Raw genomic sequence first — 57,671 nt, 5'->3', positions numbered from 1 at the left:
GTGGACTTCGGTACGCTTGAAACCACTGCTGAGCCAGCTGAGGAATCTCCTGAATCAGCAACTGGTCCAACCAACAAGTCAACAGTCGAACCAGAAGGCCCACTTCCTGCTTCGGTTCCAACTGCGCCTCTGCCTGCTTCACCTTTGCCAACGGTGCTTGCAACTCAAATTCAAGCGGCGGCGGCAGTGTTAACCCATGTTCAGACAGGAACAAGTATCACGCTACCGAGCGAGCTATCTGTTGTGCGGATTGGGAAACCTAATGAGCACACACAGCCCGATATTGATATTTCAGGGTTTCCTAACTCGGAAATTGTTTCGAGGGTGCATGCCAACCTTCTGATAGAAGGCGACGTCTACTATCTAGAAGATGTGGGTAGCTCTAATGGAACCTATATCAACGGTCTGCCGCTACCAGCAGGCAACCGTCATCGGTTGAATATAGGCGATCGCATTGCTCTTGGTAAAGGCGATAAGGTCAGCTTTGTTTTCGAGGCAGCTAGGCATTAAATTAGCTGTGCAAAAGGCTTCAAGGTGACCAACTTAGTCTAACGATTTAGTCCAATGGTCAGGTTGTGTGTATTGATTGTTCTAACCACTTGGTCTTTGCGTTGTGCCTGCCTCAACTAATATAGTTACACTGTCTTTGCTGCACCCATTAAATAAAACGCCTATACAAAGCTGGACTTTTGAAGAGGCGTCTGTTGTTCGAATTGGCCGCTCTGTTAGCAACGATGTTGTCCTCTATAGCGCGGTCGTTTCGCGTTACCATGCGGAGCTACATCAAACGCCTAACGGTTGGGAAATCCATAGTGTGGGGACTAACGGCACTTTCTTTGCTGATCAGCGGTTCGAAAAGAAAGTTGTTGAAGATGGCCTCGTGATCCGTCTAGCTCGCTCTGGTCCCAGCATTCAGTTCAATATAGTTTCTCAGCCAAAAGCGGTGCCTTCTATACCTGTCCTAACAGCTCAGCAAGAGACCTCGCAGAAGGCTTCTTAGCGATAAGTGTGACTGCTTGCATAAGTCTTCTAGAGAGAATTCTCTAGCACCCGCTTGGGTAGACCGGTGAGCAGTCGTGCTAAGTTCTTTTCATTAGGATAGACAGGTAGTATCGAATTAATATGGCTCGAGGTGATCAGATCTACGCAATGCGAGAGGTGGCGGGTATTCCCTACGAACACCATGGAATCGATCGCGGCGATGGCAGTGTGATTCACTACAGCAAGCAAGACGAAGCAGTAATCAAGCAAACACCTCTCGCAACCTTTGCTAGAGGTGAGGCGATCAAAGTGAAGCCCCAACCAACTGCATTTATCCCTTCGCTGGTAATCGAGCGAGCTGAAAGTCGATTAGGGGAGAAAGAGTACGATCTGTTCTTTAACAACTGCGAGCATTTTGCCAATTGGTGCAAAACAGGACGGCATGAATGCGATCAGCTCAACAACTTTGGGTTGAACTTAGAGCGGGTCAAGCTACCTGAAGTGACTGATCTAGCCCGTCAAGCAGCACGCAAAGCAGCTGGGCAATCGCCTAGGGATGAGTCACCACAAAAGACATATGCGCTATTCCAGACAGCGCTAGAAAACATCGCGATCGCAACTCAAACGCTACTACCTGCGTACGAACAGGCCATGCGCGATCGCACAACCTGGCAGCAGGTCGCCCAGCGCGCGTTAAGTAAAGATCGAGAAGATCTAGCCCGCGCTGCTCTTTATAAAAAAGTCGCAGCTGACAAGAAGGCAGAAGATATCAAGGCAAAGCTAAGTCAGCTATCTGATCTGCAGCTAAACTTGGAGCAAAACCAGACGTTCTTGCAAAAGCAACAGATACGTTAGATTAGCGGTCGATTTAGATTAGCAGGATAGCAAGTGTCCTAATGTACTTAGAATTCTTACCAGTCTAGCTGGCTGCTATTATGCGGCGGTTGTAGTCCATCAACCTGACCTAGGCAACTCGACAGATGCGATAGAACAAAAGTCAAGTATTGCCTTTCTGGTGCTAGCTAAGTCGACTAGAGTTTAGAACACGTTAAAGCTGCTCTTGGTCTTCAATCAAAGTGATTTGGTTCTGAGCAATGGTGGCCCACTCTGAGTTGCCTTGGGTTAGGTATATATTGCTTGCTGTGGTTAGCAGTTCCTTCGCCGCTTCATAGCGTTGCAAATCTGCAAAAGCCAGCGCTTTGGCATAGTAGGCATGCGCAAAGTTTGGCTGTAAGTTGATGGCAGCATCAAACGCTATGACAGCAGGGGCAAGAATGTTTTGTCTTACAAACGATACGCCTAGGTTGTAGTGGGCCTCGGCATAGTCTTTGTCTAGTTCGATAGCATTCTCAAATGCTTTTTGAGCGTTGCTGTACTGCTGCTGGCTTAGATAAAGTAGTCCAATTTGATAGTGCGATTTAGAAGCTGAGGCAGCTTGAGTTATGCCTTGATTAAAAGAAGCAAATGCAGCAGCTAGATTACCCTCTTTCTGGTGTAGCAGTCCCATATTGTAGTGAGCGATGCCTAGTTCAGGATCTAGCTCAAGCGCGCGCAGGAGATAGTCTTTTGCCTGACTGACGTTGTCGCCTTCTAGCAAGGCTGCTCCTAGGTTGACATAGCCCAAAACGAATGCTGGATCAGCTTGGATAGCTTGCCAAAATGAGTTGGCAGCGGCCTGTAGCTGTTCGTCTTGGCGAAGGGCGAGTCCTAGATTGTAATGGGCAGCCACTGACGAGGGATTGAGACTGACCGCCCTCTCAAAAGATCGAATCGCGGCAGGAACGTTATCGGCTCGGATGAACTCAATCCCTTCTGTGATGGCCGCGAGCACTGGCTCACTTTCGTCCTGTGCAGACTCAGACTGCTTGTTTTGTTTAGAGAGTGGAAAAGTATCGGCTTTAAGAGTTTCGCTTTGACAAGCACGGTGAAGCAACGGGGTGATGTTGATAGCGATCGCAGCTATCAACATCAAACAAGCACGGTAGCGGCTGATTAGTGTCAAAATTACGGCCTTCATACTATGGCTAACTACTTCCTTTGAATCTGATCTGAAGCGTTGCTCACACAACTCCAGAGTAATTTAGATGGACCACATCCATCTGATCGAAGTACCTGTTATTACCTATTTGTTCTCACCTAATTTCCTAATTTATAGAGACGTCTGATAAAGTGCTATCTACCTACAGCTATCCTAGGCTATCACGTCTTTAATTTGAATGGTTGAAGTACTTTTGTTGGCCAATCCCTATACCATGCTCAACTTTACTGACACACCTTATCGTAGCAATCATAGCAAAGTAAGAATGATCGATTGTGCCTCAACAAAACGTGGGATAGGTGGCGATATCATGTAGCTTCTAAGACGATCTACCCAAGGTGATCCATTACCTTGAACATTGGTAAATACATTGCTACTAGAATTGAGCCGACCATGCCGCCCAAGACAACAATCATGATCGGCTCCATGATACTCGTTAGCGCCTTCACGGCTTGCTCCACTTCATCTTCATAGAAATCAGCTACCTTCATTAGCATCTGATCTAGTTCGCCTGTTTCTTCACCAATCGCAATCATCTGAATTGCCATCACCGGAAACACGCCATGTTCTGCTAGCGCCGGGCTGATCATTCCCCCACTCTGAATTTCAACTTGAGCGGCATTGATTGCGTTTGCAATTACCTGATTTCCGGATGTATCTCGAACGATTTCTAGCGCAGTTAAGATCGGTACTCCCGATCTAGATAGTGAACCAAACGTTCGGCAAAATTTCGCCGTAGCGGATTTCTGAGATAAATCCCCAAATAAAGGTATCTTCAAGAAAAATCCATCCATCGTTACTCGACCAATTGGCGTCTTGTAGTATTGCCTATAGACGAACACCAGCACTGTAATAATTCCAATTAAACCTATAACTAGATACCAAGTCCGCAGTAATTTGCTGATTCCCATTAAGACTCTGGTAAATATCGGTAGCTCTGCGCCCAAGTCAACAAAGATTTCCGCGAAGATCGGTAGTAGAAAGACGGTTAGACCCACAAAAATAGCGACCGCTAAAAAGCCGACTGTTACCGGATAGGCCATTGCCGATTTGATCTGATTTTGCAGTCGATTTAAATCTTCTAGTAGCTTCGCTAATCGGTTTAACACCTCATCTAGCACGCCACCCACTTCTCCCGCCTGCACCATGCTCACATACAAATCGTCGAAGCTATCAGGATGCTTCCGCATAGACTCGGACAAGCTAGTTCCTTGCTGTACGTCCGAGTTGATCTGCATAAGCGCGATCTTTAGCTTAGGATTAGGACATTGATCCGATAGAATACCAATGCCACGTACAAGCGCCACACCCGAGGAGACCAATGCGGCAAACTGGCGTGAAAAGACGGCTTTGTCTTTCACCGTCACTTTAGTCATCGAAGTTTGAATATCGGTAAAGCTGAAGCTTATTCTCTTATCTTCCTTGATATTTTGGATATATATCCCCTGACTTCTAATCAGAGTACGTGCTTCAGTGGGTGATTCAGCTTCTACTTTTCGGCGGATCGATCTTCCTGCCGTATCTCGGCCAGTTGCTACGTAAGTAGGCATAGTTTTCTTCTATTGGATAGAACAGGGCAAATAAACAAAAACGGCTGGTCGATCAACGTCGACTTGCTCTAGCAGGTGCTTTTATCGTTGTCGACAGACCTCCGATCAGACGCTGTAGCTCTTCGGGGCGGGAGGTCTTTGATATTGCCGACTTAAAGCTGATGACTTTGTTCTTGTATAGGTCAGCTAGTGCCATCTCTAAGGTCTGCATCGCTAGGCGGCCACCCGTTTGAATGGCGCCGTAGATCTGAGCAGTTTTTCCTTCTCGGATCATATTAGAGATGCCAGGGGTTACCACCATGATCTCCTGCGCCATCACTCGACCAAATTCCCCCGGTTTTGGATTTGCCTTCTCCACCAAACATTGGCTCAAAACAGCCACCAGAGAGCTAGAAAGCTGTACTCTAATTTGTTGATGCTGTGTGGGTGGAAAAACATCTACGATCCTATCTACAGTCTGCGCTGCTGAGCTAGTGTGCAAAGTGCCAAATACTAAATGACCTGTTTCCGCTGCTGAAATTGCTAGAGAAATAGTCTCTAAGTCTCGCATTTCACCCACTAGAATCACATCTGGATCTTCTCTTAGTGCGCCTTTGAGCGCATTCGAGAAACTTTTTGTATCTTCACCGACCTGCCGCTGATGAATCAAACTCTTGATTGGCTCGTACACAAATTCGATAGGGTCTTCTACCGTTAAAATATGTTCAGCTCTAGTCGCGTTGATATAATTGATCATTGAAGCTAAGGTTGTTGTTTTGCCAGAGCCGGTTGGTCCAGTTACTAGCACCAACCCTCTGGGTTTTTCTGATAGCTCAGTCACGATGGGTGGCAGCCCTAATACGTCCATGCTGGGGATTTTGGAACTTAGCGCTCTTAAGCAGGCCGCGTATGTGCCCCTATCTTTATAGACATTGACTCTAAAGCGAGCCAACCCACGAACACCATAAGAGCAGTCCAACTCCCAGGTCTGTTCTAGTATCTTTCTTTGTGAGTTGTTCAGCATGCTGAATATGAGTCGCTGACATTGCTCTGCTGCCATGGGCGGGTGATCTGTCGGCGTCAGATGGCCACTAATCCGGATATACGGTGGCAGTCCTGCAGACAGATGTAGGTCAGAGCCTCCTCGCTCAACGACTTCTTCCATCAAGTCTTCAATCATCAGTTCCATATTCGATATCCTCTTTATCCTTCAGTACTTTGGCGTTAGTTCTTAATATGAGACTAGGATTGTTGATCCTTGTAGCGTGGTGTCAGACAATAAGGACATTCCAGCCATTCGTGGTGAAGCTCAGCAGTACAGTGGCTGCAGGAGAGCACACTTTTGCGCTTGGCCTTCAGTTCAGCCTCAAGTCCTTTATCAGTAAAAGTGACCCGTTCAACTTCTTCTAAAGTGGTGTGGCCTTCCTTCACCAGGTTCAAACTGTAGGCCAACAAAGTATGCATCCCTTCTTCTACGGCAATCTCCTTGATTTGTTCAGAAGGGGCATCTTCTGAGATGTATTGCTGCAGCCGCTCTGTTATCCGCATTACCTCATATACTCCTACTCGGCCTTTATAGCCGCTGCCGCCACACTTGCCACATAGCTGCCTGGCTTCCTTTAAAGCATCTATCTCATTGGCAGGTACTTTGTTCGCTCTGTAAAAAGTCATCTTGTGATCTTTCGGAGCGCTTAATCCATACCGAGCTAGACTCTCAGGTGTCGGTTGATAGGCAACCCGACAGTCTGAGCAGACTCTACGAACTAGTCTTTGGGCTAACACTCCAATCAAGGAGTTCGCGACCTGAAAGGCTTCAACGCCCATTTCTCCAAGTCTTGCTACAGCGCCCGCTGCGTCGTTTGTATGCAGAGTTGTCAATACCAGATGTCCGGTGAGTGCTGCCTCGATTGCTGTCTTGGCAGTTTCAGGGTCACGAGTCTCACCTACTAGAATTACGTCAGGATCCTGTCTCAAAAAAGATCTTAGGATGGTAGCAAAGTTCATTCCCTTCTCACGAATGACCTGAACCTGCGTGATACCTGGTAGCGCATATTCGATGGGATCTTCCGCAGTACTAATATTGACCCCAGGGTCGTTCCGTTCTGAGAGAACTGAATAGAGGCTAGTAGTTTTGCCTGAACCAGTCGGTCCGGTAACTAAGATTAGTCCAAAAGGCCGCCTGGCCATATCTTGAACAATATTCAGAGTTTCTTCATCGGTAATCAAGGCTCCTAAACCCAGCTGGGTAGAAGAGTTATCCAGGATTCGCAGTACAACTTTTTCCCCGTAGCGGCTAGGCAGTGTGCTAACTCGAAAGTCTACTTTACGGTCTTGAAAGACCCGTCTAATTCTTCCGTCTTGAGGTAATCTTCTCTCTGCAATGTCTAGTTCGGAGATGATTTTCAACCGGGCTGTGACCGCAGAAACAATTTTCCTTGGAAGGTGAGGAAAAGCCTCTCTAAGAACGCCGTCTTTACGAAAGCGAATCCGCAAGTACTCTTCTTGGGGCTCGACGTGAATATCCGAGACTTCTTCTTGAAGTGCTTTGACTAGAATTTTGTTGACCAGCGCAATAACAGGCGCTGCTCCTGCGTCCTGTAAGGCCTCTTCTAAATCGGTATCGGTTTCTTCAACATCATCTTCTAAGCTATCGGAATCAAGATCGAGATCTTCTATGTTTGTGCTGACATCAAGCGGGGAATTCGTCTTCTTAGAGTTTTCGGCTTGTAATTTCTCTTCTTTCTCCTTAGCAACTAATTCATCTAGAAACCTTGCCATCAGACGCTGATAGTCTTCAACAGTTATCACCATGCGCTGAAGGCCAAGGCTCTTTTGTCTAAGAATACGATTCAAGTCATCTTGAGCTTCTAAATTCTCTGGATCGACCATTGCGACCAATACAAACTGTTCTCCCTCCTTTTCTAATCGAGTGAGTGGTACTAGGCGGTGTCTACGGCAAATGTCGACTGGTATCAGGTTATCGATGAGCTGGTTGACTTGACTTTCAGAAATTTCTTCGATCTCAGGATCGAGAGATTCGACACCATAGAGGATTTTGAGCTCAAAGAGCTGCTGCGTTTTGTACTGACGCACCAGCTCTGGCGATAGCTGTTGGCCTGCTATCGACTCGATGACCTCAATTAGTGCTTTGCCTGATTTGCGACTCTCGACTAATGCTTGCTGCATCTGAGGTCCGTTTACAAAGCCTGTCTGTATAAGTTTGCTACTAAAGGGCGAAAAGCTCTTTTGCAGTACAAGCGCCTTCCGAGGAGATAGAGAATTTGTCATTGGGCGATGCGAAGAGATTTCTTCCGAGTGTGCCCACATAGATAGGTATAGAGCTCAGGCAAGGAATCTAAGCAATATCTGCATAATATATACAGTCTCTACCGATATGGAATGGCTGATGTCTTTTGTGAAAAGCGATCGCTAACACGCTCAGAATCACTAAGCATCATTTCGGATACAGAATTAGGCTATAGATAGGGATAACCCAATACGGAAAACCGTTCCTAAGGTGGAGCATGCCCTTTTAATATGGACAGGGTAAATAGGGCTCAGGTAGACTTTTCTTGACCTAGTTTTTTTAGCCTAGGAATGAGTAACGAGATGATGGACGCAGATACGAACGACAATCAGCAAAGCGCTGACGAGAACGCTGAAAACATAGAGGAACTTCGTGTGGAAGATGCTTCAGCGGACGTTGATTTTGACCAAATGCTTGATTCTACCAACGAACCGACAGGCAGTGAACCGACAGGTGACTCTACTGTAGGAAAGGCTTCGCCAGAGGGAGATATTTCTTTTGAGGAGGCCTTTAGCGCTGAGGCAGAAGCGAGAGTCGCTTTGCAGCAGCAGATAGAATCTCTACAAACTCAGTTAGAAGAGCGAAACGGACAGTTTGCACGTTTGACAGCTGATTTTGATAATTTTCGCAAGCGTACGGTGAAAGAGCGCGAGACGCTTGAAGAGCAAGTGAAATGCAATACGATTAGCGGTTTACTTGAGGTAGTAGACAACTTTGAGCGGGCCAGGTCTCAGATAAAACCGCAAGGTGAAGGCGAGCTTTCTATCCATAAAAGCTATCAGGGTGTCTATAAGCAGCTAGTAGAGGCGCTAAAGAAGCTAGGGGTGTCGCCGATGAGATGTGAAGGCAAGGAGTTCGATCCAAATTTGCATGAGGCCGTAATGCGTGAGCCGACAAACGACTATCCCGAAGGGACTGTTATCGAGGAGTTTGTCCGTGGGTATGTTCTAGGAGAGCGCGTTCTACGCCATGCAATGGTTAAAGTAGCGATGCCGCTAGACTCTACTGCTGAATCCGGGTGACTAGTCTCTCGAGACAGAAGCTAGCTCGGTTGGGTTTGGCATAACCAACCTTCACAAGAGCTGTCCGAGCAGATTATGGGAAAAGTTATCGGTATCGACCTAGGCACTACTAACAGCTGCGTAGCTGTGCTTGAGGGTGGCAGTCCTGTGGTTATACCGAATTCTGAAGGTGGGCGGACAACGCCTAGTATTGTGGGGTTCGCTAAAGGAGGAGAACGCTTAATTGGCCAGTTGGCAAAGCGTCAGGCAGTGACAAATGCGGAAAATACTGTCTACAGCGTTAAGCGGTTTATTGGCAGGCGCTGGAAGGATGCTGAATTGGAGCGATCGCGCGTCCCTTACAACTGTGTGAAAGGAAAAGATGACACCGTCGATGTGTCAATTAGGAAAAAAAGCTTTACCCCTCAAGAGATCTCGGCGATGCTGCTGCAAAAGCTTAAAGGCGATGCGGAAGCCTACTTGAATGAACCGGTTGATCAAGCTGTGATTACGGTCCCAGCTTATTTTACCGATGCTCAAAGGCAAGCCACTAAAGATGCAGGTGCGATCGCGGGCCTAGAAGTCCTGCGCATTATCAACGAACCTACAGCCGCTGCGCTGTCCTATGGTTTAGATAAACAAGAGAAAGATCAGACTATTTTGATCTTTGACTTAGGCGGAGGAACCTTTGATGTTTCTATTTTGCAGCTCGGTGATGGTGTTTTTGAGGTGAAAGCGACCTCTGGTAATAACCAGCTTGGTGGTGATGACTTTGACAACTGCATTGTCAATTGGATCATAGAAGCCTTTCTTCAGCAAGAAGGCATGGATTTGACTCATGATCGTATGGCCCTTCAGCGAATTCGAGAAGCGGCGGAGAGGGCGAAAGTCGAACTTTCAACGATGACAAGGACCTCTATCAATTTGCCATTTATCGCCGCCGATGAGACCGGCCCAAAGCATTTAGAGATGGGGCTAACGCGATCGCAATTTGAAGGACTAGCTGCCGCGTTGGTTAAAAACACGCTAGAGCCAGTCAGGCAAGCGCTCAAAGATGCTGAACTTAGTGCAGATGACGTTGATCGAATTCTGCTAGTCGGCGGCTCTACTAGGATTCCATCTGTTCAAGCTGCAATCACCAAAATCTTCAACGGTCAATCACCTGATCGCTCAGTTAACCCAGAAGAAGCGGTTGCTCTAGGGGCGGCTATTCAAGCTGGTGTCCTAAGTGGGGAAGTCAAAGACTTACTTTTGCTAGATGTCACACCGCTATCTCTAGGGATTGAGACGCTAGGCGATGTCTTTACCAAGATCATCGAGCGCAACACGACAATTCCCACAAGTAAAACTCGGATCTTTTCGACCGCTACCGACGGTCAAACATCTGTGGAAGTCCATGCGCTTCAAGGTGAAAGGGCTATGGCTAAAGACAACAAGAGCCTAGGTAGATTCGAGCTAACTGGCATTCCACCCGCCCCTAGAGGTGTGCCTCAAATCGAAGTCTCTTTTGAGATAGATGCTGACGGTATCCTACAGGTTGCTGCAAAAGATTTGGGAACTAACCGTGCTCAGAGTATCAAGATCACCAACCGAGGTGGCCTGTCTCCGGTGGAAGTTGCCCGTATGCAAGCGGAAGCCGAAGTATATGCGAGCGAAGACGAGCAGCGCAAAGTCGTCGCGGATCTACAAAACCGAGCAGATGCCCTTTTCCACAGCTACGAGACGACACTGCGCGATCGCGCTGATAGTATTTCTGAGGAACTCAAGGCTCAAGCAAAAGCGAAGGCAGAGGCGCTAAGAGTGGCTGTGAAGACCGAGAACGCGCAGCCTGCTGATATTGCCCCAAAGATAGACGCACTGCAGCAAAGCATTTTTGACATTGGTGCTGGTATCTATCGCCAAGCTACTAAAGGTATTGCAAGCAATAGCGATTCTACTGATCAGATGCCAAGAGCAAGTATGGCTGCTCATGTTGACTTAGCGATTGAATCAGAACCGACACACCCAACATCTACTCATCAACTGCCTATTGAGCCAGTCGACGCGAGTGCAGTCGCAGAAACGAACGTTAGTAGGCAAGCATCACAGCCTGGAATAAAGACCTCTCATCTAGCCCAAAGCTCAAAGGAAGAGGCTGCTACTGCCTTTAATGTAGAACCTAATCTAGAACCAAGTGAAGAATTCGCTATTGATCAGACAATTGCTACTGAATACGAAGCTATTGACTAAGATTAGGCAAAATACGAGAGCGTCGGTTTGGTGGACGAGTATGGAGGAGTAGGGTTGGAATGGGTGAAAGCCGCCCTATGGAGCAGAAGGTTTGCTATACAATGGTTCAATATATTTTGATCTACGAATTGCACATCCTCTTTTTGACTGACGTTTTATGGCCCGTGATTACTACGAAACTTTGGGTGTCTCTCGCAGCGCAGAGCAAGATGAGATTAAGCGCGCCTACCGTAAGTTAGCTCGCAAGTATCATCCAGACGTCAACCAAGATCCAGGAGCAGAAGAGACTTTCAAAGAAGTCAGTCGCGCCTATGAAGTCCTCTCAGAGCCAGAGGTGCGAGCCCGCTATGATCGATTTGGCGAAGCAGGTGTAGGCGGTGCTGCTTCGGCAGGTGCGGGTGGATTTCAAGATTTCCAGGATATGGGCGGATTTGCCGATATTTTCGAAAGCTTTTTCAATGGATTTTCAGGGCAGCCGGGACAGCAAAGAAGACGAGGTCCCATGCGTGGTGATGACCTGCGTCTCAATCTCAAGTTGGACTTTAAGGAAGCTGTTTTCGGTGGCGAAAAAGAAATCAAGATTAGTCACCTTGAGACCTGTCCAACCTGTACTGGCTCGGGTGCCAAGCCGGGAACTCGACCTAGAAACTGTACAACCTGTAGTGGTTCTGGCCAAGTAAGACGGGCGACTCGTACACCGTTCGGTATCTTTAATCAGGTCTCGACCTGTCCTACCTGTAATGGTAGCGGTGAGATTGTTGAGGATCGATGTGAAACCTGTGGTGGTAGCGGCCAAAAGCAAACAACCAAAAAGCTGAAAATTACGATACCTGCTGGCGTTGAAAATGGGACTCGATTGCGGGTGTCGGGTGAGGGCGACGCTGGTAAACGCAACGGACCGGCGGGCGATCTTTATGTTTATTTGGTGGTTAATGAAGAGTCCAAGTTTAGAAGAGAAGGCATTGATATTCACTCCGATCTAAGCGTGAGCTACCTGCAGGCGATTCTAGGCTGTGAGTTGGAGGTGGAAACGGTTGATGGGAAAGTGTCTATGCAGGTACCTGCTGGAACACAGCCCAATACTGTTTTGTCTTTGGATGGGCGCGGTGTACCAAGGCTAGGAAATCCGGTTAGCCGTGGTAAGCATTTGATTACGGTGAAAGTAGACATTCCTACTCGGCTTAAGTCTGGAGAAAAAGAGTTGCTGACTCAGCTCGCGGAAATTCGAGGCGACTTAGTAGGTAAGAACAAGAAAGAAGGGTTTTTGGGGGGGCTATTTAATGGGTAGCCATGTAGATCATCGTATAGATCTAAGAGGAACGCCCTGTCCCCTGAACTTTGTGCGAACGAAGCTGACTCTAGAAAAGATGGAACCGGGATCGTTGCTAGAAGTCTGGCTAGATCCGGGAGAACCGATAGAGCAGGTGCCCGATAGTCTCCGAATGGATGGCTATGGCGTGGAGTCTGTTGCCGACCATACGGCCTATTTTTCGGTGCAGGTTCGCCGTCCGCTGGATCTGTGAGCTTAGATACGACGAGAGCGGGTACGGCAAGTTCAGCGGAATCCTCTATGTCCTGGGGTGCTGAGACTTTGATCGGTACGGTGGTCTCTATCAAGGCGAATTACTACTCGGTGCAGCTAGAAGAAATAGCTGAGCAAACACTACCTAATGCTTCCTTTGAGGAGAAGCCAATTTTGCTGTGTATCCGTCGAGGATTGCTCAAGAAGCTTGGGCAGCAGATTATGGTAGGCGATCGCGTCACCGTAGAAGAACCTGACTGGCAAGGCAGGCGGGGGGCGATCGCATCAGTCCATCCACGGCAAACTTTCTTAGACCGTCCGCCCATTGCTAATGTGGATCGAGTGCTGCTAGTGTTCGCGATTGCCGAACCTAATTTAGACATCTATCAGCTTAGCCGGTTTTTAATCAAGGCCGAGCTAACAGGATTAGGGATCACGCTTTGCCTAAACAAGTGTGATTTGGTTTCTAGAGATACCAAGGTCCGCTGGCAAAAGAGATTGCTTGAATGGGGCTATATGCCGCTGATGGTGAGTATTCTGGATGTTGCTGAGCTGCCTGCAGCGTTATTGACGGTGCTAGAGGGTCAGATCACCGTGCTAGCAGGGCCCTCTGGCGTGGGCAAATCTAGCCTCACCAATCGGCTAATTCCAGCACAAAATTTGAGAGTAAATGCGGTGTCGGGTAAGCTAAGTCTTGGCCGCCATACGACTCGCCACGTAGAACTTTACGAGCTACCAAAAGGGGGTTACCTCGCAGATACCCCGGGATTCAATCAGCCAGATATTGTGACGACGGCCGAAGCTCTCGGCAGTCTTTTTCCTGAGATTCGCCAGCGCCTGACAAACCAACACTGTCAGTTTAGTAACTGCCTGCATCGCGACGAGCCAGGATGCGTGGTCCGAGGAGAATGGGAGCGTTACGAACATTATCTGCTGCTGTTAGAAGAAGTGACTAAGCAGCAGCAGGCACTTTTGCACAAAGGAGAAGCTGAAACCACCGAAAAAGTCAAAATGGTAGAAGATGGCAAGATTTTGCATGAGCCTAAATTAGAAGCAAAGAAGTATCGGCGGATATCACGCAAGACTCGCAATCAGGCCTTCCAAGAGCTGTGCTTGGATCTATCAGAGATCGAAGATCTTGAAGACCTTGAGGATCTCGAAGATCTGGGTCGATAGGTTGAGATCAGCTTTGCTCAGCGCAGTATACGATCAAATCAATTTCTACATCGCCAAACCCAGCTAATCCGGTCACGCCGACGGTTGTACGTCCAGGATATCTACCTGCGGTGAAGCGACTAGAGTAGATTCGATTAACCGTTTCGTAATAGCGAAAATCAGTGACGAAAATTCGCGACATAACTACGTTTTCGAAGCGGGTACCTGCATGATCTAGCACGAGCTGAAGGTTATCCATTACTTGCTCGGTTTGCTCATTGATAGAGCCTTTGACGACTTCGCCTGTATCAGGATCTTCTGCTAACTGACCAGTGACGAACAAAAAGTCTCCGGCGCGAACTGCGTGAGAATACGGCGCGACGGGCGGCAGTTTGCCTTTTGGGAGCGTAATGAATTCCAGCATTTTCTCAAAACAATGAACGGTAGATAATTCATGCCACTGCTGGTCTCAAACCAGATGCTCAGCAGTGCGTATGGATCAACGGCTAATGGATCAACGGCTAGCTGTGCCAGGCAGTAACACCACCCGGTTTATCGATCAAGGTAATGCCCTGTGCTTTCAGCTCGTCTCGGATTCGGTCCGACTCTGCATAGTTTTTAGCCTGTTTTGCGTTGGCGCGTTGGGCAATGAGCGTTTCAATCTCAGCTTCGCTAAGCACTCCTGCATCAACCGATTCGATCGCTTGCGCCTCTAAACCCAGTACGCCTGCAAGTGTGACTAGCGTTTGCCACTGCTGTTGAAGCTCAGCTGGGTTAGCGTCGGCAGCTCCCTCATGGATAATCACATTGCTTTGACGCTGAAGTTCTTTGGCCAAACCGAACAAGACTGCGATCGCCCCAGGTGTGTTGAAATCATCATCCATCGAGATTCGAAACTGTTCTACCGCTGCCTGGTCTAGAGCATCAACTGCAATCTCGTCGGCTGCTGCTTTTGCCCAGCCTAAATCTTCACCGTGCCGTACGCCAAAATTTAGCCCTTCATTTAGCGTTGACCACCCTTTCTTGGCCGCAACAATAGCTTCTTCTGTGAAGTCGAGCGGCATCCGGTACTGAGATTGCATCACGAACATGCGTACAGCCATAGGATCTGGTGCGGCTTCTGCATCAAGTAGGTTGCGGATGGTGGTGAAGTTGCCCAAAGACTTTGACATTTTAGTGCCGTCTACATTCACCATGCCGTTATGCATCCAGTAGGTCGCTAGCGGTTTGCCAGTGGCCGCTTCAGATTGAGCAATCTCATTTTCATGGTGAGGGAACTGAAGATCTGCGCCACCCATATGGATATCAATGGTGTCTCCTAGGCGATCGCGTACCATGGCACTACATTCAATATGCCAGCCAGGACGCCCTGGGCCCCATGTCGATTCCCAAGCCGGCTCATCTGGCTTCGCCGACTTCCATAGCGCAAAGTCAAAGGGATCTTGCTTAATAGAGTCTGCCTGCGTTCCGACTCGGCCACTACGTCCGGCTTCCATATCGTCAAGCTTGCGGCCTGAGAGCTTACCATAGCCCTCGAACTTACGCACCGAATAATACACATCACCTTTAGCAGAGTAGGCATAGCCTTTTTGCTCTAACTGATGAATTAGGCGTTTGATGCCATCTATGGTGTGGGTGGCATAGGTATACTCATCAGCTTCTAAAATATTGAGCCGTGCCATATCTTCAAAATAAGCTGTCGTATATTCCTTGGCAACAGCTTCCATTGAAGAATTTTCTTGGCGAGCCCGGTTCAAGATCTTGTCATCAATGTCGGTGAAATTTTGAACATAGCGTACGTTATAACCACGCCAAGACAGATATCGACGAATCGTATCCCATACAATGTAAGAACGCGCGTGCCCAAGATGACAATAGTCATAGACAGTCACCCCGCAGCAGTACATGGTCACCTGTTCAGGGCTGAGTGGTTTGAAGGCTTCCTTCTGACGAGAAAGCGTGTTGTAGATGACTACGCTCATGGATTGTTAGAGTATGCTCACGGGCCTAAGAGAATGCGAGGCGATCGCTCAAGCAAATACTTGAGTAAGTTTATTGGTAGAGACTCAAGAATACATTAGGACTTCCACCACAATGCCTTTTTAACCAGCGCTTCCTTTAATAGACATAAACTTAGCCCCGCAACTTTGATTGAATACGTGATAATTGAGCCACAAATTGTCTTAAGTCACAAATTATCCGCACCTCATCCTACTCATTCATCTAGTTAACAGATTTTCTATGACTGCTACAACGCTTGCTCCCAATAAACCTATGGATGCTTCCAAGCATGGCCTACCCGTCACAATTATCACCGGCTTTTTGGGCAGCGGTAAAACTACACTGCTCAACCACATCCTAACCAATCAAGAAGGGCTCAAAACAGCAGTACTCGTCAATGAATTTGGTGAAGTAGGTATAGATAACGATCTGCTGATCAAGACAAGTGATGACAATATGGTAGAGCTGAGCAACGGCTGCATTTGCTGTACGATTAACAACGATCTATTAGAAGCCGTCTATAAGGTTCTAGAACGCTCAGACAAAATTGATTATCTAGTCGTAGAAACTACGGGTCTGGCCGATCCGCTCCCGGTTGCGCTGACCTTTCTAGGAACAGAGCTGCGAGATCTCACTCGGTTAGATTCGATTGTGACGGTGGTCGATGCCGAGAACTACAGCTTAGATTTGTTCAACTCTCAGGCCGCTTACAACCAGATCGCCTACGGTGACATCATCCTACTGAACAAGATGGATCTAGTCGATGAAGCCGACGCCGACAGTCTAGAAATTAAGCTACGCGATATCAAGGAGGATGCTCGGATCCTTCGTACGAATCATTCAGAAGTCCCGTTGCCTTTGATTTTGAGCGTCGGTCTGTTTGAATCAGATAAATACTTTGGGAAGGGCGCTGAAGACAAAGAGGCAACGGAAAAGCATCATGACCATTCCGTTGATGATCACGACGTCCACGATCACTCGAGTCACGGTCCTGGCCACGAGCATTCAGGCCATGATCACGACGCCCACAGCCACGATGCCCATGACCATGCTAATTGCGATCATGATCATGGCCACTGTGAGCACGACCATGATCACAGTACTCATTCCCATTTAGATATTGATGGCTTTACTTCTATTTCTTTTGACAGACAGCAACCTCTAGCCATCCGCAAGTTTCAGTACTTCTTGGATAATCAATTACCTGCCTCTGTTTTTAGAGCAAAAGGCATCCTGTGGTTTGATGAGAGTCCTAAACGCCATGTCTTTCACCTCAGTGGTAAGCGATTCTCGCTAGAGGATGAAGAGTGGGCAGGTCGTCCTAAGAAGAATCAGCTAGTGCTGATTGGACAAAATCTAGACGAAGAAGCGCTACGTACCCAAATTGAGAATTGCTTTTGTACCGAGTCAGCCGAGCGTGGTAAAGGCTTTGGTCGATAGCGTCTTAGCTAATAGACTCAGCATTAGATGAGGGTTTTGATCCAGCGGGTAAGCTCCTCCCAAGTCGTTGTAGATGGCGAAGTCGTTGGCGCTATTGGCCGTGGGCTAACTCTACTCGTAGGCATTGGTCCAACAGACACCGAAGCTGAATTAGCATGGATGGCGAAGAAGTGCCTGAGTCTGCGGTTGTTTCCTAATGACTCGCAGGACCGATTTGACCAGTCAGTCAGCGAGATCAATGGAGAACTGCTGGTGGTCAGTCAGTTCACGCTGTATGGCGATGGACGCAAGGGCAGGCGACCTTCGTTTGCGAATGCTGCGCCCCCTGCTCTGGCTGAGAAGCTGTACGAAAAATTTCTGTCGATACTGCGCCAGAGTGGACTGAAGGTAGAAACTGGCAGGTTTGGCACCATGATGCAGGTGTCCATTGAAAATGATGGACCCGTAACGCTATGGCTAGAGAAAGAGAGGTTAGAGAACAAGCAGGATTAAAAAGGGGACTAGAGACAGAAGCCAAGGAAATATAGTCCAAGAGCATGCGTGATCATAGCAGCACTATAGCTCTACCCTTTCTTGATCATTTATAAATTCAATCGGAAATCACTGGATACTTCAGCCTAAATTTTAACTACGCTGTTAAAGTTAAGAAATATTTCTTCGACGTTGCGTTTTGTTGATATTCGTCACGTCGAAAGCTGGAGCCAATCATGACTAAGCAAGTCGTTTTCTGTGATTTTGACGGCCCGATCGTAGATGTATCTGAGCGCTATTATCAAACCTATCGACAGGGACTGCGAGCGATCGCATCTATCCACGTGCAACAGACTAGAACGACTTTGCCGATCAGCCCATTATCAAAGCGTCATTTTTGGCAGATGAAACAAGACCGGATGGCTGATATCGAGATTGCTATCCGTTCTGGTATTCCAGCTACCTGGTTTGAGCCGTTCATTGAGCAAGTCAAGCAAATTGTGAACCATCCAAGCCTGCTGCTATGCGATCGGATACAACCTTCCGCACAAGCGGCGCTGCGCCATCTACGGCAATCGAATATTCGCTTGGTTCTAGTGACATTGCGCCATCCACAGCAGGTGAATGCTTTTTTGCAGCAACAGGGAGTGGCTCATTTGGTTGATGAGGTGTATGGCCTCTTTGATATGAATGCTGCCTACGTGAACCGAGTTGAACAGAAATGTGAGCTGTTAGCCCAGGCGATCGCCCAGCAAAAGGTGAAGGGCTATCGAACGCATACTAGCTGGATGATAGGCGATACTGAAGCGGACATAATTGCAGCTCGAGGTATGGGTCTATCAGCAGCGGCTTTGACTTGCGGCGTGCGTAGCAAGGCTTATCTACAAAAGCTAGAACCCACAGCGATCTATGATGAATTGCTATCAGCAGCAAAAGCTGCTGTACAAAGAGCGAACTTACAGGTAGCCAGTCTCTAATTGGGATTAGTCTAGAATTTTAGCCTCTGTTCCTTGAATCTTTTGTGGGATATCCGATGCTTACAAGCGCAGTTAGTTCTTGATCTCGTAGCGATTCCACCACTGTTTGAGTGGATAGTAAAGGACAGGTGCCCAAAGGCTACTTAAAATAGCTGAGCTAAGAGCTACCCGTTGGTAGTACTGCCAAATAGAGCTAAGGCTAGTGTAGAGAGCCTCCTCGCCGAGTAGATATTGACCTGCTAACTGTAAGGCCATGATGCTCTCGGTGAGAATAGCTAGCCCAAAAACGATGATCGCAACAGAAATGAGATCCGTTCGCACAAGCTGTCGGTGCCGCAGTCGAGCTGTGACGATGCCAGCTAATGCCAGCCCCACAGTATGAGTTGGGAAACGACCCGTCAATGCATCTTGTAGTAGACCAAGGGCAATACCAGCGACCATGCCGTCAAACGCTGTGCGGCGGATGCTCCAAACGACGACCCAAACCAATAACCAGTTGGGACCAACTCCCAAAATGTCCATTCCCGGCAGCCTAGTCGGAAGAAGTAACAGACATACCAGCACTGATCCGACTGTAAAGAGCCAGTCCCAAATTTGTTGGCGGGACTTAGGACGTCTAGCTGAACGTTTAGAGCGATAGAAACTCATGAAACGGTAATAGCCTGCTATTGAGGATCGCGAACGATTTCGGCAGGAACGGCGTCTACATCTAACTTAGGAGAATAGGGATTGATACTTACCCACTCTAAATTGCTGACCGGTACAGAAAGCTGAATAATAGCTTTTGGCGCAGGGCTATTACTCAAATCGAGAGAGGCGATGCGCCCAATTGGAATGCCTTGTGGGAAAAGACGGCTAAACGATGAGGTAACAACCACATCACCGACCTTAACATCAGGAACTTTCTCAAAGAAGAACATCGTAGCTTGAGTATCTGCTTCGCCTCGAATATATCCGGTTGAACGACTGCGACTAACTTTGGCACCAACTTGACTGTTCGGATCGCTTACTAGCAGCACTCTAGAAGTATTCGGCGTGACCGTCGTAATTCGACCAATCAATCCGCCTGGCCCGGTGACAATATCTCCCGCTTTGACATTGTCGCGGCTACCTTTATTAATCGTAATCTGTTGCCACCAGTGATCGGCGCTGCGCCCGATCACCGCTGCTAGTGTCGTAGTATTTAGCTCACTGTCTTTTTGATAGTCAATCAGCTCGCGTAGCTTCTGATTTTGATTTTCCAGCTCTACAACCCGCTGCTGTAAATCAAGCACATAGGTATTGTCTGTTTGAACGTTCGGTGCAGGCGCTAGATGAAAAGGTTTGGTGACGTACTGATAGGCTTCGTAGATGAGTATGCCATTGGTCTGGCGAATTCCCCAGGCAGACCCAATGGCCAGAATAATCAGAACTCCTCTAAGTGCGTTTTTATCCCACCATCGTCTTAGAGCAAACATCTAGGCTACTTTTTGCTTAACTAACTGCTTCGGATCAAACTACTCTAGCTCAGGCTGCTTTCGATTCAGGCTGCTTTAGACCAGGTGTGAAACTGAATGCTCTAACACTCAGTGACGACGATTGACTGCTACCGATTTGATAAATAGCCATAACAGCTCGAAGAGGTCATCTTAGAAGTCGCGAGAGCGAGCGCTAAAGATTCGTTCCATTTTGTTGAAGTTCTCAAGCGCTCGGCCCGTCCCTAGAACAACGCAGCTCAACGGGTCAGCCGCGACATGAACCACAATACCGGTCTCATGAGAGATCAGTGTATCTAATCCTCGAAGTAGTGCGCCGCCTCCAGCCAGCATAATTCCTCGATCAATGATGTCAGCAGCTAGCTCCGGTGGTGTATTCTCGAGGGTCCGCTTAACCGCTTCGACAATAACAGACAAGGGCTCAGCCATACTTTCACGAATTTCTGGGCTCTTAACAGTGACGGTTCTAGGCAACCCAGAAAGCATATGGACGCCGCGTACTTCTAGTGAAGCCTCATCATCCTCAGGGCCTGGGTAGGCAGAGCTAATTTTGACTTTGATCTCTTCTGCAGTGCGATCGCCAATATCGAGATTATTCACCTTCTTCATATACTGCTTGATCGAATCAGTGAGCTTATCGCCTGCCACTCGCACCGATTCGCTACGTACTATGCCTTGAAGGCTAAGGACGGCAACTTCGGTTGTCCCGCCGCCAATATCGACAATCATGTTGCCGGTGGGCTCATCGACAGGTAATCCTACTCCAATTGCCGCAGCTACGGGCTCATCGATTAAAGACACTTCCCTCGCCCCTGCTTGCAAGGCCGCTTCCATCACCGCTCGACGCTCTACACCCGTAACGCCACTAGGAATACCAATGACCACCTGCGGAGAGACTGAGCCTTTGTTCTCATGTATCTGGCGTATGAAATGTTTTAGCATCACCTCTGCAGTATCGAAATCTGCAATCACGCCGTCTCGGAGCGGACGAATAGCTCGAATGTTACCCGGTGTGCGTCCTAGCATCTGCCTAGCAGCTTCCCCCACGGCAAGAGGACGTCTGGTACTTTCATCAATGGCAACTACCGAAGGTTCTTGCAAAACGATTCCCTGACCTGAAACATAGATGAGGGTATTTGCTGTACCAAGGTCGATACCCATGTTACGAGAGCGGGAAAAGCGATCAAATAAGGCCACAAGTTAAGGGTCCGTAATAGCGGTTGATACTGATATTTCTAGCAATCAGAATGAATCTTATTACGTTTCATATCGCGCGTCTAGTCGATATTTCCGGCTCTATACGGTTGCGCTATAGATTCAAGTCCTAATCAATATGACGTAGATCACTCTTATTCAATCGCCTATCTCTCAATTGTTTAAGAAAGCTAAGGTGTCTATAAGAGTAGGTCGTCAGTCAGATCATTTGTTCGCTGCTGTAGTAGAATAACTATAATAGTAGATTTGTACTAGTGTAGCTCTGTGGAGCTGACTCTATGAAAATGGCTCTGCATAGACTAGGTATATCGATAGTCTTGTTTTAGGTAGCCGTAGTTTACTGTAGTATGGCAGCTTGTTAGAGAAGGACGTGGGCTGACACTTATGAGCGTAAATGTAGTGACTTTAGTTGGACGAGTGGGTCGTGACCCTGAAGTTCGTTATTTTGAGTCTGGCAATGTGCTAGCAAAGTTTGGTTTGGCAGTAAATAGACGTAGCCGTAATAGCGACCAACCTGATTGGTTCAATATAGAAATTTGGGGTAAGCCTGCCGAAGTCGCAGCGAACTATGTACGTAAGGGTAGCCTGATTGGAGTTACGGGTTCTTTGAAGTTGGATAGCTGGCAGGATCGCAGCACGGGCGCAACTCGAACGAGTCCAGTCATCCGCGTCAATGATTTGAACCTACTTGGCTCTAAGCGAGACAACGAAGCGCCAATGGCGTATGGCAATGACGAGTTCTAGGTAACACCTATCTAGAAAAAGCAGGTTCTGGTAGTGCAGTTTGCATGTGCCCAAGCCATTCAATTAGATTTTCTATCTGCTTCTCTGGCTTCACGGCCCCTAAGCCGCGTACGGTCACTTTGCCAGGAGCATAGACAAAGCGAGAGCGCAAATGTGCAGGTACCTTCTCATGCAGTAGGGCCCAAGCAGGTTTTTCCATCGGCGTTTCGAGTACGACGTGCTGCTTGTCTTCAGTTCTAATTCGAGAGAAGCCGAGCGGCTTGGCAATCTGCTTAAGCTCTAAGACCTTGACTAGCTGACCAACAGCCGATGGCAAGCTGCCATAGTGATCGTTTAGATCAGCCACAATTTCTATCAGCTCACGTCTAGTGCTAGCGCCTACTAGAGATCGATAGACACTCATCTTCTGGTCAAGTTCAGGAATGTAGTCAGCAGGAATAAAAGCAGTCACTTTTAGATCGACTTGGGTTTCATCTACCTGGGGAATTTCCTGACCGCGAATCTCAGCAATAGATTCTTCTAGCATATCCATATAGAGATCAAAGCCAATGACTTCCATCTGCCCTGATTGTTGAGCGCCAAGTAGGTTGCCGATTCCACGAATCTCCATATCGCGCATGGCTAGCTGATAACCCGATCCTAACTGGGTAAATTCTTGAATGGCTCTAAGCCGCTTACGCGCTTTGTCAGACAGTTGGTTTTGTTTGGGAAAAAGTAACCAGGCATGAGCCTGAATACCGGATCGGCCGACCCGACCACGGAGCTGATAGAGCTGCGAGAGACCAAATTTTTGTGAGTCTTCGATGATGATGGTGTTGACTCTAGGGATATCAAGTCCTGATTCGATAATAGTGGTGCAGACCATCAGGTCCGCGTCGCCGTTGCTAAAAGTGAGCATAGTAGCTTCGAGTTCACCTTCGGGCATTTGGCCATGCGCGATCGCCAGTCGAACCCCCGGCACCGCTTCCCTAATCCGACCAGCCACTTCCTCAATGCCCTCTACGCGCGGTACGACATAAAAAATTTGTCCGCCCCGGTCGAGCTCCTGTCGAATTGCGGTGCGCACTTTCTCAGGATCGTAAGGCGATAAGTGAGTCTTGATCGGACGGCGAGAAGGCGGGGGTGTAGTGATCAAACTCATCTCCCGGACGCCAGAAAGAGCCATGTATAAGGTTCTAGGAATTGGCGTAGCGCTGAGTGTCAGCACATCTACTTGGGCCTTCATTGCCTTGATTTTTTCCTTTTGGTTCACCCCGAAGCGCTGCTCTTCGTCTACGACTAGCAGCCCGAGATCTTTGAACTTTACCGTTTTACCCAGAAGCTGATGGGTGCCGACAACCACATCCAATTCGCCGGAAATCAGCCTTAGCAGAATGTCTTTACGCTCTTTAGCCGTACGAAAACGGTTCAGCAGCCCGATTTGAATAGGGTACGGTGCGAAGCGCTCTTTCAGCGTATGGTAGTGCTGCTGCGTCAGAATCGTTGTTGGTGCGAGCAGCGCTACTTGCTTCCCAGCCGTCACAGCTTTGAAAACGGCACGCAGGGCAACTTCGGTCTTGCCAAAGCCTACGTCCCCACAGACCAGACGATCCATCGGTCGATCGCTTTCCATATCCCGTTTGACATCTTGAGTGGCTTTGAGCTGATCGGGTGTAGGGTTGTATGGGAAAGAGTCTTCTAATTCTTGCTGCCAAGGCATGTCTTCGGGATAAGTGAAGCCTTGCATTTGTGATCGCTGGGCATAGAGCTTGAGTAAATCGACCGCCACTTTCTTGATGGCTTTGCGTGCTTTGCCCTTGGTTTTCTCCCAGGCTTTGCCCGTCATCTTATTTAGCTGCGGTCTTTGCTCTACCGAAGTGCGGTAGCGTGAGAGCGATCCCATCTGATCGACGGGCACACGTAGCAGGCCATCAGCGTATTGAATAACAAGATATTCGCGGGTCTCTTTATCGACTGTCAGACTCTCAAGCTTGAGAAACTGACCGATACCGTGATTGCGGTGAACGATGTAGTCTTTGGGCCGTAGCTTATTCGGATCGACCTGTTTAGAAGCAGCGCGCCGCCGTTTTCGAACATAGCTAGGTGTGGCTAGGGTGTGCTGTCCGAAGAATTCGCGATCAGTGACAACGACAATGCGAAAGGTAGGTAGAACAAAGCCTTCGAGTTCGGCTAGCCCCGAGTATTTGACCGCAATCGGAATGCGCTGATTTTGCAGCTTGTCAATGGCTGGAAAGTCTTTAGGGTTAGGGATGAATTGAGCGGGGCAATCGTGCTCTTGTAGCAAAGCGACAGAGCGAGAAGGCTGAGCAGAGATTAACCAAGGGAAAAACTTACGATCGCGCTCTTCCTTCAAGATATCTGCTAGCTTGCCAAACTGATGCGGCAGGATTGGCACGGGTCGACTAGCCAAATTTAGCCCAACTCCCTCCTCAGCCAGTTCAGAAATTTCAATCCGCTGAAAAAGCTCAATCTCTTCTAACGCCTGAGAGAACGGCCTATGAACTTTGGGCAAGCCACCTGAAGGTAGCTGAATTTCTACATCTGCTTCAAAGGCATCTAGCGCCTCTTGCCAACGATCTTCGACCGTCTCAATCCAGCGCTCAGCGTGAGCCAAACATTGGGCAGGCTCATCGATTACCACTAGCGTGTCGTCCGGTAGATAGTCCAAGATAGACGCAGGCGATTCGAACGCTAGTCCCATAAATCGACGGGCACCCTCTATTTTGCCAGTCGCCGCAAAGGTTTCTTGGGACTCTTCAGTCAGTAGATCTTCTAGCAGTTCTTTTTCTTCCAACGCCGATAAAATCAACGGGCCGTAGTCAGTCGTTGTCAACAGCAGGGCTTCGATCTTGTCAAGCGATCGCTGATTAGCTGGATCGAACTCTCGCAGGCGCTCTAGCTCATCGCCAAACAGCTCCATACGCACTGGCAATTCTGCTGCCACGGGAAAAACATCGATAATGTCTCCCCGCTGACTCCACTGCCCTTCTACTTCAACAGAAGAGACTTTCTCATAGCCCAACTTAGCTAAGCTCAACCCGAGATCTTTTAAATTAAGCTCCATGCCCAAAGTGATCTCTAAGCAGTACGGACGAAAGGCTTCGACCGGGGGGAGATGCGGTTGCAGCGCTCGCTCGGTTGTAACAATCGCCATCGTGCCTAGGTGCTTTGACCCTAGCGGCATATTTTCTGGGTTTGCTTTGCCATTAATCAAGTCAGAGAGGACTTGAAGCTGACCCCAAATCAATTCTGATTCAGGGTCAAATACATCGTATGGCGAAGACTCTGACGTGGGATAAAAAGCAACCGTAGCCCAGCCCATAGCTTCTAGCTGCGCCGACCATCTACCCGCTTCTTCTAGGGTGGCTGTAACCACCAGCATCGGTTTATTTTGCGTCTGTGCTAAGGCTGAGCTGACGAGTCCTTTGGGGAGTCTAGGTGCGCCTGTAATCGTCAGGGTTTGCTGCTTTTCTAATTTTGCAACCAGCTCTTGGGCTAGGGGGGAACGTGCGATCGCACGAGTAATCGAAGAAAACGCCATGAAAAATTAACTCAAAGAGCAAACCACTAGCAGCAGTCCAAAACCACTGCCAGTAATTATTCTAGAAGGCATTGCTCAATCTGACCGTGCGGTTATGGCTACCGATATCACTACCAAACGAATCCGCACTAGCAGCTACTGAGGCGTGTTACTGCTAGGCGATCATTTACTAGCGAACGCTCACCTTCAACTTAGCTGGTTCGCTAGGACTTCCCTCGATCTTCAATTCGCGACCATTGGCGTCTAGATGACGCACAATCTTATAGACATTTTCTATTTTGTCTTGTGCGTCCATCCTTTCAACAATCTCGTTTAAAGAAAGCGCACTGTCCGAAGCTTTGACGACTTCCTTCACTTTAGTTTGCAGCGATAGGACGTCTGCTGCTGCTTTTTTTCCTGCTTCTACACCTGGCTGGTGATAAGCGTTGATGTTGACTAGGCTGGCATACAGACTCACTGCCCGCTCGTATAGTGCAATCAACGCACCTACCATCTTGGGCGAAACTTCGGGGATCGTAATTGTGATCGAATCACGGTCGTTTTCTGATAGGGCTCGGCGAGTCCCCTGCAATAGACCTGATAGATAATCTCCAGAGGTCACACCTGGCTCAACATCCACCGATGGCCCTTCACGGTCTTTAAGCACTTCAATCAAAGTCGCAAAGAAGTTGGGAATACCTTCTCTAAGCTGCTGAACGTAAGCATGCTGGTCGGTTGAGCCTTTGTTTCCATAGACTGCAATGCCTTGGTAAACCGTGTTGCCATCTAGGTCTTTTTCTTTACCAAGTGACTCCATTACTAGCTGCTGTAAGTAACGGCTAAACAGCAACAGGCTGTCTTTGTAGGGCAGCACTACCATGTCTTTCTCACCGGTGCCGTTGCCAGCAAAGTACCAGGCGAGCGCTAGCAAAGCAGCTGGGTTTGTGCGCAAATCATGAACGCGAGTAGCTTCGTCCATTTCTTTGGCCCCAGCTAGCATGTCGCGAATATCAATACCTTGTAACGCCGCTGGCAGTAGCCCAACCGCAGATAGCTCAGAGGTTCTGCCACCGACCCAGTCATGCATCGGAAAAGTTGCTAGCCAGCCTTCGTCAGTGGCGATATTTTCTAGCTTGCTGTCGATCCCTGTTACCGCAACGGCATACTTCGCAAAGGACAGTCCGGCGCGCTCGTAGGCAGCTTTGGCTTCAATCATGCCGTTACGCGTTTCGGGGGTGCCACCTGATTTTGAAGTGATAATGACTAAAGTGCTTTTGAGGCGATCGCCAATTTCTTCAAAGACATGATCTATGCCAATCGGATCCGTGTTGTCGATAAAGTGAATATCAATATCAGGAACAGCAGGTGCTAACGCTTTGGAGACGAACTGAGGTCCCAGCGCCGAGCCGCCGATGCCAACTGAGAGAATGTCAGTGAATTTAGGCTCGTTAGGGGGTGTGATCGCTCCGCTGCGAACTTTCTTTGCAAAGTCTTCTAAGCTTTCAAGCGTTTCGACAATGTCCTTCTTAAGTTCTTCAGAAGGCGCTAGCTCTGGAGCACGTAGCCAATAGTGACCGACCATGCGGCCTTCATCTGGATTGGCGATCGCACCTTTTTCAAGTTCGTCCATCGCCGCAAATGCTTGATCAAACTTGGGCGCTAGTTGCTCAGCGTAAGGATCATCAAAGCTCATGCGACTAATATCTACATAGATACCTAGCCCCTCATGGTAATAGAGCCAGTCCTGATACCGTTCCCAGAGTGCTGCCAATTCCATGACTGTTATTCTCTCATCGTAATTTATGTGCTTGAACTTTTACTTGAAGTCGGTACGCTCAACCGTGATCTATGCAACAGTCTGCGTGACAGCCCTAGTAGTCAACTGCTCAAAAGCCGATTGACTGGCCGTCTGAGTCAAGTTCCCAGGGTTAGCAGTAGCATTAGTTAATCTATCTAACGCTACGCCTTCCTAGACCCGAAGCCGAGCAAGGAGATGGAATGAATTTAACATTCACCCGCCTCGTAATCTTGACGAATTAGCCTAGGAGTATAGTCATGGCTCTACCCTCTCTGTAAGATATTAGAGTGAGCTTAACGTTAGATAGTAGAAGAATAAACCTCTCAAACGAATATCCCGCCTCCCTATGGTCGCTTTCGATTTTGCCAATTCCATCTGCGTCGCCAGTCTGAGCGCATCTAGCTTGGCTTCCAACCTAACGCTTGCCAATCTAGAAGGATGGTTGGATAACGCTGCGTTTGCCGTCTTATTCGCAGCGATGTTGGCTTACTGGAGCGGCCTAGCGTTTGAAAAGGTGAAGGTGCTGCCAGTTATCGGTGGCGTAGGTATGGCGATTGGCAACTTAGCGATGGCGGCGTTGCTTACAGCTCGTTGGATCGAAGGCGGGTACTTCCCGCTGAGTAATCTCTACGAATCTTTATTTTTTATTGCTTGGGGCATCACGGCTGTTCATCTCGCAGCTGAAAAGATGACAGATAGTCGCTGGGTCGGGGCGGTGACCTCTCCGGTGGCAATGGCGATCGCCGCCTTTGCCGCTTTGACCTTACCCAGTGCGATGCAAGTATCTGAGCCGCTGGTCCCAGCGCTGAAGTCCAACTGGCTGATGATGCATGTGAGCGTGATGCTGCTGAGCTACGCGGCGCTGATGGTGGGATCTTTGATTGCGATCGCCTTCCTCATTGTCACTCGTGGCCAGGCGGTGGAACTCAAGGGCAGCTCTGTGGGTACAGGTGGTTTTCGCGATCGCAAGTACCAGCTAAAAAGAGCGACTAATTCTCTTGCTGTAGATCGCGCTGTAGAGAATGCGGTCACAGAGCAAATTATCACCGCCGGGGGCAGTACAACAGGAGGCAGTACCGCCGTTTTAGCCGCACCTGCTAAGAGCGTAGTGACCAAAGATACCTCTACCAAGAGCACTGCCGAAGACACAGACTCCACCCTCTCTCTTCAACGACTCACGCTCGCAGATACGTTAGACAACATTAGCTATCGCATCATTGGCTTAGGGTTTCCTTTGTTAACAATTGGTATTATTGCTGGCGCAGTTTGGGCAAACGAGGCTTGGGGTTCTTACTGGAGCTGGGATCCAAAAGAAACCTGGGCGCTGATTACCTGGTTAGTTTTTGCGGCATACCTACATGCTCGGATCACAAAAGGATGGCAAGGGAGGAAGCCTGCGATTCTAGCCGCATCTGGGTTTGTAGTGGTGTGGATCTGCTACCTAGGCGTCAACATTTTAGGAAAAGGATTGCATAGCTACGGCTGGTTCTTCTAGTACTTCTTCGGGGTATGAGGTCTGTTCGCTAGCTGCATCAATCAAATCGATAGGTAGAAATCAATCAGTCTATACTGCTAGCAAGGTAGGCATGATAAGCTCAGCTCCTGTGATTCGGTAAGTTTTGTGTCAGCTGTAGCGAGTTCTGTAAAATCTCAAGTCACCCTTTTAGCCCTTTGTCAGGCGCTAGCGATGACTACGAATACCGTTTTGATCACGACAGCGGCGCTAGTAGGCTACGCGCTAGCTACGGATAAATCGTTGGCTACCTTACCATTGGCAATTCGGCAAGTCGCCACGATGAGCGCGACTATTCCAGCCTCGGTCCTAATGCAGCGCGTTGGCAGGCGAAATGGATTTTTATTGGGTTCTTTGGTGGGGATAGCAGGTGCGGGTCTAAGCATCTACAGTCTGACTATCACCAGCTACTGGCTATTTGCACTTTCGATGGCCTTGCTAGGATTATCAAATAGCTTGGTCGGCTATTATCGATTCGCAGCAGCTGATGTTGCCGATGAAGCTTTGCGATCGCAGGCAATTTCATGGGTAATTGCGGGTGGAATCATTGCGGCTGTTCTTGGTCCGTGGCTAGCAAACGGTTCTAAAGATTGGTTCGACAGCGAAATCTATATTGGTGCTTTTGTCGCTGTTTTGGGGCTACAGATACTTTCTGCGCTGCTGCTGTGCTTTCTTCAAATTCCGCATTCCAGCCGACGAAAGCTTCAAACTAGCTCGCGTTCGCTCTTTGAGATTGTGCGGCAGCCTAAGTTTGGCGTTGCTACTTTTGGCAGCACGATTAGCTATGGTGTGATGGCCTTTGTAATGACAGCAACGCCGCTAGCAATGTCGGCAGAAAACCACAGTTTTTCTCAGTCGGCAGCGGTAATCCAGTGGCATGTTCTTGGCATGTTTGGTCCGGCTTTAATCACCGGCTGGTTGATCAAACGGTTGGGCGTGCTCAGCATTATTTTGACTGGAGCAGCGCTACTCTTGGGCTGTATGGGATTGAACTTAGCCGGCACTAGTTTCTGGCATTTTGCGATCGCGCTGCTTCTACTCGGACTCGGTTGGAACTTTATGTATGTAGGCTCTACTACCTTGCTAACTGAGACCTATACCTCAGACGAAAAAGCTCAAGCACAGGCCGTACATGATTTTATTGTGTTTGGTTTTGTGGCGATCGCCACCTATTCTTCAGGCCAAATCTTTTACAGCTTCGACTGGGTCATGCTTAACCAAATTAGCTGGCCCTTGGTTCTAGCTGTCTTACTTACCGTTCTTTGGCTGCAGAACCAGCTGATCAGCTCTAACCAACGCTAACAATCTAACCAACGCTAGCAAATAGTGTCTCTATTGGTTGAACTGCTGCCTCTGCGCTGGTTACTATCTCTAGTACTTTGTTCTTAGCCACGTCTTGACCGATGGCATCTACACAGACCTGAGCTACCTTCACCCGCGGAATACTTCCTTCAAATAGTGTATCGGCAGGAGACATTACAATCGCCTGAGCATTATCCTCATCTTTCAATCCACCGGGGCGCACAATCGTGTACGGCACACCGCTCACTTTCAAATAATCTTCTGCCTGCTGCTTCCAGTACAAGATTCCCCAAAACAGGTTCAATGGGTGAAAAATCTTAGACACACATAGCGACGACACCATCACAAACTGGTCAATTCCTGCTGCCTTTGCCGCATCTACCAAGTTCTTATTACCTTCGTAGTCGACCTTATAAGGGCCTGTAGGATCAAAGCTGGGTTCTGCGCCTGTTGCACTGAGCAAGGCATCGCAGCCTGCTAACGCGGTAGTTAGACTTTCCGGGCTCATTACATCGCCAATGACTTTCTCAACTGTGTCTGGCAGCACTGAGTTGGCTTTGTCTAGATTTCTAACTAGTGCTCGAACTTCGATGCCCTTCTCTAGAAGCAACTTGACAATATGACTACCTGTCTTTCCCGTCGAACCTGCAACCAGTGCTTTCATCTACCAAGGCCCACTTATTAAGTACAAGCGAAGTATATAAGTATATAGCGATTCCAAATCGTATGAGGTAGGTCTGAATCTCTAGTCGAGCTGACCACACTTATTCGAGCAGCTACGTTCTCAAGCTGATAGCTCGGCGCATCTTTAGTTTGGGGGTGTTTGGAGGAAAAACAAGGGGGATAGATGAGTCTATCCCAAGACATACTAGTTACTTTGCTTTATCAGAGTAGAAAACCTATCGTTTGGAATTCTCTTAGAGAAACCGCCCAAAGTAATATGGGCGATCAAGCGTAGCCATCAGCACTGTCTTAGTAGAGCGCTAGTGTCATATTGATTCAGTAAATCAACGAAGGTTTTCAAAAGCCCTCAGTATGTACTGTTAGATAGAACACAAATAGGCAGATAGTCTAGTGGTCTTGGTACGGATGTTTTTTATCTTTTGTGACCATTTCTATGCAAATTCATTCTAATGGAGCATCCCACGCAGGCTCCCCATTTTTTGAAACGGGTGCTAGTCTGATTGAAGATCAAAAAACTTCAAAAAAGAACGTAACTTCTTTTAAAGACACTTTGCATTTTCAAGGCAACTACATAGGTCATATGGAGATGTATGCAGATGCTACTACCGTGGCGCAGTATCTGGATGCTCACCAAGAATGGTTTCCTCAGTGTGCTCAACCCATGGAAGTAGAGCCCATCGGAAAGAATGGCTATGGTCTAGCTGTCGGCAAGTATAAGAGCCTAAATCATGTAGTAGAGCCAAAGATTGGTTTGCGTTTACTGCCTCAAGAAAAAGGTATCTATCGCATCGAAACCATCCCGGTGCCTGGCTACAACCCTGAAGGCTACGACGTCGACTTTCATGCTTCTATGACGCTGTGCGAAGAGGCTGCCAAAGATATTCCAAAAGATATCGATGTCGAAAAAACTACTCATGTAGAGTGGGAGCTTAGCCTATCTACTTGGGTAGAAGTTCCCCGCTTTGTACAAGCTTTGCCAGATAACCTAGTCAAAGCCTCTGGCGACCAGCTTCTCACTCAAATTGTTCGCCAGGTCTCTAAACGCTTGACTCGCAAAGTTCAAGCTGAGTTTCATACGTCTATGGGCCTACCTATTCCTTGTTCGCAAAAACGCTTTTGGCAACGGTGAATCATCCCTACAGTCAGCTCCCTACAAGCGTCCTTCATATATTCGAATCAAGACACAGCGCTGCCCTGCCGAAAGTTGCTTTGGTGATTGACCGGCCTTAACTGATTTATCTTACCTCTATCCTCATAGTGAAAAGCCAGTAGCCATGAAGATACTGGCCGTACCGGCTCGCTCGTAGAAGAGCGATAGGAACCGACGCACTAAAAAGGGGAAAGAAGCCTTTTCTAGAAGACTCTTTCCCCTTTTTCCTTAGTCAGTTAATTGACTCAGCAGATGTATTGAGCTGCGTTTACTTGCTCAATACATCTGCTGAGTCAAAGCTTGGTTATCGTTTAGTTGTCGTAGACGCGGCACTCATCTGCTTCAGGATTGTCGTCACAATACTGATCAAAGGGTGACTTTTCAGGCTTCTTTGTACGCTGGTGAGAAGCTTCGGCTTGAAGTTCTTCGACGGCATCCCATGCGGCAGCACAACCTTCTGCGTCATTGTTGTCTGCAGAGCAAGCTTCACGGGCTGCTTCAATTTCAGTCTTGATTTTTTCTTGGATATCGCTCATGGCAAACCGTGTTTAGTAAAGTTTTAACGACGTTTGGTTCAGTCTCTATTCTAGCTTTGGCTGCTTTAAACTGCCGTATCATAGATGGCAGTACAAGAAGCACTTGCTTCACCCCCTGTAAGATAAGGATAGAGCTGTATCCAAACGGTTTGACGGGGTGAATGAGTATAGTATGTCAGCAGTTTTCAGTAAAAAGCTCTACCCGTAGGATAATCTTAATCTTAAGGAGCCTGCATGTATGAAATGGGTAAGCGCGATCTCGACTAGTGTTTCTTTGGAAACCGCTGTGAAGGAGGTTGTTGGGGAAGTAAAGGACAAGCTAGATCGGCGGATTGACCTTGCGCTTGTTTTTGTATCAGTAGCGTTTGCTAGTGAATATGAACGGTTAATGCCATTACTTCAGGCTCATCTACCCACTGCTCAGATAGTAGGCTGTAGCGGTAGCGGCGTGATCGGCATGGATGAGAGTTTTCCTGCCGAAATTGAAGCTGGGCCAGCATTGAGTCTGATGGTGGCACATCTACCGGATGTCAGCATTAATAGCTTTTATCTGACGGCAGCTGATTTGCCCGATCTAGATAGCCCACCGCAGGCTTGGGTTGATCTAATCGGTGTTGAACCTGCAGAGCAACCAGGGTTTGTGCTGATGGCGGACCCATTTTCTTCAGGGACGAGTGAGCTACTTCAGGGATTAGATTTTGCTTATCCGGGAGCGACGAAGGTGGGTGGACTGGCTGGCATTGAAAGCTTTAGCAAGTATAGTGGTCTGTTTTGCGGCCAGCGGCGCTATCGAGAAGGTATTGTTGGCGTGGCGCTATCGGGTGAGATTGTGCTGCAGGCAATTGTGGCGCAGGGCTGCCGGCCTATTGGTCAGCTGTATCGTGTAAGTGAGGGCGATCGCAACATCATGATCAAGCTCGAACTCGATGAGCTAGCTGACACTGGAAGACCTCAGACATCCCAGACACCTCTAGAAATCTTGCAGACGCTTTTCCAGAGAATGAGTGAGGAAGAGCGGGTAATGATGCAAAATGCCTTATTCATTGGGGTAGCGCAAAGCGGATTCAAGTCGACGCTAACTCGCCGAGACTTTCTAATTCGAAACTTGGTTGGAGTAAATCCGAATAACGGAGCGATCGCAGTAGCAGATAAGATTCGTCCGGGTATGCGGGTTCAATTTCACATGCGTGACGCTCAGACATCAGCAGAAGATCTCGAAGAAATGCTGCGCCGCTACAGCGTAGAACGATTAGAGAACCAGCTAGCAGAAGCTCACACAGGCTGTCTTCCAGCAGGTGCCTTGCTGTTTTCCTGTACAGGACGAGGAGAAGGACTCTATGATGAGCCTAATTTTGATTCTGATCTGTTTGAAAAGTATCTAGGTCCACTGCCAGTAGGTGGCTTTTTCTGCAATGGCGAGATTGGACCAGTAGGGGGCTCAACGTTCCTACACGGATTTACATCTGTGTTTGGAATCTGCTGCAAGCCTGCTTGATCTATCCTCGGATAAAACTAGAGTCAATTCGGGTGCCTTGTTCGCTAGCACTCCGTTCTTTTTCAGCACGATCACGCGCCTCACGCAATCGCTGTTCATACTTAGGCAGGATCTCTTGCACTTCGAAGTAAGCCTGTGTACCCTGTGGAATCTGTCGTAAGCTATTGATAGCGGTCTGCCAGTCTTTTACCACCGTTTCCCAAGCTTCTGCAGACGCTGCGGTCTCGGACTTCTGAGCGGCTTGCGTAGCCGACTGTTGAGCTTGACTCAGATTCTCTTCCGCCGTTGACTCAATTCTAACTCTTAGTCGAATAGTGGATAAGTTGGCACGGTATTCTGTTAGCTTCGTCTGAGCTAGCTCGTATACCGGACCGTTGTCTGGAACGGATGATAGTCCAACGATCGCCTCTTGCCACTGACTGGCAATCTCTTCCCAAGTAGACGCTGAGTGAGGAGGATCTTGTGATTGAACCGCAGCGCTGTATGCCGTACCTTGAGCCACACTAACAAGATCTAAGGCGTTAAGCTGTCGTTCGTATTCTAGGATGGCAGTTTGAGCTTCGTCATAATAGCTAGACCAGACAGGAATAGGCTCTAGCTGTTGAATAGAGCGTCTTATGCTTTGCTGAGCTGCTTGAATACTCGCGGCAGAATTATCTTGGCGCAGTTGAGCTAGGGCTTCATCGCTTTCTATTCTGGCTGTTTCTAAGCGATCGCACTGACCAATGCTACAGGGTCTAGTCAACCCAAAGCCTAGTATGCCAGTCATCAAAATACCCAAAAGACCAACAAACGCCCAGGCTTTTTTGCCTGAGCGCTGAGAAGACCGTTTGCCCTGCCACTGCTCTGCTTCGACAGTCGCAATGCCCTTGTCGGTTGAGTGGGTCGGTTGAGCGCGATCGCCTTCGTAATCTTCGCGATTTTTGGCTTCGCGGCTATCACCGATATACGCTTCGGTGGTGTAGTCATGTTCTAAATAGCCCTCATCCGCGTCACCGAGGCTAGTACGGATACTTGGCAGCGCCTCTGCTTCATCGTATTCAAAAGGAATTGTTTCATCGTCGCCATGATCAGAAAGATCTAATTGGTCACTTTCATTATCTTTTGCCCAATCTTTCGTCCCAAAGTCGTCCGTAGCAGTTTCTTCTGTAGGGTTTATTTCAGACGTTTCTTGAGAAAATGGATCGTTGAGCGCTATCTTCTCTTCTAATTTGAGTTCTTCTGGCCTTCTAACGGTAGAAGCTTCAAGCGATAGGTTGAAAGGGATTGAAGCTTCTACCGTGGGATCAATGGGTTCAGCTATTTCACTAGACTCACGTTTCTTGAACTCTGGTTTCTTAGACTCTGTTACTTGTTCTGGCGCTTCAGATTCTGCTACAGGTTCTGAAGATTCTGCTACAGGTTCTGATGGGTTTAAACCTAGATCTGTAAGTGCAAGATCTGACTCTGTTTCTTGAGTAGATGGTAAGGTGCCAGGCTCTGACGCTTCTAGCTCAGATTCATCAGACACTACGGGAAGCTTTGATACCTTCGGCTCTGATTCTTCAACTTTTGAACCGACTTCTTGTTCATCAACCAGATTATCTTCTATACGATCTTCTTCTATGGACTCTATGTTTGTTGAGCTTCCTACTTCTGAAGGGTGCAAAGAGGCTTCGTCAATAGGCTTTGGTCCTTGATCTTCAACAAACTCATCTGCATACAGCACATCATCTATCAAAGAGTCTTCTATAAAGAAATCTGCTTCAAATTCCGCTGTAGAGCCTAGCGTCTCGTCGGTGAGTTCTTCTAGGGCGAGATCTTCTGATTCGGATGATGCCATGAAATCGAATAAATCTACTGTTGCTTTTGGACTTAGATTTTCTTGATCAAGTTCGAAAAAATCCGACGCCCTTTCAGATTCGAGATAGCTACTAACTGGCAATTCGACCGCTGGCAGATCTAGCTCTGATGAAGGCACTGTAGGCACCTCGTCTGAAACTAAAAACTCCATTAGCTCATCACTAGACTGCTGATTCTCCTGTGAGATACCCTCAGAGAGATCGGCAAATAGATCGCTCGCGCTATCAGCACTGAAGGCTGATACAAAATTGCCTTCAGACCTGAGATCATCAGATGTTAGATCTAGCTCTTCTACGCTTGAGTAGTCGGGCGTAGTAAACGAAGTCGATCGATCGAAATCTGAGTGTCCAAATAGGTCAGCGAATCCATCTTCTATCTTCCATGTAAATGATCGCATCGTGAACGGGCTGGAAGTGTTTTGATACTTCAAATAGAGCTGTACAACAACCTCATTTGCGATCGCCGATAGGTCGGCAAGTTCACTAGGAAGTCCAACGACATTGAAATAATGTCGCAGATAATCTTCTAGCCAGTCCAATGTCTGAACGGTCAGCTTTTTGACGTCATTCCCTTCTGCGGATGGATACTCAATAAGGACCATCACCTTATTGCGACCCTGCGTGCATCGAGCCGTAGTTTCAGAAGGAATGTCGTGGCGCTTAGAAAGCGCTTGGTTGAGTTCTGCTGATAAAGTCTCGAAGGTAGGTGCAGGCATAAACGGACACACTCACAAGATGACGCCGAGGATTCCAAAGATAATGAAGTTGGTGAGATAGTAGCAGCTAAAGTTGGTGTATTAGACCGTAGTTCTATCAAAATGAGAGGAAGTTAGTTGATTCCTAGCTCAGTTATAGGCGCTTTACTATGGATATATTGATTGTGGAAGATGAGGCTGATATTGCCGAACTCATTCAGCTTTATCTATCTAAAGAAGGCTTTCGCTGCCACATTTGCCGGGATGGCAAAACTGCGCTCGACCGTTTTAGATTGATTCAGCCAGATCTAATTATCTTAGATCTAATGATTCCAGGCTTAGATGGATTAGAGGTCTGTGCTAGGGTCCGTCAGCAAAACGAGATTAAAGATCCTTACATCATGATGCTGACTGCCCGCGGGGAAGAGATGGACCGCATTATAGGCCTATCGACGGGCGCAGACGACTATATAGTGAAGCCTTTTAGTCCTAGAGAACTTGTAGCCAGGGTTCGTGCCGTATTAAGGCGTAGTTTAAGAGGTAGCCATCAGCCAAGGACTACCTATCAAACAGCGCACTTTACAGTGGATCTCGATCAACGAACGGCTAGTCAAAAGGTAGTTGAATCAGTCTCTAGAGAGGAAGGTTTAGAGGTCGAAGACAGTGCCGAAGGTAATACCAGTGGACAGAATGCTCAAAACCAGTTGGAGATAGCGCAGATACCGTTGGAGCTAACGCCATTAGAGTTTGACTTATTAGCTACGTTCATGAGCTATCCAGGCCGGGTCTGGAACCGTAGTCAGCTGATTGACAAACTATGGGGAGAAGACTTCTTTGGAGATGAACGAGTAGTGGATACGCATATCGCCAGGCTACGCAAGAAGATTGAACCAGACCCGTCTGCGCCAACGTTTGTAAAGACGGTAGTGGGTGTGGGCTATCGGTTTGAGGATGAATAGGTGTGCTGCAAGCAGTTGCAAGGTTCTATTAGGAAAGGTTCTATTGGTCTACACAACTCTTGGCAGTAGTTAAGTGAAAGATGATTTGCGTCGGAAAAAGATGGGATTACGCAATCAGCTGTTGGTTTCTCAGCTGAGCGTGCTAGCAGTGGCGATCGCATCACTAGCGATTGTGAGCCGACTATATACACCGCGATATTTTGTCGTGACGCTAGAGCGGATGGAACTGCGGGGTGTCAGAGTTCAACAGCAGGTGAAAGGTCAGCTGCTTAAGGGGTTTGAAGGGGCATGGGTACGAGGTCTGTTCTGGTCTTTTGTACTAGGAGGAGCAAGTGCAGGCGGCGCGAGCTGGTGGCTGTCTCGGCGGATTACAAAGCCGCTATTGCGGATGGAATCGGTTACGCAACAGTTTGCGGCGGGGGATTTTTCTTCTCGGGTACCACCGCTAGAAATCCCCGAATTTGACCGCTTAGGCCATAGCTTTAATCGGATGGCGGATGATTTAGAGGGCGTAGAGCAACGGCGGCGCGAGCTAGTAGGCGATCTTACCCACGAACTGCGTACGCCGCTGACGATCGTCAAAGGATATTTGGAAGGGCTAGCAGACGGTGCGATCTCGCCTACACCTGAGACGTATGATCGCCTTGCAAACGAGACAGAGCGACTTCGGCGACTAGTCAACGATTTGCAAGAGCTATCGAAGCTAGAGTCTGGCTATCTGCCGATTCATCCACAGGCAGTGAATATTGTGCCGTTGGTCACTCAGGTATGCGATCGCTTTGCCGATCAGCTAATTAATTCTGACCAGCTCAAGCTCACAACTGAATTTTCGCCGGACCTATTGCCCGTTTGGGGTGATCCTGCACGAATTGAGCAGATCTTGGTAAATCTACTGAGTAATGCACTGCGCCACACCAAAGCTGGTGAGGTGAATGTCCGTGTTTATACGCAAGCGACTAACGACGCTAAGTTGGTTTGGATAGCTGTTTCGGATACCGGTGAAGGCATTAAGAAAACCGATATTCCGCGCGTGTTTGAGCGCTTTTGGAGAGCAGATAGATCTCGCGATCGCATCTCAGGCGGATCGGGAATTGGTTTGGCTATCTGCCGGCGTTTAGTCGAACTTCAAGGCGGTACGATCACCGCTACTAGTGAGATTGGGGTGGGTAGTACCTTCACCTTTTCGTTACCAGTCGCCTCAGATATATAAAGATCTGAGCCGTACGGTAGTTGACTCAGTAGTTACACGGTCATCATGAACTCATAGACGGCAGTTTTATTAGTGTCTCTACGGAGACTTTTAATTTCTGCTCCATAACATCTGCTCTGTAACAAGTAACAGGAAAGCTATGAATCAGAATGACCGAGACCAAGAACTAATGAATTGTTTGACCCATGTGCCATTGAACCATCCGACAAGGAAGAAGTCAGGTCGTAACCCAGAAACGCTAGAAGCCGAAATGACCACCGGAGGTACACAAGAACCCCCGCTTACCAGTTGTCATCAGGCTGAGCCAGAAAGGGAAGCCTGCGACCTAGAAACGCCTTTAGAAGCTGAATCAGTTTATGTGGGTGTACAAGGGCGTTCTCACACAAACCGTCAAGCTAAGTCAATTCGTGCTTGGCAGCAGCGTCGTCATCACTTTGACACGTTCAGGCCTCTCTAGTTCCTGAAATTCTCTGCCCTAGAATTTATTACCCAAGCTATATGCTTCCCGTCCGCATACTCGAAAGATAAGACTATGCTACGGGTACCACAGCTCGCTTTCCTGTTGCCTCCTATACCGTTCAGCCGGTGTACGAAGCTATAGCAAAGCGATTAACGTTAATCATACAGAAGCCATAATCAGCAGATAGCTATCACAATTGACGGAATAAGATAGGACTCGACTCGTGAGCTTGAGGCTGATCGGCATTTTCTACAGTAACCGCAATGGCTTCTATTTGAGTCTGATCGCGAAATACAGCTGGTAATATAATCTCCTCGATTTGATTGCCTGCCTCGTCTACCCTAAAGACGGCTGTCAGAATAGCATTCTTAGCATCTTTGGTCGCTGGCGTATCTTCGGGTATGACTGTCCATAGTGCATATACCTGGTCTTCGGACAGTACGGGTAGCCCTCTCGCCTCTAGATCTGCTGTTAGGCGATCGCTATTGACTGAAATTTCGACAGAACTAGTTTGTTCATCTACCGTTGCATTTTCTGTTGTATCCAAAGAGTATGTGACTAGTTCAGCAGCATCATCTGTTTGTTCAAGAGCAGCTTTCTCAGACTCGAGCGTTTCAACAGCCTGGCGCAGACTGTAGTTTTGCGATCCTAAGTAGAGGCTGAGTGCAGCTAGGAATCCGCTGACTAAAAGCAAAATCTTTCTTTGAAACTTTACTGCTGTTCGAGATGAGTTGGTAGGATTTGCGGACTCTGTATTACCAACCGCTAGGCCTGTAGATACTGAGTCAGGCGAGGAGAGGGGCTGATCTTCTGCTTGCGACTGAGGAGTTGAGGTTTGAATAGACTGCTCTACTGCCGCTAGAACAGATGCCTTTAAAGCAGGTGGTGGGGTTATCTCTGGGTTATAGACGGCATCCAAAGAGTTTTGTAGTTCTATAAGTTCTTGTTGAACCGTTGGATCACTAGACAATAGTTGCTCGAACGCCTGGCTTTCTTCTGCATCGAGATCGCCTAGAATGTATCCGGCTAGCAAAAGCTGTTGTTCAGATGGAGTTGGGGTATTCATTGATCTATCCTTCCCTCCATATTCTCTGTCTGTTCATCCTCTTTTGTAGTAGCCAAAATATCTCGGAGCCGAAGTAGACCGCGCCGAGTTCTGGCTTTAACAGTGCCTAGAGGAATACTCAGACGTGAAGCAATATCCGATTGAGTAAGTCCGTCATAGTAGGCTAGCTGCAAGGCCTGCCTTTGGGCGTCGGAAAGCTGAGAGAGCGCCGCCATAACAGTTTCAGCCTGTTCATTTTCTAGAACATTCTGAGTAGCCGGGTCGATATTCGCTCGAGAAGAGGCCGTATAATCTGACCGTAACTTTTGTTGAGAACGACTGGCAGACTGACGCGATCGCAAACGATCTAGAGCCCGTGATCGCGTTAGCACGCTTAAGAAAGTTCGCAACGATCCCCGTGCAGGATCATATGTCTTGCTTTGCACTAATTTTATAAAAACATCCTGAGTCAAATCTTCTGCTTCTTGAGGATTGATTAGCATCTTTAGACTGATGCCATAAACTAGGCCAGCATGACGGTCGTACAGCTGGCCCAAAGCTGCATTTTCACCAGCACACAAAGCTTGCCACAGTGCAGAGTCAGCCTGAGGACTGTGTTCATGCTGATTAGGAGAGGCAGAATCCATGTATGAGCAAGAAGAAGCGGGATGTCTCAAGTGGAAACATCCTATACTACCTTCGCTCAGTTGAATAGCCATACAGACGTACCTGTCCGTTAAAGATAGACAGATGCGCTGGAAAGTCAAACAAATGATGCACATCAATAGTACGTATAGAGATATCAGGTTGGATGCATGCGCTAATCAACAACGTGCGCGAATCAATCTATAATGCGTATATGCGAAGATAAGCTATACGCGAAGATAAATTATTTGCATATAGATTGCCCACGTATAAGGGTGTATCTGATTGCAAGAACAGGCGCAAGCAGCAATATTCATGCTGCATAGCCCAAAATAACCTTCTTATAAAGAGACAACTCACTTCTCTTTTTTGGGAATCGCAACAGACCTATTAGGTAGGTAATTGGAACTGCTTTGAACGGCAGCTTTTACCACCTTTTTCTATCACTGTTGATGACAACACTTATCCACACAACAATAGGATATAGACAGACTATAGTCATTTGGCTTAGCACGTTTATTGCCTAACGTCTCTAACAAACGAATAGCTCAAACCACTAACGCATGTAGCGATGTAAGAAAGTGCAGAATAAAACCCGAAACTTAGTCACAGCCAGTGCTAGATACAAGGCAATAGCTCACTTAGGCAATAGCGCATATTTGCATACCGCTATATTTGATGATATGAGTCTCGAAGGGTAAGTCTTAAGAGACCGCCAAAGGTGATATCCCTGGCTCATTTATCTATTGTCACTCACGTGTTGTTGGTCTTCGACCAAAATAAGTTCGCCAGGGAGCTGAAGTTTCATGAGGTTCAATGCCTGCTGGCTTCCTACAGTGGCTAATAGACGGCTACCGTTAAAAATACCCCAGCGGCCGGAAGAGAGCTGAGTCGCTTTAAACATCATCATTTTAACCAGGTTGTATTTATGTGAAATATATTGCGGTATTGATAGGTGTTCATGCCTATTCCGCAAGACATGGCTTAGCGTTTCTTTAGGAATATATACTATTATGAATACTTAATTTACATAAATTTATACCGGACACTAAGGTGTGTGCAAATTGAGTGCACAAATTTGAGAAAGTACCTCTGTGTTCACCTCAGCTTGGTTGTTTATCTGGGGCCGCAAAGGCAGATCGAATCAAGCCCTGTTCAACACAACCACTGTTCGACAATGTCGTGAAATTCGAGAGCGAGTTCGTCATAGAAGAAGTGGCCAGCATCTTCGATCTCAACTAGGCAGAGCCGATCGTTCAGCGTATTGACGTAGCGGCCCCAGTCGATGGGAATGACGCGATCGCATTTTCCCCATAACAGCAGCGTCGGCACTTGCACTTTTTCGACCATCTCTTGTGTAAGGGGGCTGAAGCTATCCGATGTTCGGGATTTGACTAAGTAGCAAAACATGCGAGCTGCCCCTCGGTCTCTAGTTGGCCTTAAAAACCCTTCTACTAGGCCACTATCTACTTTGTGAGGACGTTGAGCGATCGCTCGTAAGGCTAAGCGAATCAACCAAGGTTGACGAATCAGATGAAACAGCGGTCTGATCAACAGGGGTGATGCGAACCACCTTTCTACAGCCGCTCCAATTCGAGAAGCAGAACCCCCTAGCTCTTGCCTAGCAGCAGGCAGTGTTAGCATGACTAGCCTATCAACTTGGTTAGGATAGGTTGTGGCAGTTTGCAGCGCAACGAGTGCACCTAACGAATGTCCCGTTAAAATCATTGGCCTACCTAAGAAGGTTTCCCAGAAATCAGCAACTTGTTGAGTCCATAGTGCCGTATTAACGGTATGAGCAATTTTTTCAGAGCCGCCAAAGCCAACAAGATCTAGCGCGTATACAGGGCGATCGCGTGCCAGCTCAAGCAAATTTTCGCGCCACTGCTCCAAACTAGAGCCCGCGCCATGCAGCAGCAGAAATGGCGGATTATCTGAGCTGTCTGAATGTGTCGCTGATCCAACGACGTGGGTATAGCGAACTCGCCAGCCGCGCCAGTACCAGATCCGCTGTTCTCCAAGATGATCGCCGCAATTGAATAGACTTGAACCCATTGTTTAACTTTACTCCCTACCCGCGATCACTCATGCTATAAACCGACATGTATGTAGGAGAAACCCCATGGACCCCGTTAAGCTAATGAAACAAGAAGTCGGTCGCGCTGCGGCTGCCCAAGTCAAGTCTGGCACAATCGTCGGACTAGGGACTGGCTCGACGACCGCCTATGCTATTCAGTTTATTGGCGAGCGCATTGCCTCTGGGGAACTGACAGATATTAAAGGCATTCCAACTTCTTTTCAGGCCTCCGTACTAGCCAAGCAACATGGCATTCCCCTAACGACTTTAGATGAAGTAGATCATATTGACATTGCCATCGACGGTGCAGACGAGGTGGATCCTCAAATGAACCTAATCAAAGGCGGTGGGGCGGCGCACACTAGAGAGAAAGTGGTTGATGGATTAGCTGAGCGGTTCGTGGTTGTGGTGGATAGCTCTAAACTAAGTGACAAAATTGGGACGATTTTTGCGCTGCCAGTAGAAGTATTACCCATGGCCGTTTCGCCAGTGACTAGAGCACTAGAAAAGCTAGGCGGCAAAGTAGAGATGCGAATGGGTATTCAAAAAGATGGTCCGGTGATTACAGACCAAGGCAATATGGTACTAGATGTTAGATTTGGTGGCATCGATAATCCAGCTGAGATGGAAGTTACTATCAACAATATTCCGGGCGTATTAGAAAACGGATTGTTTGTAGGGCTAGCGAGTGAAGTGCTAGTGGGTGAAGTGAAGGACGGTGAAGCCACGGTTCGGAGTATGTAAGTTGGCGCATCGATCTAATCGTAGGCCTGATCACCATGAATCTAATCGCTACAAATCCAACCGCTATAGACGTTGGGTAGGATGTGTCATCGTCATCTTCAGTTTGGCGATAGTTGTTCACGGCACGCTCTTTCCATACGAGTTTGATTTTTCTGGCGTTGGTATAGAGACAGCCCAAGCGCGGTTAGCAGGCTTGTTTCAAAAGCCGTCGCTAGACCGCGCGTTTTGGGTTGATGCGTTCCAGAATATTCTCTTTTTTATGCCGCTTGGATTCGGTCTAGGATACTTGTGGAAGGAACACAGCTACGCCTGGCATCGATCTGGCCAGGTACTTAACCAACAGTCTGTCAGCCCAGAGCGTAACTACCGGCGTAACCAACATACGATTTTTATACGGTTGCTGGTATTTAGCTTTTGCGTATCGTTGGGGGTAGAGCTGTTACAGCTATTCGCTCCCTCTCGAAACACTTCTGTGTACGATCTGCTATCTAATACAGTTGGCGGCGTACTAGGCGGATGGCTGATAGTTTATGCTCGGCAGTGGCGAAAGGGACTGTCTCTACCGTTAGTAAGGGCAGCGATCGCGCTATGCCTACTGGCTTTTCTGTTGTTTTTTCCGCATCACGCCACATCGCTACAGTCTTGGGAAGAGTTCTACTATCTGACGGTTGGTAATGAGGTATCGGGGGGTCGTCCTTGGCGAGGAGAGATCAGCAGCCTTTCGCTATCTGACCGGGTAGCTTCTGAGCGAGAGATTGAATCTTTCTTAGAAAAAGGAACCCCGATGGCAAGCACGGTGGGCAACTATCGATTCGCTCAAGGAGAAATTGTGCGATCGCCTCAATCTCTGCCGCTGCTCGTATGGAAAAGCTCATCGGCACCTACTAGCAATCAGCGCGAAAGTGTTTCTGTTAGTCCTAAACGCTGGCTCATTACCAAAACGGCTCCTAGCGAGCTAACTGCAGCATTAAAGCGGAACGATGCATTTACCCTCACTGCTCAAGTAAGCTCCACCAAAGTTGAGCAGTTTGGCCCGGCAAGAATTATCTCCCTTTCACTGAATAACCACGATCGAAACTTTACTCTAGGCCAAAACGGCTCGGCCCTGATATTTCAGCTAGCCACGGCTTGGACAGGACGTAATGGCATCTGGCCAGAGTTTGTCATTCCAGGCGTGTTTGAGTCAGAGGATATTTTGATTCCTCGCAATGTGGTCGTCACCTACCAAAATCCGCTTCTTACGGTTTATGTCGATGATCTATCACAGGTTCATCAGCTCAATCTTTCTCCTAGACGAACCTGGCTATGGACAGGACTAAACATCTTTCGAGCTACTAAGACGAAGTACTGGCAAGTCCGGGCAGATGCCTCTACGCCATCTCAGCTATCTAGTGCTATCTATTGGGCAATCTGTTTCTTTCTGCTAGCAATTCTGATTCACGCATTCAGCTCGCTTTGGCAGTCAATAAAAAGAAGATCTTCTTAATTGGCTAGATAGCTTAGATTCCCTTCTACCACCACTAAACGGTAACTAACTCCGCTGGCTCATAGCGCAGCTGCTGTTGCTTAAGATGCTGCATGGCTTCATAGTTTCCCGTAACGCTGCACTCGAGCATACTGAAGTAGTTTCTCAGTTCTATGCTGTCGGCTTCTTGCAAAAGCTGGTCGCGATTGTGAACATATCGTTCTACTGTCGAATTGCGAATTCTGGTGACTTCTTGAAGACTCTTTTCCCAACTAAGCAATGACTCTTCTTTCAACACTTTGACTAGGTTCAGCGCTGTCGGCTCTGTCCGTTCAGATTGCCAGGAACAGATATCGTTATCGAGATAAGCAATTTTGGCAGCAAGTTGCTCTAAGAACAGTAGCTGTGATCTTTGTAGGGGGTGAAACCGTAGCTCGTCTATTTTCTCTGATAGCTTGAGTAGAGCTAGATAAGGAAATAGGGCGATCGCATCAGGCCGATACTGGTAATACCCTTCTAGGCTAAAGTCACTTGGTGAACGGCTGATACGTTCTCTTTCCCACTGTTGCGCAGCGATATAGTTGAGAAGATGCTGTCGGAATGAATCGCTGTTCATTTGGGCGCGTCCAGATAATCTATCAGCAAAATCGAGCAATTCGATCAACGCATTTTCTGAATTGGTTTCTGGTGATCTTAGTCCCTTGATGATTGATTGAAAGCGTTCTAAATAACAGTTGTTGTCCTTGTCAGCTTGATCATCTATGAAGAAGGAGAGCGTCGTAAACATGCATATCGCGTTGAGTCCTTGGAAGGAGATATCTGGCGGACTGCAGAAGCGCATAAAAAGGCCGATGATTTTGGTGTAGCGCTCTACCTTTCTAAAGAGCTGATGGCGACTGATATAGTCGGCTATAAACGAGTGTAGATAGAGACACTTGTCGGCAGGTTGCTCGAAGCGAGCGAACTGATAGCTAAAGGGTTGAGCTGTTTTCATGATTTGCGCTTCAATGGCAATTAGAGAGTTGATCGGAGCTAACTCTCATTTCATCCGAAAGACACCTGAGATCATGACTGAGTTTGTATGACTTATGACTGAGTTTCAAGAAATGATTGAGTAAGATGCGATCAGAGCGTTGGTCGATTGAGCGCTTGCGTCCATAATTTTAGAGCCGGGTACAGCTAAGGATAATCATGCTCCGATCTTTGAAAGTTGATAGTCGCTGTATTCAAACAGTCAAGGAAGCTCTAAAGAGTAACGGCCTATTCAATCAGCGGGCGTTGTCAGAAGACTTAGGAATGGCGCTTTCGACAATCAGCCGGTTTTTGAATGGTAAGCCAGTTGACTATGGAACATTCTTGGAGATATGCGATCGCCTTAGTCTCGATTGGCGCGTCGTTGCGGACTCTTCTCCAACCCAAGATCTCGATCTTACTCAAGCTCTTGATCTCAGTTCTGCCCCTGCGCTGCTAGATCCAAGCTCTACGCCTATTCAGGACTGGGGAGAGGCTATCGATATTGACTTATTCTGCGGCCGCGAGGCTGAGCTAAGCCTGTTGAAAGAGACTATTTTGACTGAAAGATGTCGACTAGTCATGCTTTTGGGAATTGGCGGAGTTGGCAAAACCTATCTGGCAACTAAGTTAGCGCAGGCAATTTGCTCTGAATTTGATGCCGTTATCTGGCGTTCTGTGCGTAACGCTCCGCCATTGGAAGCATTGCTTCAAGATTTGGTCCCGTTTTTGTCTTGGCAACAGGATATGACACCAACGGTAGATCGTTTGCTGCATTGGCTACGTACTCACCGATGTCTACTGATTTTAGACAATATGGAAACCATCTTGAGTAATGACCAATCTGGTCAGTATCGAGCTGGGTACGAAAACTATGGTAATCTCCTGCGACAGATTGGACAGACGCAGCATTCAAGCTGTTTGCTGATTACCGGACGCGAGAAGCCGACCGATATTGGCATTTTAGAAAGTAACCGTTTAGTGACGCGCTCTATTGTGTTACGTGGCTCGTCAGCAGCAGCTACAGCAATGATTAAAGCAAAGAAACTGATTGGCTCATCTGAAAGTATTCGACAGCTTAGCCAATATTACGACAACAACCCCCTGGTTCTTAGGCTAGTCAGCACCTCTATCCAATCACTGTTTGAGGGAGATATCGAGCGTTTTCTAGAAGAGGAAGTATTCGTTTTCAACAGTCTTAGACGCTTACTGGATCAACAATTCGAGCGCCTATCCTCTTTAGAACAGACCATTCTCTATTGGCTAGCAATCAACCGAGAGTGGACAACGGTTGCCGAACTACAAGACGATATCTGGCCGTCGGTATCTCGCTCTGATATCTTTGAGGCGCTTGAGTCGCTGAGCTGGCGATCGCTGATCGAAACCCGCTCAGGGCAGTGCACTCAGCAACCTGTGATTATGGAATACGTCACAGAGCGGTTAATTCAAACCGTTTATGAAAACTTAGAAACGCTTGGAATGCATGAGGGAAGTGACGAAAATACACCACTTAGCTTGAATGTCTCGGCGATGAAGAATTCACTGCTGTTGTGTACTCATGCCCTATCTAAGACCACAACTAAAGACTACGTAAGAGCCAGCCAACAGCGGATGAATTTAACGCCTCTAGCAGATAAAATTCGTTCTACGTTGATTCAGCAGCAGTTCATTTCTAGCGCTATCCAAACGGTTCTATCTAACCTTAAACAAATTTTGTCGGGCTACGGCGCAGGCAATATCTTGAACCTTGCTCGCTCGCTGAGTATTGACCTTTCAAACTACGACTTTTCAAAGTTAGCTATCTGGCAAGCCGATCTCGTAGATACAATGCTCAACGGTGTGAACTTTACAGCGGCAAACTTCCGCCACTGTCAGTTCAACGGGACCTTTGGCGGGGTCACTACGGTAGCCTTGAGTCCAGATAATACCCTGATGGCGCTAGCTGACCATCTTGGAAACATTCATCTCTGGCAGCTCGAAGACAATCAGTACTTACGAACGTTTAGGGGACATACCGATTGGGTCTATTCTGTGGCTTTTTCACCCGATGGACAGTATTTAGTTAGTGGAAGTGGCGATAGTCACCTTAAACTCTGGGCAATTAGTAACAGCGTCTGCATCAAAACCTTTAAAGGACATAGCCAACTAGCAATGTCCGCTGTATTCTCTCCAGATGGTCAACAGATTGCTAGTGGCAGTAGCGATCAGACCATTAAACTATGGGATTTGCAGAGTGGGCAGTGTCAAAGAACGTTGGTTGGTCATACTGGAGCCCTTAGAAACGTTGTCTTTTCAGAGGATGGCCGAACGCTGGCTAGCGGTAGCATCGACCAAACGATTAGATTTTGGGACCGGCAAAGCGGCCATTGCTTCAAGACGATAGAAAGCCCTAATCATGGCATATGGGAAATCGATTTTAGCCCAAACGGGCAGCTGTTAGTCAGTGGAGGAAACGACCAAACAGTCAGGATTTGGAATGTCCAAACGGGGGCATGTATTAGAACACTAACGGGCCATCAAAACTCTGTATGGACAGTGGCTTTTGATCCGAGTGGGAACAGAATCGTCAGTGGTAGCTACGATGGTGTCATCAAAATCTGGAATGTTCATTCTGGTGAGTGTGAGAAATCCTTATTGGGTCATACTAGCTGGATGTGGTCGGTAGTCTTTTCAAAAGATGGAAAAACGCTCTATAGCAGTAATCAAGACCGCACTGTGCGCATCTGGAATGCTCAAACGGGTTATTGTCTAAGAACGCTCTCGGGCTATACCAACACAATCTGGTCTTTAGCCTTTTCTGCTAATGAGAAAACGTTAGCTAGCGGCAGTCATGATAAAAATATTCGGCTGTGGAATCTGGTGGGAACAGATCTGGCCGAAGGATCTGTGGCTGAGCAGAAATGTAGCCAGACTATCCCTCAGAACAGTCCGGTCTTGGATTTAAGTTTTTTTCCCAATAGTGAGTTTTTGGCTAGCGCCGGTGGCATTGCGGCAGCAGAACTCAATGTCTGGGATCTAAACAGTCAAAGGCTACTAAGAAAGTTAGAAGGCCATAGCAGTGTTGTACGTGCGGTCGCTATTCATCCTGATGGTGACCGAATAGCTAGCGCTGGTGCAGATCGGGTTATCAAGCTTTGGAGTCTCAAGAACGGTCTATGCCTCAAGACGTTAGCCGGGCACAAAGATTTAATTTGGACGCTGAGATTTTCTCATGATGGAACTATGCTGGCTTCGGCGGGGCTAGAGGGCGCTGTCAAACTGTGGGATTTTGAGGGTGGAACATGTCTTAAAACGCTAGAAGGTCATAAGGATCAAACAGTTGCTATTGCTTTTAGCAAAGATGACAGGCTGCTTGGCAGTGTAAGCGTAGATACCACTATCAAGCTGTGGAACCTACAGACAGATCAGTGCGATCGCACCTTAACTGGACATACAGCCCCAGTCGTAGCGATCGCGTTTTCGCCGACTCAACCTGTGGTGGCTAGCGGCAGCTTTGATGGCAGCATCAAGATTTGGGATATGGACAGCGGACAGTGCATCCGAACGCTACAAGAGCATTCTCAGACAGTTTCGACTTTAGACTTCAGCCCAAACGGAAAGATCCTGGCAAGCGGTGGGGAAGATAGCGTAATCAGGCTCTGGGATACACAGTCATGGCAGTGCGGCCAAACGATACCATTGCCTGGACCCTATGAAGGGATGAATATCTCCGGGGCTACTGGCTTATCAGAAGCCCAGAAGCTGGCTCTAAAAACATTAGGTGCTGCTATCAATTAGCTAAAAACGTTGCACTGATGTAAACGTTGGCAGGTGCGCTCGTTCCTACGACGCAGGCCAAAAAATAGATAGGAAGCTGTAGCGATTCAAAGATTTCTAAAAGCTTCTGGGTGCCAATAGTGGCTCCGCTTTCTACCCCGACAGTAGCCTCAGGATTGCCGCAATCTTCGGAACCATAGCCAGATTTTATAAAGCGAATAGAAGAGACAGTGAATGAATCCGGTACCTGTATTGACTGTAGAATTCCTTGGCCTGAGAGCTGGCCTACATAAGGAATGTGGCCCTGATAGGGAGTATGCTTTTTCAGCAGAATAGTTCTAGTTATCCCTTCGGGCGTCTCATTGGGTGCCTCATTGGGTGTCTCATCAGGCACCTCGGGCTGAATATTCATCAACTCGATGATTGATATTGGTGGGAGGAGTGAATTTTGAGCAGCGATGTTTCTAACGCTGAGTGGAAAATCCTGTCCATCGATAGCGGGAGACGATTTTAGACTGGTCATTGAAATACCTCTTTGTGATGATTGTTTGCAACTTGAAAAGATTCAATTCCTACTCGAATAAGATCAATATTGTTGCTGGAAACAGTATTACTAAAAGTTGTCAGAAAAGATGCTTAGGAACTGGTTGGCTTTGTCGAATCGACGTATGATCCAAGACCCAACAAAGCCTTTGCCAAACGAGATTTACTGCAACGCAATCAAGATAGGAATCAAGCCAGTACCAGAAGGCATTGGCGAGAGCGCTTTACCAATCACCGTGCCGAATGCCTGCAATGGATCCCCTGCTTTCATCGCATGACCGGGCAGCGAGGATGTTGTTAGCAAATCGCCAACTTCAATAGGCGTTTCTTCGGCGGTTACTTTACAGTAAACCTTGCCCATCAGCGCCAGCGGCATCCTAATACCTTCTGTGTTGCGCGTTGCCTGCCGATCTAGAACAATTCCTGGCTTGTACTGTCCGGCTCCTGAGATAACGCCTGCTACCTTCTTATCGTAGGCATCAGTGCATTCTTTCAACTTTCCGACTGCGTCAATCACCATCACCGTACCGGGATCCATTTCTTCTAGTAGATCGAACTCTTCAGCGCAGTCAGCATTGGCCAGAATGATATCGCCCGTTTCACCATTGAGATGAATGGTTTCTTTGCTGCCGCTGTTTTGAACTTTGATGTGGCCTGGGTTACCCTGCTCTCCAATTACCAGCGCGGCTTTTTCAGCCTTGTAGTAAAAAACTGTTCGATTTTGGTCATCTTTGATCTTCAGCTCACCTCCGTTGCCCGTTCCTCCGAGCTGCATGTGGGCGCTGTTAGCATCGACAATTAGCGTGTCTCGTGCTTGCTTGTCCATGAGCCTTAGCTCACCATCTTGACCCGAAAAATCAAAAGCTGAAGTTGTCTCATTAGGCTCGTTTCTGACCGGTCCCTCACCTGCTATACGAGACCTATCTCTGATCGGCCCTTCACCTGCTTTGCGAGAATGACCTATACGCATACTGGCGCTGCGAGTATTGATCCGAAGAACATCTCGGTTGTCACTATCTCGCAACCACAGAACCCCGTTTTGTCCGTTGAAATCGAAAGCCTTCTGATTTTGAGCGTCCTTAACGACCAGTCTACCGTCCTTGACGACCAGATCGGCTTTGTCGACCTTCACTTCTCGGAGAGAACCACTGGTGGTGAGAAGCGGAGCGTTTTGGTCGTCCCTGATAACCAAATCTCCAATTAGACTAATCTTGCTGGGTTTATCTTCACGGCCTAGGGCAAGGCCGTTGGTTTCCGTGTATCCAAGGCCAGTTTTCCCCTCCCTATCGTAGAGCCGTATGTGCGCTCCACTTCCAGAGTTTTGTCCTCCCAGTTCTAGCAATGAAGTACTGCTACTAAACTCAAATGTTTTCTGATTAGTTTCATCGCGAATGGCAAGCTCTGTAGCACCGCCATCCTCACGGACTTCAACAACAGCATTGTTATTTTCGTCTCGAATGATGAAGTCTCCTCGATTGTTGTTACCGCCGATCTCTAATGCAGCGGCATTACCATTTATAGAGACAGTTGTATCGCCCGCGTCATTACGAACTTCGACAGTTCCTTGAAATGTTTCTGACATGGTTAGATTCTCCTAATATGAATTTATCTAGAAAAGGCTTGAGCTATTTCAACTGAGAGCTTGAATCGGTTGCGATCCCAAGCAACGCAGAAGAACCAAATGGAGCGACTAGCTGCCTACACAGCGTCAGCTCGAATGTCTCTATCAAATCGCAGGGATGTGTGAGTTGATGACTGAGAATGCATGACTTATGACCGAGTTTTGAGCATAATTACGATTGACGTGGCTGTGGAGCTTTTATGTCTCGTTCGCTTAAGGTCAGTACGCAGCATATTCAAACGGTCAAGACGGCGCTCAGACGATCTGGGTGGTCGACTCAACGGGCTTTGGCTGAAGATCTAGGCATGGCGCTCTCCACAGTGAGCCGATTTCTAAACGGTAAATCGGTTGACTATGCGGTTTTTTTGGAGATCTGCGATCGCATTAATCTCGACTGGCAGTCCATTGCAGCCATTAACCCAGTCAACACACCTGAACTAGATCCCATAGACGCTACTGCAGTTCATCCACGTAGCCTATCTCCTGTTTATCCTGTCACTGTTGATCCGTTATCTGTACCGACCATACCTCTTCAGGACTGGGGAGAAGCCATTGATACTAACTTTTTTCACGGTCGTCAGGCCGAGCTACAGACCCTAGAACAGAGTATTGTGGCGGACGGCTGCCGACTCGTCATGCTATTAGGAATTGGTGGCATCGGCAAAACAAGCCTAGCTGCTAAGCTGTCACAACAGATTACCTCCGACTTTGAGCTAGTGATTTGGCGCTCTGTTCGCAACGCTCCACCCTTGAGTACGCTGCTTCAAGAGCTAGTTTTATTTCTATCTCAGCAGAAAGATACTGAAGCAACGCTTTCGCAATTGATGCACTGGCTGCGAACTCGTCGCTGTTTAATTGTGATAGACAACGTGGAAACACTACTTAGCGCTGGTAAGAGTGGTCAATATCGTTCGGGGTATGATGACTATGGCGAGTTCTTTCGGCAGATAGGAAAAACTCGTCATCAAAGCTGTCTGATTGTCACAGGGCGTGAAAAGCCTACCGACATTGGCATGCTAGAGAGTAGTCAGCTATCGATCCGGTCTTTTCAGCTAGGCGGCTCCCCAGAAGCCGCGCAGGCCATTATTCAAGCCAAAGAATTAACAGGTTCGTCAGAAGCCATTCAAAGACTGTGCGATCGCTATGACGCTAATCCGCTCGTACTCAAGATTGTAGGGACATCTATTCTCTCTATTTTCGATGGCGATATCAGTCTTTTTTTAGCAGAGAAAGCACCTATTTTTAATGACTTTCGTCGGCTGTTAGACCAGCAGGTTGATCGTCTCTCTGACTTAGAACAAACTATCCTCTACTGGCTAGCGATCAATCGAGAGTGGACAACATTATCTGAGCTGGCCGACGATATTTGGCCTACCGTTGCCCGGGCGGACGTTTTTGAAGCGCTCGAATCTTTGAGTTGGCGATCGCTGATCGAAACTCGATCGGGTTTCTACACTCAGCAGCCCGTCATTATGGAATACGTCACCGACCGGTTAGTAGAAACGGTTTATCAATCGCTAGAAAATCTCGGCCAACAGGGCTTACCTATAGAGCCGCCTGCTTCTATCGAGGCGGGTTTGTGGTATACCCATGCTCTACTCAAATCAACCGCTAAAGCTTACATCCGCGAAAGTCAACGACGCATGATCCTATCGCCTTTAGCCAAGCGAATACAAATCACCTTTGTTCAATCGCAGGCTATCAGCCAGTATATGCAGCAGGTGCTATCTCAGCTAAAGCAAAGCCTAGGCGGATACGGTATTGGTAATTTCATCAATCTCTGTCAGCAGCTAGAGGTTGATCTAGGTGGCTATGATTTCTCGGAGCTGCCGATTTGGCAAGCGCACCTTTCAGAACAATCTCTTGCTAACGTAAACTTTGCGCAAGCCGATTTTCGAAACTGCCAGTTTACGCAGTCGTTTAGCGGTATTTGTTGTTTAGCTCTAAACCCAGACAACACAGTTTTGGCAATGGGCGATCTTCACAGCAATATCCATCTCTTTCAGGTAGGAAGCTACCGACACCTGCACACCTTAAAAGGACATACCGATAGCGTATTTGCTATTAGCTTTACGCCCGACGGTAAATACTTTGTTAGCTGTAGCGGCGATACCACCCTTAAGCTCTGGCGAGTCAGTAACTACGAGTGTATAAGAACCTTTGAAGGGCACCAAAACTTAGTAAAATCTGCAGTCTTCTCACCTAATGGTCAGGCGATTGCCAGCGGTGGCAGCGATAACAGTGTCAAGATATGGGATTGGCAAACAGGTGCCTGCTTGCGTACTCTCGAAGGTCACACCAGTGCGATTAGAACAGTTGCTTTTTCTCCTACAGGAGAGAAGCTGGCTAGCGCTAGCCTAGACCATACCATCAGGCTTTGGAACTGGCAGAGTGGAGAGTGTATCAGGCGGCTAGAAGACCACAACCAGGGTGTCTGGAGCGTAGCCTTTACGCCTGATGGAGAGCGGCTAGTCAGCGGCGGCATCGACCAAACTGTTCGCGTTTGGGACGCGCAGACGGGGAAGTGCTTGAATGTTCTTTCTGGCCATCAAAGCTCTGTGTGGTCTACGATCATTAGCCCAGATGGTCAATATATTGCCAGCGGCGCTCAGGCCGGCATGATCAAGATCTGGCATTTGCCCTCAGGGCGATGCGAGAAATCTTTAGTCGGTCACAAAGGCTGGACCTGGGCACTGGTGTTTTCAAATGATGGAAAGAGACTGTACAGCGGCAGCTACAAAGACAGTACCGTCCGCATCTGGGAAACTCAGCAGGGCCATTGCATAAAGATGCTCTCTGGCTATACCAATACGGTGTGGGCACTGGCTTTTGCTAGTGGCCAGCGGCTAGTCAGCGGTAGCCACGACAAAACGGTTCGGCTGTGGGACATCAACAGCGGAGAGTGCCTACAAACCCTAGAACACAGCAGTCCGGTAACGGGGCTGAGCCTCAGCTCTGACGAGAGCCTTTTAGCAAGTTCTGGAGGAAGCGGGGGCGCGGATTTTAGCCTGTGGTCGCTTGGCTCAATGCGAGGCTCAGCCCAATCAGAAGTACGGTCAGAAGTACGGTTTGAAAGGAGATTAGCGGGACATACCCGCGCAGTGTACGCGGTTGATTTTCATCCTAGCGGTGATTGGCTAGCGAGCGCCGCTGAAGATCAAACGGTTCGGTTTTGGAACCTAGCCGATGGCGCTTGTCTAAAAACTTTGAAGGCGCATGACGAGATGATCTGGTCAGTGACCTTTTCTCATGACGGTAGGCTATTAGCAACGGGTAGCTACGACCATACGGCTAAGCTATGGGATGCAGAAACTGGTGAGTGTGTTGCGGTCTTATCGGGGCATACCGACCAGGTTTTTTCAGTCGTTTTTAGTCCAGACGATGCGCTTATAGCTAGCACCAGTAGCGATGGCAGTATTAAAATCTGGGCAGTGCAGACAGGCCAGTGTTTGAAAACGCTGACTGGACACAACGGGTTTGTTTGCTCAGGAACGTTCTATCCGTTGGGCGATCGCGCCGACCCTATTTTTGTCAGCGGTGGCTTCGACAGCCAGATCAAAGTTTGGGCCGTAGAAAGCGGACAGTGCCTACAAACGCTACAGGGCCACACCCAAACCGTCTGGTCGCTAGCTTTTAGCGCAGATGGACAAACGCTTGCTAGCGGCGATGGAGATGCCACTATTCAGCTATGGGATACCCAATCGTGGCAGCGCCTGCAAACCATAAAGTTACCGGGGCCTTACGAGGGAATGAATATTGCTGAAGTGACAGGACTATCAACAGCTCAAAAGTCAGCGCTGTATTCATTAGGGGCAGTTTCTACCTAATCGACGCCGAGGCTTCGCTGCGTCTCCAGAAATGATCGCATCTGCAAGAGCACGCGGACAACCGCCTGACGTGTCTTCATTCCAGGCAGTCTGTGTGTCTTGCCATCACACAGAAAAATGACCAGATGATAAGCATAGTAGATGTGTCCTTTTCGTCGATGGCGTGACTTTTTGATATTAATCGACTCAATCTCGTCTAGGGCATAGGTTTTCTCACGTACACCTATGAGAGTATGTTCCTTTCGACTGTATAGATTGTTTTCCTTATCTAGAACAACTTCTCTTTTTCGCAGACTGAAGTATGCCACCAATAGGCTAACTAAAACAAAGATAGATACTATCAGCAAAAATCCTAGAAACTGAACCCTTTGACAACGGTTGCTTTCATAGCAATCAAGAGCGAACATTCCGAACGCAATAACAGGAATTCCAAAGAATAAGGCTGACCACACAGCTAGAAAAGAGTACGCCCAGAGCCTTAGCCGTTGAGTAAGTATGAGCCTCTCTGAGCCATGAGTGCTTAGGGTTAACTGATACGTTTCAAAGATTTCTTTAAGCGTCTTCCCAAAGGAAATAGCAGACTTTGACATGATGTTCTTTGGTTTCGTTGAGCTGCTACAGCAATCTGCATCTATAGCTTTCGTAGAGCTTGCTAGAGGCTATATGTTCGACAACGCTTAGCGCTAGGCGAACTGCCAAATGTATTTAGCAGTTCGCTATATTTTCGATCAATTATGGAAACAAGATATCGATATCCTGCGCTAGTGGGGTGGCCCCCATATCGTACATATTGTTGACTAGGAACTTGCGAGCGCCTAGATTGTACAGATCTTCAATAGCGACAACAATATCATCGACAGGCTGAGCTACATCAGTTGTGAAGTCTGTGAAGGGGCCAAACGGATTAGCGGGATCTATAGGAATAAATGCTCCAAGAAAGTTGTTAGGTCCAGCCCATATCACATACAGCGCATCTGGATCTGCGCCACCTCCCGATAGCGCTAGCGACTCGAAATCGTCTATTTGGTCTTTCAAACCGGGCAGCTCGACTGGAAAAGGCGGGCTTTGAGCATTACCTGCATTGTCAGTACCGGTTGTGGCGCCCCCTACGGCAAAGTTTATGCTGCCATCTGCAAGACTTGGTGGACTACCTTTAAGCACTTCTTGATAATACGGAGTAGGACTAGATATTGAATATTCGCTAAGGAGTTGACTCCACCACAGGCGACCATTAGTAAATCTGCCACTGGCGTACAAAGGGCTTCCTAAAAGCGGGCCTTGAGTGACGGTACGAGGAGGAAATGTCTCTCCAGAAAAGCCAAAAACATTGCGAAAGTCGCTCAGACTATCTCCGAAAATAAAGAGTTCTGATATGTTCTCTCGAGTCGCTCGATTGATGGCTCCAATTATCCTCTCGCCCATAAGACCATGCACGGTGGCCGTAGGATGTATCTCATCAAAAAACAGATATTCAGCTGGATCTACGCAAATGCTGACTGGCGAACTAGCAGGTGCTAGGGGCGGACCTTGGACACATGACTGTGTGGTCTCTGTTAGTGTCATCGGTAGCTCGTTTGCGAAGAATGTATTTGCATCGAACGAGGCGATACTAATATCAGGCAGCGCACTTTCTAAATCCTCAAGTTCGTTCTTGAGATACCTGTTGAAGTTGGTTGTGAGTTCCGTTAG

Annotated in this window: 45 protein-coding genes (2 of these 45 only partly in view); 23 read left to right on the top strand and 22 right to left on the bottom strand. The window is 47.9% G+C overall.

Features of this window, described 5'->3' with window-relative positions; all coding sequences use genetic code 11:
• The 3 genes from S7335_RS16465 to S7335_RS16455 form a co-directional block, all read left to right on the top strand.
• Nucleotides 1-510, top strand: the 3' portion of a protein-coding gene (locus S7335_RS16465) for an FHA domain-containing protein (protein ID WP_006454535.1). It extends 381 nt beyond the left edge of the window; only the last 510 of its 891 coding nucleotides appear in the window; its start codon lies beyond the left edge, outside the window; it ends in the stop codon at nt 508-510.
• A 103-nt stretch (nt 511-613) separates the two neighbouring features.
• Nucleotides 614-1,000, top strand: a complete 387-nt coding sequence (locus tag S7335_RS16460; protein ID WP_050765909.1) for an FHA domain-containing protein — start codon at nt 614-616, stop codon at nt 998-1,000.
• A 122-nt stretch (nt 1,001-1,122) separates the two neighbouring features.
• Nucleotides 1,123-1,836: a lecithin retinol acyltransferase family protein gene (locus S7335_RS16455; protein ID WP_006453501.1), complete on the top strand. Its 714-nt coding sequence runs from the start codon at nt 1,123-1,125 to the stop codon at nt 1,834-1,836.
• 193 nt (nt 1,837-2,029) lie between these two features.
• On the opposite strand, the gene S7335_RS16450 is transcribed toward S7335_RS16455, so the two are convergent.
• The 4 genes from S7335_RS16450 to S7335_RS16435 form a co-directional block, all read right to left on the bottom strand.
• Nucleotides 2,030-2,998, bottom strand: coding sequence for a lipopolysaccharide assembly protein LapB (locus S7335_RS16450; protein WP_006453694.1), 969 nt, complete (start codon nt 2,996-2,998; stop codon nt 2,030-2,032).
• Between the two features lie 350 nt (nt 2,999-3,348).
• Nucleotides 3,349-4,569: a type II secretion system F family protein gene (locus S7335_RS16445; RefSeq protein ID WP_006456529.1), complete on the bottom strand. Its 1,221-nt coding sequence runs from the start codon at nt 4,567-4,569 to the stop codon at nt 3,349-3,351.
• 52 nt (nt 4,570-4,621) lie between these two features.
• On the bottom strand, nt 4,622-5,737 hold the full coding sequence (locus S7335_RS16440) for a type IV pilus twitching motility protein PilT (protein ID WP_006456171.1): 1,116 nt from the start codon (nt 5,735-5,737) through the stop codon (nt 4,622-4,624).
• A gap of 53 nt (nt 5,738-5,790) precedes the next feature.
• Nucleotides 5,791-7,836, bottom strand: a complete 2,046-nt coding sequence (locus tag S7335_RS16435; protein ID WP_038016427.1) for a GspE/PulE family protein — start codon at nt 7,834-7,836, stop codon at nt 5,791-5,793.
• 309 nt (nt 7,837-8,145) lie between these two features.
• Between S7335_RS16435 and grpE the strand changes: the two genes are divergently transcribed.
• The 5 genes from grpE (at nt 8,146) to rsgA (ending at nt 13,783) form a co-directional block, all read left to right on the top strand.
• Nucleotides 8,146-8,877, top strand: a complete 732-nt coding sequence (gene grpE, locus S7335_RS16430; protein WP_227500014.1) for a nucleotide exchange factor GrpE — start codon at nt 8,146-8,148, stop codon at nt 8,875-8,877.
• A 75-nt stretch (nt 8,878-8,952) separates the two neighbouring features.
• On the top strand, nt 8,953-11,085 hold the full coding sequence (dnaK, locus tag S7335_RS16425; protein ID WP_006454110.1) for a molecular chaperone DnaK: 2,133 nt from the start codon (nt 8,953-8,955) through the stop codon (nt 11,083-11,085).
• A 157-nt stretch (nt 11,086-11,242) separates the two neighbouring features.
• Nucleotides 11,243-12,373, top strand: a complete 1,131-nt coding sequence (gene dnaJ, locus S7335_RS16420) for a molecular chaperone DnaJ (RefSeq protein ID WP_006457287.1) — start codon at nt 11,243-11,245, stop codon at nt 12,371-12,373.
• Complete coding sequence (locus S7335_RS16415; RefSeq protein ID WP_038016425.1) at nt 12,366-12,608, top strand: sulfurtransferase TusA family protein; 243 nt, start codon at nt 12,366-12,368, stop codon at nt 12,606-12,608. Before dnaJ ends, S7335_RS16415 begins: the two co-directional genes overlap by 8 nt.
• A 47-nt stretch (nt 12,609-12,655) precedes the next feature.
• Nucleotides 12,656-13,783 (top strand): small ribosomal subunit biogenesis GTPase RsgA, encoded by a 1,128-nt coding sequence (gene rsgA / locus S7335_RS16410; RefSeq protein ID WP_006454362.1) that lies wholly within the window; start codon nt 12,656-12,658, stop codon nt 13,781-13,783.
• A 7-nt stretch (nt 13,784-13,790) separates the two neighbouring features.
• Here the strand turns inward: rsgA and S7335_RS16405 are convergent, their stop codons facing one another.
• Nucleotides 13,791-14,186 carry a RidA family protein gene (locus tag S7335_RS16405; RefSeq protein WP_006454440.1) on the bottom strand — a complete coding sequence of 132 codons (396 nt, stop codon included), beginning with the start codon at nt 14,184-14,186 and terminating at the stop codon, nt 13,791-13,793.
• Nucleotides 14,187-14,283: 97 nt separating this feature from the next.
• Nucleotides 14,284-15,744, bottom strand: a complete 1,461-nt coding sequence (cysS, locus tag S7335_RS16400) for a cysteine--tRNA ligase (protein WP_006454383.1) — start codon at nt 15,742-15,744, stop codon at nt 14,284-14,286.
• Between the two features lie 259 nt (nt 15,745-16,003).
• Between cysS and S7335_RS16395 the strand changes: the two genes are divergently transcribed.
• The 3 genes from S7335_RS16395 to S7335_RS16385 all read left to right on the top strand — a co-directional run bounded on the left by S7335_RS16395 (nt 16,004) and on the right by S7335_RS16385 (nt 18,651).
• Nucleotides 16,004-17,203, top strand: coding sequence for a GTP-binding protein (locus S7335_RS16395; protein WP_006454546.1), 1,200 nt, complete (start codon nt 16,004-16,006; stop codon nt 17,201-17,203).
• 27 nt (nt 17,204-17,230) lie between these two features.
• Complete coding sequence (gene dtd / locus S7335_RS16390) at nt 17,231-17,695, top strand: D-aminoacyl-tRNA deacylase (protein WP_038016422.1); 465 nt, start codon at nt 17,231-17,233, stop codon at nt 17,693-17,695.
• A gap of 215 nt (nt 17,696-17,910) precedes the next feature.
• Nucleotides 17,911-18,651 (top strand): HAD family hydrolase, encoded by a 741-nt coding sequence (locus S7335_RS16385; protein ID WP_006456497.1) that lies wholly within the window; start codon nt 17,911-17,913, stop codon nt 18,649-18,651.
• A gap of 72 nt (nt 18,652-18,723) precedes the next feature.
• Here S7335_RS16385 and mreD read toward each other — a convergent pair whose 3' ends face one another.
• From mreD to S7335_RS16370, 3 genes are all read right to left on the bottom strand, one after another.
• Complete coding sequence (gene mreD / locus S7335_RS16380; RefSeq protein ID WP_071776934.1) at nt 18,724-19,299, bottom strand: rod shape-determining protein MreD; 576 nt, start codon at nt 19,297-19,299, stop codon at nt 18,724-18,726.
• 17 nt (nt 19,300-19,316) lie between these two features.
• A complete protein-coding gene (gene mreC / locus S7335_RS16375; protein ID WP_006455763.1) occupies nt 19,317-20,108 on the bottom strand; it encodes a rod shape-determining protein MreC in 792 nt (263 codons plus the stop codon).
• Between the two features lie 171 nt (nt 20,109-20,279).
• The gene (locus S7335_RS16370) at nt 20,280-21,287 is read right to left on the bottom strand and encodes a rod shape-determining protein (protein WP_006457558.1); all 1,008 of its coding nucleotides are present in this window, start codon (nt 21,285-21,287) and stop codon (nt 20,280-20,282) included.
• Nucleotides 21,288-21,725: 438 nt separating this feature from the next.
• On the opposite strand from S7335_RS16370, the gene S7335_RS16365 reads away from it, so the two are divergent.
• Entirely contained in the window at nt 21,726-22,085 is a 360-nt protein-coding gene (locus S7335_RS16365; protein WP_038016412.1) for a single-stranded DNA-binding protein, read from the top strand.
• Nucleotides 22,086-22,092: 7 nt separating this feature from the next.
• Here the strand turns inward: S7335_RS16365 and mfd are convergent, their stop codons facing one another.
• Entirely contained in the window at nt 22,093-25,626 is a 3,534-nt protein-coding gene (gene mfd, locus S7335_RS16360; RefSeq protein ID WP_006454601.1) for a transcription-repair coupling factor, read from the bottom strand.
• A 169-nt stretch (nt 25,627-25,795) separates the two neighbouring features.
• Entirely contained in the window at nt 25,796-27,382 is a 1,587-nt protein-coding gene (locus S7335_RS16355; protein ID WP_006455302.1) for a glucose-6-phosphate isomerase, read from the bottom strand.
• 367 nt (nt 27,383-27,749) lie between these two features.
• Here S7335_RS16355 and ccsB point away from each other — a divergent pair, with 367 nt between their 5' ends.
• Both ccsB and S7335_RS16345 read left to right on the top strand, forming a co-directional pair.
• Nucleotides 27,750-28,898 carry a c-type cytochrome biogenesis protein CcsB gene (gene ccsB, locus S7335_RS16350; protein WP_083785097.1) on the top strand — a complete coding sequence of 383 codons (1,149 nt, stop codon included), beginning with the start codon at nt 27,750-27,752 and terminating at the stop codon, nt 28,896-28,898.
• A gap of 126 nt (nt 28,899-29,024) precedes the next feature.
• Nucleotides 29,025-30,218 (top strand): MFS transporter, encoded by a 1,194-nt coding sequence (locus tag S7335_RS16345; RefSeq protein ID WP_006453810.1) that lies wholly within the window; start codon nt 29,025-29,027, stop codon nt 30,216-30,218.
• 4 nt (nt 30,219-30,222) lie between these two features.
• On the opposite strand, the gene S7335_RS16340 is transcribed toward S7335_RS16345, so the two are convergent.
• Nucleotides 30,223-30,882 (bottom strand): SDR family oxidoreductase, encoded by a 660-nt coding sequence (locus tag S7335_RS16340; protein ID WP_006456242.1) that lies wholly within the window; start codon nt 30,880-30,882, stop codon nt 30,223-30,225.
• 453 nt (nt 30,883-31,335) lie between these two features.
• Between S7335_RS16340 and S7335_RS16335 the strand changes: the two genes are divergently transcribed.
• Entirely contained in the window at nt 31,336-32,031 is a 696-nt protein-coding gene (locus S7335_RS16335) for a DUF1997 domain-containing protein (RefSeq protein ID WP_006455260.1), read from the top strand.
• Nucleotides 32,032-32,363: 332 nt separating this feature from the next.
• On the opposite strand, the gene S7335_RS16330 is transcribed toward S7335_RS16335, so the two are convergent.
• Nucleotides 32,364-32,588: a Calvin cycle protein CP12 gene (locus S7335_RS16330; protein ID WP_006453737.1), complete on the bottom strand. Its 225-nt coding sequence runs from the start codon at nt 32,586-32,588 to the stop codon at nt 32,364-32,366.
• A 238-nt stretch (nt 32,589-32,826) separates the two neighbouring features.
• Here S7335_RS16330 and S7335_RS16325 point away from each other — a divergent pair, with 238 nt between their 5' ends.
• Entirely contained in the window at nt 32,827-34,083 is a 1,257-nt protein-coding gene (locus S7335_RS16325; RefSeq protein ID WP_006454178.1) for an FIST N-terminal domain-containing protein, read from the top strand.
• Between the two features lies 1 nt (nt 34,084).
• Here the strand turns inward: S7335_RS16325 and S7335_RS16320 are convergent, their stop codons facing one another.
• Nucleotides 34,085-36,640, bottom strand: a complete 2,556-nt coding sequence (locus S7335_RS16320; RefSeq protein WP_006454288.1) for a hypothetical protein — start codon at nt 36,638-36,640, stop codon at nt 34,085-34,087.
• 149 nt (nt 36,641-36,789) lie between these two features.
• Between S7335_RS16320 and S7335_RS16315 the strand changes: the two genes are divergently transcribed.
• From S7335_RS16315 to S7335_RS16305, 3 genes are all read left to right on the top strand, one after another.
• A complete protein-coding gene (locus S7335_RS16315; RefSeq protein ID WP_006457018.1) occupies nt 36,790-37,578 on the top strand; it encodes a response regulator in 789 nt (262 codons plus the stop codon).
• A gap of 73 nt (nt 37,579-37,651) precedes the next feature.
• Nucleotides 37,652-38,788: a cell wall metabolism sensor histidine kinase WalK gene (locus S7335_RS16310; RefSeq protein WP_006455444.1), complete on the top strand. Its 1,137-nt coding sequence runs from the start codon at nt 37,652-37,654 to the stop codon at nt 38,786-38,788.
• Nucleotides 38,789-38,927: 139 nt separating this feature from the next.
• Complete coding sequence (locus S7335_RS16305) at nt 38,928-39,245, top strand: hypothetical protein (RefSeq protein WP_006456849.1); 318 nt, start codon at nt 38,928-38,930, stop codon at nt 39,243-39,245.
• Between the two features lie 193 nt (nt 39,246-39,438).
• Here S7335_RS16305 and S7335_RS16300 read toward each other — a convergent pair whose 3' ends face one another.
• The 3 genes from S7335_RS16300 to S7335_RS16290 all read right to left on the bottom strand — a co-directional run bounded on the left by S7335_RS16300 (nt 39,439) and on the right by S7335_RS16290 (nt 42,993).
• On the bottom strand, nt 39,439-40,314 hold the full coding sequence (locus S7335_RS16300) for an anti-sigma factor domain-containing protein (RefSeq protein ID WP_006455668.1): 876 nt from the start codon (nt 40,312-40,314) through the stop codon (nt 39,439-39,441).
• On the bottom strand, nt 40,311-40,940 hold the full coding sequence (locus S7335_RS16295) for a sigma-70 family RNA polymerase sigma factor (protein ID WP_006453459.1): 630 nt from the start codon (nt 40,938-40,940) through the stop codon (nt 40,311-40,313). The genes S7335_RS16300 and S7335_RS16295 overlap by 4 nt, the downstream gene beginning before the upstream one ends.
• A gap of 1,153 nt (nt 40,941-42,093) precedes the next feature.
• Nucleotides 42,094-42,993: an alpha/beta fold hydrolase gene (locus tag S7335_RS16290; protein ID WP_006454880.1), complete on the bottom strand. Its 900-nt coding sequence runs from the start codon at nt 42,991-42,993 to the stop codon at nt 42,094-42,096.
• Between the two features lie 67 nt (nt 42,994-43,060).
• On the opposite strand from S7335_RS16290, the gene rpiA reads away from it, so the two are divergent.
• Together rpiA and S7335_RS16280 are read left to right on the top strand one after the other, a co-directional pair.
• Nucleotides 43,061-43,759, top strand: a complete 699-nt coding sequence (gene rpiA, locus S7335_RS16285; RefSeq protein WP_006455162.1) for a ribose-5-phosphate isomerase RpiA — start codon at nt 43,061-43,063, stop codon at nt 43,757-43,759.
• 1 nt (nt 43,760) lies between these two features.
• Complete coding sequence (locus S7335_RS16280) at nt 43,761-45,245, top strand: VanZ family protein (RefSeq protein WP_038016410.1); 1,485 nt, start codon at nt 43,761-43,763, stop codon at nt 45,243-45,245.
• Nucleotides 45,246-45,279: 34 nt separating this feature from the next.
• Here S7335_RS16280 and S7335_RS16275 read toward each other — a convergent pair whose 3' ends face one another.
• Complete coding sequence (locus tag S7335_RS16275) at nt 45,280-46,218, bottom strand: hypothetical protein (RefSeq protein ID WP_006456872.1); 939 nt, start codon at nt 46,216-46,218, stop codon at nt 45,280-45,282.
• Nucleotides 46,219-46,415: 197 nt separating this feature from the next.
• Between S7335_RS16275 and S7335_RS16270 the strand changes: the two genes are divergently transcribed.
• On the top strand, nt 46,416-50,012 hold the full coding sequence (locus tag S7335_RS16270) for an NB-ARC domain-containing protein (RefSeq protein WP_038016407.1): 3,597 nt from the start codon (nt 46,416-46,418) through the stop codon (nt 50,010-50,012).
• Here S7335_RS16270 and S7335_RS16265 read toward each other — a convergent pair.
• Nucleotides 50,005-50,514, bottom strand: coding sequence for a hypothetical protein (locus S7335_RS16265; RefSeq protein ID WP_038016401.1), 510 nt, complete (start codon nt 50,512-50,514; stop codon nt 50,005-50,007). The two genes, S7335_RS16270 and S7335_RS16265, sit on opposite strands and share 8 nt — an antisense overlap.
• Nucleotides 50,515-50,697: 183 nt before the next feature.
• Nucleotides 50,698-52,116 carry a hypothetical protein gene (locus tag S7335_RS26115; protein ID WP_006455062.1) on the bottom strand — a complete coding sequence of 473 codons (1,419 nt, stop codon included), beginning with the start codon at nt 52,114-52,116 and terminating at the stop codon, nt 50,698-50,700.
• 239 nt (nt 52,117-52,355) lie between these two features.
• Between S7335_RS26115 and S7335_RS16255 the strand changes: the two genes are divergently transcribed.
• Complete coding sequence (locus S7335_RS16255; RefSeq protein WP_006453669.1) at nt 52,356-55,982, top strand: NB-ARC domain-containing protein; 3,627 nt, start codon at nt 52,356-52,358, stop codon at nt 55,980-55,982.
• Here the strand turns inward: S7335_RS16255 and S7335_RS16250 are convergent.
• Together S7335_RS16250 and S7335_RS16245 are read right to left on the bottom strand one after the other, a co-directional pair.
• Nucleotides 55,979-56,572 carry a hypothetical protein gene (locus tag S7335_RS16250; protein WP_006454939.1) on the bottom strand — a complete coding sequence of 198 codons (594 nt, stop codon included), beginning with the start codon at nt 56,570-56,572 and terminating at the stop codon, nt 55,979-55,981. The two genes, S7335_RS16255 and S7335_RS16250, sit on opposite strands and share 4 nt — an antisense overlap.
• A gap of 142 nt (nt 56,573-56,714) precedes the next feature.
• Nucleotides 56,715-57,671 carry the 3' portion of an SGNH/GDSL hydrolase family protein gene (locus tag S7335_RS16245; RefSeq protein ID WP_006454717.1) on the bottom strand. It continues 126 nt past the right edge of the window, so 957 of the gene's 1,083 nt are visible here — the last part of the coding sequence; its start codon lies off the right edge, out of view; it ends in the stop codon at nt 56,715-56,717.

The sequence above is a fragment of the Synechococcus sp. PCC 7335 genome (assembly GCF_000155595.1).
In the GTDB taxonomy this organism is placed as follows: Bacteria; Cyanobacteriota; Cyanobacteriia; order Phormidesmidales; family Phormidesmidaceae; genus Phormidesmis.
Note: the sequence above shows the minus strand (reverse complement) of the source record. Positions and strands in the feature narration are given on the sequence as shown.

Bases quoted from the DNA above. Each gene is read 5' to 3' on its own strand.
- S7335_RS16455 (WP_006453501.1), top strand. From the start codon at position 1,123: ATGGCTCGAGGTGATCAGATCTACGCAATGCGAGAGGTGGCGGGTATT.
- S7335_RS16450 (WP_006453694.1), bottom strand. From the start codon at position 2,998: ATGAAGGCCGTAATTTTGACACTAATCAGCCGCTACCGTGCTTGTTTG.
- S7335_RS16445 (WP_006456529.1), bottom strand. From the start codon at position 4,569: ATGCCTACTTACGTAGCAACTGGCCGAGATACGGCAGGAAGATCGATC.
- S7335_RS16440 (WP_006456171.1), bottom strand. From the start codon at position 5,737: ATGGAACTGATGATTGAAGACTTGATGGAAGAAGTCGTTGAGCGAGGA.
- S7335_RS16435 (WP_038016427.1), bottom strand. From the start codon at position 7,836: ATGACAAATTCTCTATCTCCTCGGAAGGCGCTTGTACTGCAAAAGAGC.
- grpE (WP_227500014.1), top strand. From the start codon at position 8,146: ATGAGTAACGAGATGATGGACGCAGATACGAACGACAATCAGCAAAGC.
- dnaK (WP_006454110.1), top strand. From the start codon at position 8,953: ATGGGAAAAGTTATCGGTATCGACCTAGGCACTACTAACAGCTGCGTA.
- dnaJ (WP_006457287.1), top strand. From the start codon at position 11,243: ATGGCCCGTGATTACTACGAAACTTTGGGTGTCTCTCGCAGCGCAGAG.
- S7335_RS16415 (WP_038016425.1), top strand. From the start codon at position 12,366: ATGGGTAGCCATGTAGATCATCGTATAGATCTAAGAGGAACGCCCTGT.
- rsgA (WP_006454362.1), top strand. From the start codon at position 12,656: ATGTCCTGGGGTGCTGAGACTTTGATCGGTACGGTGGTCTCTATCAAG.
- S7335_RS16405 (WP_006454440.1), bottom strand. From the start codon at position 14,186: ATGCTGGAATTCATTACGCTCCCAAAAGGCAAACTGCCGCCCGTCGCG.
- cysS (WP_006454383.1), bottom strand. From the start codon at position 15,744: ATGAGCGTAGTCATCTACAACACGCTTTCTCGTCAGAAGGAAGCCTTC.
- S7335_RS16395 (WP_006454546.1), top strand. From the start codon at position 16,004: ATGACTGCTACAACGCTTGCTCCCAATAAACCTATGGATGCTTCCAAG.
- dtd (WP_038016422.1), top strand. From the start codon at position 17,231: ATGAGGGTTTTGATCCAGCGGGTAAGCTCCTCCCAAGTCGTTGTAGAT.
- S7335_RS16385 (WP_006456497.1), top strand. From the start codon at position 17,911: ATGACTAAGCAAGTCGTTTTCTGTGATTTTGACGGCCCGATCGTAGAT.
- mreD (WP_071776934.1), bottom strand. From the start codon at position 19,299: ATGAGTTTCTATCGCTCTAAACGTTCAGCTAGACGTCCTAAGTCCCGC.
- mreC (WP_006455763.1), bottom strand. From the start codon at position 20,108: ATGTTTGCTCTAAGACGATGGTGGGATAAAAACGCACTTAGAGGAGTT.
- S7335_RS16370 (WP_006457558.1), bottom strand. From the start codon at position 21,287: ATGGGTATCGACCTTGGTACAGCAAATACCCTCATCTATGTTTCAGGT.
- S7335_RS16365 (WP_038016412.1), top strand. From the start codon at position 21,726: ATGAGCGTAAATGTAGTGACTTTAGTTGGACGAGTGGGTCGTGACCCT.
- mfd (WP_006454601.1), bottom strand. From the start codon at position 25,626: ATGGCGTTTTCTTCGATTACTCGTGCGATCGCACGTTCCCCCCTAGCC.
- S7335_RS16355 (WP_006455302.1), bottom strand. From the start codon at position 27,382: ATGGAATTGGCAGCACTCTGGGAACGGTATCAGGACTGGCTCTATTAC.
- ccsB (WP_083785097.1), top strand. From the start codon at position 27,750: ATGGTCGCTTTCGATTTTGCCAATTCCATCTGCGTCGCCAGTCTGAGC.
- S7335_RS16340 (WP_006456242.1), bottom strand. From the start codon at position 30,882: ATGAAAGCACTGGTTGCAGGTTCGACGGGAAAGACAGGTAGTCATATT.
- S7335_RS16335 (WP_006455260.1), top strand. From the start codon at position 31,336: ATGCAAATTCATTCTAATGGAGCATCCCACGCAGGCTCCCCATTTTTT.
- S7335_RS16330 (WP_006453737.1), bottom strand. From the start codon at position 32,588: ATGAGCGATATCCAAGAAAAAATCAAGACTGAAATTGAAGCAGCCCGT.
- S7335_RS16325 (WP_006454178.1), top strand. From the start codon at position 32,827: ATGAAATGGGTAAGCGCGATCTCGACTAGTGTTTCTTTGGAAACCGCT.
- S7335_RS16320 (WP_006454288.1), bottom strand. From the start codon at position 36,640: ATGCCTGCACCTACCTTCGAGACTTTATCAGCAGAACTCAACCAAGCG.
- S7335_RS16315 (WP_006457018.1), top strand. From the start codon at position 36,790: ATGGATATATTGATTGTGGAAGATGAGGCTGATATTGCCGAACTCATT.
- S7335_RS16305 (WP_006456849.1), top strand. From the start codon at position 38,928: ATGAATCAGAATGACCGAGACCAAGAACTAATGAATTGTTTGACCCAT.
- S7335_RS16300 (WP_006455668.1), bottom strand. From the start codon at position 40,314: ATGAATACCCCAACTCCATCTGAACAACAGCTTTTGCTAGCCGGATAC.
- S7335_RS16295 (WP_006453459.1), bottom strand. From the start codon at position 40,940: ATGGATTCTGCCTCTCCTAATCAGCATGAACACAGTCCTCAGGCTGAC.
- S7335_RS16290 (WP_006454880.1), bottom strand. From the start codon at position 42,993: ATGGGTTCAAGTCTATTCAATTGCGGCGATCATCTTGGAGAACAGCGG.
- rpiA (WP_006455162.1), top strand. From the start codon at position 43,061: ATGGACCCCGTTAAGCTAATGAAACAAGAAGTCGGTCGCGCTGCGGCT.
- S7335_RS16275 (WP_006456872.1), bottom strand. From the start codon at position 46,218: ATGAAAACAGCTCAACCCTTTAGCTATCAGTTCGCTCGCTTCGAGCAA.
- S7335_RS16270 (WP_038016407.1), top strand. From the start codon at position 46,416: ATGCTCCGATCTTTGAAAGTTGATAGTCGCTGTATTCAAACAGTCAAG.
- S7335_RS16265 (WP_038016401.1), bottom strand. From the start codon at position 50,514: ATGACCAGTCTAAAATCGTCTCCCGCTATCGATGGACAGGATTTTCCA.
- S7335_RS26115 (WP_006455062.1), bottom strand. From the start codon at position 52,116: ATGTCAGAAACATTTCAAGGAACTGTCGAAGTTCGTAATGACGCGGGC.
- S7335_RS16255 (WP_006453669.1), top strand. From the start codon at position 52,356: ATGTCTCGTTCGCTTAAGGTCAGTACGCAGCATATTCAAACGGTCAAG.
- S7335_RS16250 (WP_006454939.1), bottom strand. From the start codon at position 56,572: ATGTCAAAGTCTGCTATTTCCTTTGGGAAGACGCTTAAAGAAATCTTT.